Consider the following 41,385-nt stretch of genomic DNA (forward strand, 5'->3'; position numbering starts at 1 on the left):
GGTGCTGGACACGCTCGGCCGCCGCTGCACCCACCCGGCAGGGCGTATGAGCTGTAGCCGCGAACCTGGTGGACGCACCCACCGACACGGCACCGACGGACCGGACGACAACCGACCTGGTATCGACCCATCCGACACGCACCGACACGACATCCGTCCAGGAATGACGGGCAGCCGCCCGCCGTTCCGCCACCCGGAGCCACGGCCCGCCGCGAAGGCGGGCCGTGGCTCCGTTGCCGTGCCCGCTAGCGTTCCCCTTGCAGCTCCCACAGTTCGCGGAACAGCCCGGTCGCGCGCGGCATGGCCAACAGTTCGTCGCAGCAGCCGCGTTCGCGTACCCGGCCGTGCTCCATCACCACGATCTCGTCGGCCTTCGCGACATTGGCCAGGCGGTGCGTCACCAGCACCACCGCTCGGTCCGTCGCGAGCGTGCGCAGGCTCGCGAACAGGCGGTTCTCCGCCCGCGGATCCAGGGCGGACGTGGGTTCGTCGAGCACCAGCAGCCGCGCGTCGCGGTAGAACGCCCGTGCCAGGCCCACGCGTTGCCACTGTCCGCCGGACAATCCCGTGCCGTTCCAGTAGTCGGGCGCGAGCAGCGTACTGAGGCCGAACTTCAGCTCCGCGACCACCTGGTCCGTTCCGGAAGCCGCCAGCGCGGCCGACAGTTCCGGCTCGTGCTCGGACCGCAACTGACCGAGTGTCACGTTGTCGATCGCCTGGAGCGGCCAGCGGGCGATCTCCTGCGGTACGTAGCCGAGCCTCGCCCACAACTCGTGCGGATCGAGTTCGCGGACGTCGTGGCCGTCCCAGGTGACGCGGCCCTCGGTCGGCAGGTACAGCCCGCAGAGCAGCTTGGCCAGCGTGGACTTGCCCGAACCGTTCTCGCCGACCAGCGCGACGACCTTGCCGACCGGTACGTCCAGATCGATGCCGGCCACGGCCGCCCGGTCCTTGCCCGGGTACGTGAACCCGGCGCCCTCGGCGCGGAACGCCGACGGCTGCTTGAGCACCAGGGAACCGCGCCTCATGCGGTGCCCGCCGGCCTCCTTGAGGAAGAGGTCCCAATCGTCCAGGTAGAGCCCCACGCTGTAGAGCCGCGACCCCGAGGCGACGATGCCGCCGAGCGCGGTGCTGACGGTACGCAACCCGATCACCGCGGTACCCGCCGCGGCCACCGACATCCGGTCGGTCGCCAGCAGGAACACCACGGCGCCCCAGACGAGTCCGGCCGCCACACCACCCGCCGCCGCACCGAGGGTGCCTACCTTGGCGGTACGCCACGCGGCATCCTGCGTCACCTGCTGCACGCGGTCGGACGCGCGCTGGTAGCGGTCCAGCAGGAACGGCGCGATCGTGCTCGAACGCAGTTGGTCGGCCCAGTGCTTGTCCGAGATGTGCCAGCGCATCATGCCGAGGATGCGGCGCTCGTTGAGCGTGTCGATGGTCGTCTGGTACTCGATGCGCGCCGCGCGTACGGCCGCCAGCCCGCGCGGCACCGCACCGAGCAGCAGCAGGGGCAGCAGGACCGGGTGCAGCACGGTCAGCACCGTCGCCGCCGCGGCGAGCGACGCGCACGCCGCGATGACGTCCTGGGTCTGCGGGATCAGCCCGCGCATCGACTGCACGCCCCGATCGGCGCTGTCCCAGCGGTTGTTGAAGCCCGGGTGGTCGTACGCCACCAGTTCGGCGCGGGCGGAGGCGTCGAGGAGCAGCGTCTCGGCCTCCCGGGTCAGACGCGGGGTGACGCGCGCCGACAACGCGACGACCGCCACCCCGAGGAGGGCGCGCAGGCCCACGGCGGCGGCCAGCACGACCAGCGAGGGCGCGGCGTCGCGGAGGCGGTCGCCGATCTCGCCGGACGAGATGACGGCGGTGATCGTCGACGTCGTGGCGAGCAGGCCGAAGGCCTCCAGGATGCCCGCGAGGACCTGGCACACGAGCAGCGCGGCGGACGCCCGAGGGTCGGCGGCCCAGGCCAGGCGCAGGGCCTGGGCGATGAGGCGCGGCAGGCGTGCGGCCATCGCGCGCGTGGTGACCTGCCGCAGCGCCTCCTCGGTGTCGCCCGCGCTGCCCACGTAGCGCAGTTCCTGCCCGGACTCGCCTGCCCGGTCGGCGGGTTCGGGCGGATCCGCCTGGGACTCACGGGCGGCTTGGGCGGGGACGGCGGGGGAGGAGGGGACAGGCGTGGGCTGTGTCATGGGGACCTCCGGGGCGTGACGGGACGCCATGGTCGTCCTGGCACACGGGGTGACGGCAGGGCGTGCGGAGGCACACCGACGGCGCCCGGCCCCGACTCCTCTCGAACGTGCGCTCGACCATCCGGGCTTCCGCGGGGTCCTCGTCGGCACCGGGTTCGGGCGCGCCGCGCGCCGGGACCGCAGGTCCGGGGGCGCTCGGATCGGTAACTCGTGGGTTAACCGGGGTTGCCGACCTGGCCGTTGTTCGGGCCCTTGCGATCGAGGAGTCTTGAGACACAGAGAGCGGGGCGGAACGGACCGGAGCACACGGACCGCGGCCCCTGCCGGCAAGTCCCCACCCGACGCGCCTCCTTGAGGAGTTCACCATGGCTGCCTACGACCGCACCACCACCAACGCCATCACCGCGCCGACCGTCATCGGCACCACCGCCGCCCCCGCGCTCAGCGCGACCACCCGCGACTCCCTCGGCAAGTGGCTGACCGCGGGCGCCGTCACCAGCGGTGCGATGGCCGCCACGTACGTCGCCTTCAGCGCGTTCGTGATGCCGATGCTCGGGCGCAAGGACGACGCCGGGTTCGTCGACTCGATGCAGCGCATCAACGTCGTGATCGAGAACCCGGTGTTCTTCGCCGCGTTCTTCGGGGCGATGCTGGCCCCCGCCGTGGCGTGGTGGAAGCTGCGCAAGCGCGGTGGCGACCGCACCCTGCTCAAGTGGACGGCCGCCGCTTTCGCGCTCTACACCGCCGGGGTGCTCACCACGTCGGGCATCAACGTGCCGCTGAACGAGATGCTCGCGTCGAAGGGGGACGCGAACCCCTCGGGAGTCCGCGCCGACTTCGAGACCACCTGGAACGTCTGGAACGGGGTGCGGGCGGTGCTGTCCACGGCCGCCTTCGTCTGCGCCGTCAAGGCAGTTCGCCTGCACCGCCGCGTCATCGCGTTCCGCCGCGCGGGTCAGTAGTCCTTGAGGACGAGGGAGCCGATGATGTCCGCGGCCTCCTGGAAGTCGGGCACGGCGGTGTCGAGTTCGGTGTCGGCGCCCATCTCCGCGGCGGCCTGGGCCTCGACGCGGGCCTTGTTGGTGTACGCCAACTCCTGGTTCTGCGCCACGTACTTGCGCAGCGCCTCCTCGTACGCCGCGAACGCGACGACGTGGTCGCCCCCGGCCGCCTTCAGCTCGCCGGCCAGGATGTAGGCGGCGGCGATCGCCATCGTCGTGCCCTGGCCCGACAGCGGCGACGCGCAGTAGCCGGCGTCGCCGAGCAGCACCACGCGGCCGCGCGACCACGAGTCCATCTTGATCTGCGCCATCGAGTCCAGGTGGAAGTCCTCGGCGGTCCACATGTGTTCCAGCAGCCGCGGGATCTCCCAGCCCAGACCGCCCAGCCGTGCGGCGAGCAGGCGCTTCTGGGCCTCGGCGTCGCGGTGGTCGTACTCGATCGGCTCGGCGGACTCGAAGCCCAGGTAGACCCGGCACTCGGTGTTGCCGCGCACGCTCATGACCCCGCCGCCCCAAGTGCCGCCGGGCACCTGGTGGAAGACCTGCCAGCGATCCAGGCCCAGGAAGTTGGGGACGGTCCACACCGACAGGTACGTGCCCATGTGCCGGATGAAGTCCGACTCCGGGCCGAACACCAGCCGTCGCGTGTTGGAGTGCAGGCCGTCGGCGCCCACGACCAGGTGGAAGCGCCGCGGCGCATGGTTCCGGAAGGTGACCAGAACACCGTCTTCGTCCTCCTGAACCGCGGTGATCGAGTCCCCGAACAGGTACTCCACGCGGTCGTCCGCCGCCCCGGCCAGCACCTCGGACAGGTCGTCGCGCAGGATTTCGATGTCCTCGCTGTCGATGTCCCCGCCGGTGATGGTCCGTTCGGTCGTCCGGAACAGCTCGGTGCCGTCGCCGTCGACCATGGACATGCCGCGCATCTGCACTTGCCTTGCGCGCAGTCCGTCCAGGACGCCCATGCGTTCGGCGACCTCCAGCGCGGGACCGCGTACGTCGACCGCCTGGCCGCCGACCCGCATCCGCGGCGCAAGCTCCACCACGGTGACGTTGAACCCGTACCGGTCGAGCCAGTACGCCAGCGCCGGGCCGCCGATGCTCGCACCCGAGATCAGAATGTCGGTGTCGATGCCGAGGTTGCCGGTGGCGGTGTCCATGTTGCGCTCCTCTGATTCGTGTCGCGGCCGTTCGCCGCGTCGTGTTCAGAGCTTCGTTCGGCCCGCTGACCAGGCACTTACCGGCCGCTGACCACCCGCGGTGCGGGTCCGGTCAGTGCATGCGCCGCGGCCGGTGCCGCGTGGTTTCCGTGCCTAGGCGAGGGAGCCACCGGTTCGGGCGGCCGGGTATCGACTGTGGCGATTTGGCCACTTGCGACCCATTGGCCACTGCCGTCACGCGGCGGTAGGCTCCACGGGCCCACGCGCCGCAGCAACGGGAGGGCCACGCGCGTGTACAGAGCCTAGAGCGAGACCATGCCTGCTTGGCTGACGGCACGTCAGAGACGGTGCCGTGCCAGCCCATTGCCACGATGCAGCGACGCCGGAAGCGCTTGTGGGTAGCGCGGGGGTCGGAGGCGCAGAGCGAAGTCGCGTCCGTCCGGATCGGTGCAGGCACTCGCCCCAGAGCGGCGAGGGTCGTCGCAGGAGCCACAACCGACCGCCCACGAGGACTCATGACGACTTCCACACCCTTAACCGATGACCGCAATGCGTCGCCGCGCCCGCAGCGTCCGCCGCGTGCCGTCCGCATCCGCACACTGCTGATCCTGCTCGCCGTCGTCGTCACCGTCGCGCTGGGCGCGCAAGTGGCGTTCACCGCCGTGCGGTTGCTCGAGCAAGCAGACAACATTCGGGACGACTCGGTCACGGGTGAGAAGGCCGGCCTCCCCAGCTACATGGTGATGGAGCAGATACAGGCGGAGCGGCGCCTCACCGCCGCCCGGCTCGGCGGCACCCCCGTCTCGCAGGAGGAGATGGAGAAGCAGCGCGCGGCCACCGACAAGGTCGAGGCGGACTTCATGCGCCTGTCGGGTCCGGAACTCCCGGCATCCGACCGGTTCGTCTACGACTACGTCGTCATGGTGAAGGACAAGCTCGTCGGCCTCGACGAACACCGCCGCCTGGCCGACACCCGCGCCGGCGACCCGCAGAAGGTTCTGGACTACTACAACGGCGTCATCGACCAGATGATCCGGCTGTACCAGGAGATGTCCAACATGGACGACGGGCCGCTCACGTACGAGACGCGCCCGCTGGTCGGCCTGATGCACGCTTTCGAGGCACTCTCGCGCGAGGACGCGCTGATCGCCCTCTCGGGCCCCGCGCGGAAGCTCACCGACGCGCAGTACGCCGACTTCGCGCACAACGTCGGCGTGCAGCGGTTCATCTACGGCACCTGGGTCGCGCCGTACCTCCCGGCCAAGGACAAGGCCGTCTACGACGGGCTGCTCGCGAACCCCGCGTGGACGACCAAGACGAAGATCGAGGACTCCGTCCTCGCCAACCACACCCCGGTCGCCACCGGCGGTGTCCTCCTGCCGACGGATGTCCAGCAGTGGCAGGCCACCCGCGAGCAACTCGCGGGCCAGCTCACCGGACTCAACGTCGGCCGCGTCATCGGACTGCTGGACAACACCTTCCAGAAGTCCAGCGACCTGCGCCGCAGCGCGTGGTGGCTGGTCGCCGGCAGCGCCGCCGCGGTGCTGTTCATCGTCGGCGTCGTCCTCATGACGATCCGCACCGTCATCCGCCGCACCAACAAGCTCCGCGGCCATGCGCTCGCCCTCGCCGAGGACGAGCTGCCCGACATCATCGGCTCGCTCCAGCGCGGCGCCTCCGTCGACACCTCCGGCCTGCCCAGGCCCACCGGCGCCAAGGACGAGATCGGGCAGATCGGCGACGCCGTGGCCACCCTGGCCCGGCAGGCCGCCGACGGCGCCGAGCTGGTGTACCGCGAACGGCAGGGCTTCGAGCGGTTCGCCGAAGGCGTCACCGGGCGCTCCGTCGTCCTGGTCGGGGTACAGCTGCGGCTGCTCGAGGACCTGATGCGGCTGCACGACCAGGACCCCGAACTCACCTCGCGGCTCTACGGTCTCGACCACCAGACGGTACGGCTGCGCCGCCAGATCGAGAACCTCCAGGTGCTGTCGGGCGGCGTCATCAGCAACCCGCACGACGCCCCGGCGCACATCGCCAACCTGCTCATGGACGCGGCCGGCGAGGCCGCGGGCCACGAACGCGTGGAGAAGCACTTCCTCGCCGACGCCCGGGTCATCCCGTCGGCCGCCAGCGAGCTCACCCACGTCCTCGCCGAGCTGATCGAGAACGCGGCGCGCTACTCGCCCCCCGACTACAAGGTCGTCGTGCGCGCCCAGGCCGCGGTGCACGGCGTCACGGTCGAGGTCGAGGACCGCGGCATGGGCCTCAGCCAGGAGCAGTACGACCAGCTCAACGAGCGCCTCGGCCAGGTTCCGCTGTACGCCGAGATGGCCGACAACGCCTCCCAGCTCGGTCTGTTCGTGGTCGGTCGACTGGCCGCCCGCCTCGGCCTGGACGTCACCCTGCGCCGCTCGGTGTACGGCGGCACCGCTGCGGTGGTCCTCGTCCCGCGCAGCCTGCTCGCGAGCCGCACCGACCACGGCCAGGTCTCCCCGCCGTACGAGGGCACGGATCCGTGGTCGGCCCCCGAGCTCCGCCCGCATCCCGAGTCCGACCGGCCCGCGGGGGCCGCCGAGCCGCTGCCGATCCGGCAGGGGGCGGCGCCGGTCCGGGCGGTCGCTTCGGCGGCGGCTCCGCCGGCGCTGCCCGCACCACGGCAGCTCGCGGGGACGGCCACCGGGAGCGGCACGTACCAGCTGCCGCCCGCCGAGGAACTCGACGTCGATCCGCTGCCCAAGCGCTCGCGCGGCGAACACCTGGCCGCGCAACTGCGCGACGACACCGGGGGAGTTCCGCAGGTTCCGTACGACCCGGACTCCCCCGAAGCGGCACGCGACATGTACCGCGGGCTCCAGGCTGCGTTCGACCAGGCCGAGCAGCCCGGCCAGTTCAACGAGGCAGGACGTGCCGAGGACGACCCGGCGACGCCATAGGGAACGGGATAAACCATGTTCAGGGAAGACCCTCTTACCAGCAACCCGTTCGACGAGCAGGTCTACCGGATGCTGCACGCGAACCTGGCCGACGTCCCCGAACTGCTCGGCGCCGTCCTGCTGTCCGACGACGGCCTGCCCAAGTCGGCGTTCGGGTTCGACCGGGAGACGGTCGAGCACCTGGCCGCGGCCGGCACGGGCTACGCGAGCCTGGGCCGCGGGCTGGCGACGAGCATCGAGGGCGGCCCACTGCTGCACAGCGTCGTCAAGATGGTCGATCGCACGCTCATCATCACCAACTGCGGTGAGGGCAGCACCATCGTGGTCGTCACCGGGGCCAGGGCGGACATGGGCGCCGTCATGTACGAGGTGCTCCGGGTCGCCAAGGCGGTCGGTGACTTCATGGGTACCAAGCCTCGAGCGAACGTACGCGCGACGTGACGGGGCGGCACCGCGGAGACCTGCCCGGGAGGCGTACCCGGCCGTTCGCCCTCACCGGCGGCCACGTCCAGTCGTCCTCGTCCACGCGGATCACCATGAACTCGCTGGTGGCCGCGGCCGTGCCGGAAGACGCGGTGGGCGCGCTGCCCGACGAGTGGCGGGCGGTGCTGGCCATCTGCCACGGCGCCCCCGCCCGCACCGTGATCGTCACGGAACTGGCCGCCCGCCTCCACATGTTCGTGACCCCGCTGACCGTGATGCTCGGCGAACTGCTGGGCCAGGGGCTGATCACCCATCAGCCCGCGGTGAGCGGGGCCGACGCGACCAACATCCGCCTCCTCTACCGAGTCAGGGATGGCCTTGCCCGCAAGCTATGACCCCGCCCCGATACCCGCGGTGCAGCAGATCAAGATCCTGATCGCCGGGGGCTTCGGCGTCGGGAAGACCACGTTCGTCAGCACGGTCAGCGAGATCCGCCCGCTCCGGACGGAGGAGCGGCTGACCGCCGAGGGCGTCGGGGTGGACGACCTGAACGGCATCGAGAACAAGACCGCGACCACGGTCGCCATGGACTTCGGCCGGATCACCCTGGACGACTCGGTGGTCTACCTGTTCGGCACGCCCGGCCAGGAGCGCTTCTGGTTCATGTGGGACGACCTGCTGCGCGGCGCTTTCGGCGCCGTGGTCCTGGTCGACACGCGCCGCCTGGACCACAGCTTCGCCGCCGTGGACTTCTTCGAGAAGCGCGGTACCCCGTTCGTGGTGGGGGCGAACTGCTTCGACGGCAGGCAGACGCATTCGCCGGACGTCATTCGCGACGCCTTGGACCTCGCCGACCCCACCGTGCCGGTGCTGATGCTCGACGCCCGTGAACGGGCGTCGGCGCGCGACGTCATGTTGTCCCTGATGGACCGTCTGATCGCGCGCGCCGACGCAGCCGCAGTGTGAAAGGAATCGCAGTGACCGAATCCGCCATATCCCAGCCGGTCTCCGGCCCTTCGTCGCCGCTCGACCTGTTCGGCGACGAGGTGCTGGCCGACCCGTACCCGGCGTACGCCGAACTCCGGGCCCTCGGGCCCGCGGTGTACGCGGAGCGCCTCAACGCGTGGGTGCTGCCGCGGTACGACTCCGTCAAGGCCGCGCTGCTCGACCCCGAGACGTTCTCGAGTGTGAACGGGCTGCACCTGAACCCCGAGGGCAACCAGTGGGTGACCGCGGGCTCGGTGCTCGCCGCCGACGGCCTGGAGCACGCGCGCCTGCGCCGCGTACTGTCCAAGCAGCTCGCTCCGCGCGCGATCCGCGACCTCGCGGACAGCCTGCGCGCCCGGGCGGACGAGCTGGTCGTGTCGCTGGCCGACCGGGACTCGTTCGACGCGGTGACCGACCTGGCGGCGCCGTACGTCACCGGCGTCATCCTCGAACTGATGGGCCTGCCGCACGTGGACGGCAGCGGGCTGGTCAAGCAGGTCGAGTCGGTGTTCGACACCTTCGCGGCGCCGAACCCGCGGGTGTACGCGGGGCTTCCGGCCGCCCAGGCGATGTTCGAGTTCCTGCAGACGGTCGCGACGCGCGACAACGTGAGCCCGGACAGCTGGCTGGGCGCCGCACACGCCGCCGCCGACCGAGGCGAGATCGCCGAGATCGAGTGCGTCATGACGATGGCCGCCTACACGACCGCCGGGATGGACACCACCATCCACGCGATCGCCACGGCCGTGCAGATGCTGACCTCGGACCGCGAGCAGTGGGAGCTGGTGCGGGACGGCAAGGTGCCGTACGAGGCGCTCTTCGGCGAGACCCTCCGCTACGAGGCGCCCATCCAGGGCTTCGGTCGGCGCGTCATGCGCGAGACGACCGTCGGGGACGCGACCATCCCCGAAGGGGCCCAGGTCTGGCTGATGTTCGGCTCCTCGGGCCGCGACGAGGCCAAGTGGGGAGCGGACGCCGACGTCTTCGACGTCCGGCGCCCGGATGCCGCGGACCACCTCGCGCTCGGGTTCGGCACGCACCTGTGCGCCGGCAACCACCTTGCGCTGATGGAGTTCGACGCCGTCTTCGGCGCCCTGGCCCGGCACTTCCCCGGCCTCGCCCCGGACCCGGCCGCGCCGCCGACCCGGGTGCTCAACAACGTGCTGCGCATCTGGGACCGCGTGAACGTCCTCACGCGCCCCTGACCAGCCTGGCCCGGCCGGTGTCCTGGGAACCTCGGGGTTCGCGGGGCACCGGCAGGGCTCTGCCCGGCGGCGACCGGAACACGATCTCCCGCAGGGTCCGGGCCCCCGCGCGGTCGAGCAGTACCGCGGACGCCCAGCCGGGCGGCGGTGCCGAGGCGGCGAGCAGCCGGTCCAGCGAGCGCTGGGCCACGGCCCGGTGCCGGGCGAACTCCCTTGTGGAGACGCTGCGTCCACGTGCGTGCTGGCCGCCGCGCGCTGCCTGCGCGTCGGCGTCGAGGAACAGCAGGTGCACGTGCCGCTGCTGGCGCCGGGCGGTACGCCGGACCCAGGACCGCACCAGCGGCACCGTTCCGCAATCGTGGATCACCAGCGGTCCGGAGGCCCGTAACTCGGCCATCAGCCGCAGGTAGTGCGTGGAGCGTACGAGCGGGCGGAACACCGAGTAGGGAAGCCACGGCGGCAGCCGGTCCTGGTAACTCTCCCGTACGTGCTGGGAGTCGATCAGCGGAGCCTGTGCGCAGCGGGCCATCAGCGTGCTCTTGCCCGCGCCCGGGAGCCCGGAGACCACGACGAGGTCGGTCGGGCCGTAGCGCAGAGCCGCCGGCACCGGCCGCCCGCGCAGGTCGTGCAGGCCGTCCGGCCGCAGGGCGGTGGCGCGTGCGGGCCCGGTGTCTTCGCGCACGCCCACTCCTTCGGTTCGACGAGCGGCCCGGCCCGGGGCCGCGTGGCGGCAGCGTGCCGCGAATCCGTATCGAACCTCTCATGATGGCAGGTCGGTTCGCGAGCGAGTGCGTCGAACGCGCGTGCCCGCTCGGATGTTCGGCCGGTCCGACGAACCGGAGGATTCCGTGGCGCCGCCTGCACGTAGAAGCCCCGGGGCCGACGCGCGATCGCACGTCGGCCCCGGGGCTTCAGGTGAGCTGCGGAGGATGCGCCCGGTTACGCCAGGTTCGCAGGGGTGCCGTCGGGTCGCATGTCGACGAGCTTCCCCGCGATTCCCTGGTCCTGGAAGGCCTTCACGAGGGACGCCATGTCCTCGGAGTAGATGTTCCAGCTGTCGGTGTGCACCGCGACCACCTTGCGGGGGTCGAGGTCCTTCGCGACCAAGGCGGCGTTCTGCGAGGTGAGGGTGAGCGGGGCGTTGTCGAGGATGGCCGGCGTACGCGCGGCGCCCGCGAAGACGACGGCCGTGTCGACGGGCCCGATCTCCCGCTTGACGCGGTCGCCGACCTCCTTGGCCACCTTGACCGATGCGTTGTCGCCGGAGATGTACGTGGTCGGTACGCCCTGACCGCTGAGCACGAACCCGGTGACCTCCCCGTCCTCGCCGCGGTCCACTCCGTCGGGACCGTGCAGGGCCGGCACCGCGGTCACCTTGACGGTGCCCTTGGGGGTCCTCAGTTCCGTCGACGTCCAACTGGCCATGCCCGTGACGTGATCGCCGAGGCGCTTGTGCGCGCCGGGCGTGGACAGCACGACCGGGACTTTCTTGAGGAGTTCGCGGCCCGCGTCGTCGAGGTTGTCGTCGTGCTGGTCGTGGGAGAGCAGTACGGCGTCGATCCGGCCGATGCCGTCGGTGCCGAACGCGGGTGGCTGCGTCTTCTCCAGGCCGCTCTTGTACTTCTTCGGCTGGTCGAAGGTCGGGTCGATCAGGAACCGTGCGCCGGCGACCTCCAGGATCGTGGTCGGCCCGCCTATGTGCGTGACGGTGAACGCCTCGGCGGCCGCGGACGGGGTGCCGGAGTTCGGCGTAGCGGAGGCAGCGGAGGCGGCGGCGGACCCGCCCGTCGGCGAGGCGGACGGTGTGCCCGCTGTGGTGGTGGCAGGGTCGCCGTCGGCGTTGGCCTCACCTCCGCAGGCGGCGAGGAGGGTCGCGCTCGCGGCTACCGCGACGGTGGTCGAAGCGGCGCGGAGGAACGTCGATCGGCTCATGGGAAGTACCAGCTCTCTCGCTGCGAAAGGTCGACAGGCAGGGGACGCGTGCTCCCTCGCCTGTGATCAACGCTAACACAACTCGTAATCACTGCTTACGTAAGCTCGCGTGTTCCTTCCTTCGTCACCGATCTGTGCAGGTCAGATGTGTTAACGCTGATATCGTGCAAGGCATGGCGACGGCACGAGAGCGCATCCTGACGGCCACCGCGGAACTCCTGGCCACCAAAGACGCGCTGGCGATCTCGACCCGGGCCATCTGCGACCGGGCCGGCGTCGGCATGCCCGAGATCTACCGCCAGTTCGGCGACAAGCAGGGGCTGCTCACCGCCGTCGCGGACACCGGATTCGAGCGCTTCCTCGCCAACAAGCGGCGCAACCCGCTGACCGACGACCCGGTGGCGGACCTGCGTACGGCCTGGGACAGCCACGTCGCGTTCGCGCTCGGCAACCCGCACTTGTACCGGCTGATGTTCACGCCCACCGGGGAGGCCAAGCCGCAGGCGATCAAGGAGGCGCAGGCCCTGCTCCTCGCCGCGGTGCGGCGCTGCCAGGACATCGGACGCCTGCGCAGGCCGCCGGAGTTGGCCGCCCAGTCGATACTGTCCGCCAACGTGGGCGTGTGCCTGATGGCCCTGTCGTTCCCCGAACTGTTCGGCTCCCTGGACATCTCGCAGTCCGTGCGCGACGCGGTGATCGGCAAGGTGACCGGCGACGAGCAGGAGGACGCGCGGATCGGTACGGCGACCGTTCTCGCCCAGGCACTGGTCGGCACTCTCACCGCGACCGCTCCCGCGGACCCGGACGCGGTCGACCGGCTCGCGCGGGGGCAGGCGCGGCAGGCGCGTTAACGCCTGGGGGTCACCCATTCCTTCGGATCGCCGTCCGGCTGCCCGGTGGTACCGCCGCTGATCTCCTGGAAACCGGCGAGGCGGTTCCGGACCGAGTCGGCGACGTAGTCCTCGACCGAGGCCGCGAGGCCGAGGCCGATCAGTCCGCGGACCCGGTCGGCGGCCGCGGGCGACAGGCGGACGGCCACTTCCACTGCCCCGTCCGAAATTGCTTCACTGCTCATTCTGCCGACATTAGCGCCGCCCACTGACACACGCCGGAGCGTCGGCGGGCCGTGTGCCGCCGCGCGGCGCGGTGCGGCGCTACGCCTTGCGTGCGACGCCTGTCGCGATGAGCCGGTTGGGGTCGTCGGCGGCCAGGGGCCTGGTGATCGGCCTGTCGGGGCGCCACAACGGAATGTCCACGACCCCCGGCTCGACGAGTTCGAGTCCGTCGAAGTACGCCTCGATCTCCGCCTTGGTCCGGAAGCGGCCGCTGCCGAGCATCTGGAGGAAGACCTGCTCCATCCGGTCGGTGATCGGCGGATCCGCCTGGAAGTGCGAGAGGAACAGGTAGCTGCCGGGCGCGATCCGGTCCACGTAGCGCTTGATGAGGCCGGCCGGATCGTCGTCGTCCCCGAGGTGGTGGATCACGCCGACCATCATCAGGCCCAACGGCCTTTCCAGGTCGATCAGTTCGCGGACCTCGGGACGGGCGAACACGTCCTCGGGGTCGCGGACGTCCGCGGTGATGACCGCGGTGCCGGAGTCGCCGGTCAGGAGCGCGCGCCCGTGCGTGAGAACCATCGGGTCGTTGTCGACGTACACGACGCGGGCCGCGGAGTTGGCCGCCTGCGCGACCTGGTGGGTGTTCTGCACCGTGGGCAGGCCCGAACCCAGGTCCAGGAACTGGTCGATGCCCTGTGCGGCGAGAAAGCGCACGGCGCGCGCGAGAAGCGCACGGTGTTCTCCGGCGCTCTCGGCGCTGACCGGCAGGACCGAGCGGATCTTGTCCGCCACGGCCCGGTCGGACGCGAAGTTGTCCTTGCCGCCGAGCATTGCGTCGTACACCCTCGCGACGCTCGGCACCGTCACGTCGATTCCTTGCGGTGCCCACTCATCGATCGGATCGTGCCCAGTCATTCGTCCCCCTCGACTCACTCTGCACGACTGCCGGTTCATGGCCGACCCCTGGGATCCTAACTGTCTGGTCGGGCAGATTCGGCAAACCCGGGAACACCGCGAAATGCCGTTGGCGGCAGCGTGGTTGCCGCACCGCGGCGCACATCGGGGACGGGTTCTGTCACGGGTCAGACCGGCAATGCCGCCGGCCGTCGCAGAGGTGCGGCGGCCTGGTGCAGGTGCCGAAGGGTCTGCGCGTACGAGGCGATCAGCCCGGCCTCCGTGTAGGAGATGCCGAGCCGGGCGCAGTGCGCCTTGACGATGGGCCGGGCGCGGCGCAGGTGCGGCGTCGGCATGTTGGGGAAGAGGTGGTGCTCGATCTGGTGGTTGAGGCCGCCGAGCAGCACCTCGACGAGCCGGCCGCCGCGTACGTTCCGCGAGGTGAGCACCTGGCGCCGCAGGAAGTCCGGCCGCTGGTCGGCGTCCGTGAGCATCCGCATGCCCTTGTGGTTCGGCGCGAACGTGCAGCCGAGGTAGACGCCGAACACCGCCTGGTGGACGGACAGGAACAACAGCGCTCCCACCGGCCCCAGAACGAACCACAGGCCACCGAGGTATCCCACGATGTGGGCGCCGAGCAGCACCGACTCCAGGCTCCTGCGCCGGAACTCCGGACGGAAGAGCGCACGCACGCTGGACACGTGCAGGTTCAGGCCTTCGAGGGTGAGCAGCGGGAAGAAGAGGAACGCCTGCACCCGCCCGATCCGCCGCGCGATCCCGCGCGCGTCGCGTGCCTGCCCGGTCGACCAGACCAGGATGTCCGGTACGACGTCGGGGTCGAGGCCCTCGTGGTTCGGGTTCGCGTGGTGCCGGGTGTGCTTGTCCTGCCACCACCCATAGCTCATACCGACGCACAGATTGGCCGCCAGCCGTCCGCCGGCCTCGCTGGGCCTTCGTAGGCGGAACACCTGACGATGCGCCAGATCATGGGCGAGCAAGGCGACTTGCGCGTACATCACGCCGAGGAGGACGGCCACCGCCAGCTGCCACCACGATCTACCGACCATCGCGAACAGGGTCCAGCCGCCGACGTAGCCGACGGCCACCAGAGCGATCCTGGCCGCATAGTAGCCGGGGCGTCGCCGGAGCAGCCCGGCTTCGGTGATCTGCTGGGACAGGACAGAGAAGTCGCTCCGGCCTGACCGCGGGACTGCTCGAGTCGTGGTCCCGGTCATGCCGGTCATACCAACTGTCGATACCCGGGCTGAGCCCGGCCATTCGACCCGATGGCGGATTCGGACGGACGCACCATGGCACGGATCAATTCGCCGGCGCCGCGTAGGTCGTCCGGTGCGGCGGCGGCCTCCATGAGCTGAGCGGCCACCGTGGAGTCCGTCTCCGGTGGGACGACGAGGAGTTCCCAACGTGCCGCGTGGTACGACAGCAGCATGATCTCGTGCTCGTCCTGCTCGTCGGTGAACCAGCCGACCTTCAGCGAGCGACCCGACACGCGTACCAGCCGCGGGACGCTGTCCCAGTGCCTGGGGTTCACCGTCGCCCGGGTGATCACCCCGAGGTCCGCCATCGCCAGGCCCAGCAAAGGGAGTTCGGCCGCGAGGTCGCGGGAGCGGGGCCACCAGGCGCCGTCGATGCGGCTCCGGTTCCGCCCCGCCGGGGCGAACGCCAGGCGGGCCGGTGCGGAGGGATTGGTCATGGTCATGCCAGTCGACCTGACTCCGGTCGGGTGTCACCCGTCCGGCGTTGTCTTTCGCCGAGGACGACACCGACATCGGGGTCGGCGTACGAAATATGCCCGGTACACCGAGAGTACCCCGGATCCCGGGGCGGCGGGCCGCGCGAGGGGCGCGGCCTCGGCGGCCGCGCCCGGGAATCTGTCGACGGGTCAGGAAACCTGGAGGAGGAGGTCCTGCACCGACCGGAAGGTGAGCACACCGACGAGGCGGCCGTCCTCGTCGGCGACCGGCCACACGGTCTGGCGTTTCACGCGCATGGACTTGGCCGCGAGAGCAAGTGGCATGCCGGGCCATGCGAAGGGCCCGCGCTGGTGGTGGGTGTCCCGGACCGGCGTGCGCTGGCTGTACCAGGACCGGGCCAGGAAAGCGGCCAGGCTCACCCGCGTCACCACCCCTTCGCATCGGCCGCCCTGATCCACGACGAGCAGGTGTTGCAGGGTGAGGTCTCTGTCGAAGATGGCCAGGGCCTCGTCGACGGTGGTGTTCTCGCTGATCGTCAGATCACAGATGCTCATGACATCGGCGACACTGGCATTTTGCGCGGTGAGCGGCGGAGACAGATGGAGCGTCACGGTGTCCCGAAACCTTGCCCCGGACACGGCGTCGAACGCGGTCCGGCGTAGCGGTTCTTCCAGGACGAAACCGGCTTGACCGCCGAAATGCGAGTAGCCCCGGACACGCCATTCTACGCGAGTCCGCGGCGCGCCCTGTCGATGGCGACGAACGGCCTTACATCACTGGGTAGTTGCGGTTCCGAAGCCGTCTTCGACGGAGTGCCGGCGTCGCCCGCGTGCCGGTCCGATTACCGGTACGTTCCCGGTCCGGCTGCCGCCGGCTGCCGCGCGGTCCGTCGGACACGCGGCAGCCGGAGTAGCGTGGGTAGGTGCCGGGACCATTGCGCGCCGTACCCGTCCTGGGCGGCACCGTCCCGGCGGAACAGAGCTCACCGTGAGCCCTGCGGACGGGTGGTGTCCGATGCCTGAAGCGGAGACCCCGCGACGACGCGGGCGTGGGCAGGGGACGACACACGAGCGGGTGACTCCCGGCACGGTGCTGCTCAGGCCGCAGGTCACCGGGGTTCGGCACGGGGTGCTCGACGGCGCGTGGTGGCCGCTCTCCCGCGACATCGGGGCGCAATTGCGCGGACTCGTCACCGCGTTGGCCGCACGCATAGGTCCGATCACGAGGATCGGACTGGACCGGGACGCGTGGGACGGTGTCCCGGACCACCTGTTCATCGATCACCGCATCGTGCACGTCGACTGGTTCCCACTCGGCGACGACACCCTCCTGATCACGCGCGACGACGAAAACCTCCTCGCGCTGCTCGTGGTGCCGCCGCACGCGACCCAGCCGCAGGCCCAGCAGGCCATGACGCAGGCCCTGGACCTCGAGAATCTCGCCGAAGCAGAACAGATCCTCGTCGACACCGGCATCCCGTCCGAAGCGGACCCCTCGTCCTGACGTCGCGCGTGCGCACCACGACGGCTCGTTGAAGCTCGCCGAGGGTGTCCGTACGCTCCGGCTTTCGGGCCGGTCCCGGGCGCTGCTCGTCGACTTCGCCCCGCTCCCGTCCCCAGACCTTGCCGGCAGCTGACGGCGCTCGGAGGTCTCACGCGTCGCGGCGGCACAGCGTCAGGCAGCCTCCGGTCAGCGCGGCGGCCGTCCACGCCAGCAGGATCGCCAGCGCGCCCCATACGCCGTAGTCGTGCGCGAACCGCGGGTCGTCCTGCGGGCCGGCGAGGTGCATCAGCACCATGCCGGCCTGCTGGGGGAAGTACTGCAGGGCGGCTTTCAGCGCCGGGACGTTCCCGAGCCCCTGGGACCCGAGGAAGAGCAGCGGGATCAGGATCCCCAGCGAGACGACAGAGCTCCGCAGCAGCGCAGCCACTCCGATGGAGAACACGCACACGAGAGTCAGGTACGCGCAGCCACCCGCGACGGCGGACGGCACGCCGTCCGCTCCGAAAGTCGTGCGGTACGGCCCCAGCGCCGCCTGGGACACGGCGAAGGTGGCGATCACGGTGGCCACCGAGACCACCAGACCCACGAGCGCTCCGACCAGGACCTTCGCGCCGAAGAACATGCCGCGCCGTGGCACCGCCGCCAGCGAGGTCCGGATCGTCCCGGAGGAGTACTCGGAGCCGACGAGGAGGACGCCGAACGCCACGAGGGCGAGCTGTCCGATTGCCAGGCCGTACAGGCCGACGAATATCGGATCGAAGTTCACCACGGCGTCGATGTTCGAGCGAAAGCTGAACGCCACCAAAGTGCCGGTGGCGATGCTCAGGGCAGGGGTCAGCCGCAGGGACCAGGCTGTCGACGGCAGCGTGCGGATCTTGGTCCATTCCGAGGTCAGCACGGCTCGCGCCAGAGCCGCGCGGGACATCGCCCACTGCCTTCCCGGGGCGGCTTGGGGCCGGTTCGCAGACGTCACCATGCCGGTGACGATCTCGCGTGTCACCGATCCGCCGCATCGGACCCGGGCGGGACCGAAACCGGTCAACCCAGGGGTGGAGAAGCCCGGTCGGAACAGCCTGGGGGATCCGTCCCGCGGGGGAGTCCTGAGGTCAACAGGTCAACTGGCGGACGGAAGCGGCACCGAGCCGCCGCGGATATCGTCGCGAGGTGGTCATAGCTCCGACGGCGGAGGCGGACGGTTGGCGCCCGATCCTCGCCAGGCGGCCGAGCCGGCGGTGGCTGATCGGGCTGGATGCCGCTGCCGCGCTCGCATACACGGCGGCGTTGCTGCTGACAGGTTCCACCGGGGCCGCGTTGCCGCCGCAGTCATCGTTCGGCGGGCCCTCGCCGTGGGAGGAACTGGCGCTGGTCGCCGCCGCCGCCGCCCCGATCGCCTTCCGGCGGATCCGGCCGCTGCCCGTGTTCGCCGTCGTGGCGGCCGTAACTGCCGTGGCCGTGGCCCGGGATGCGGTGCGGGACCCGTTCCTCCCGGCGGCCTTCACGCTCTTCACCGTCGCGGTCACCCGTACACCACGCCGCTGGTGGGAGCGGTGGCTGCCCGGCCTCGTGAGCGTGCTGCTGTGCGCGGCCGGCGCGCTGGGGGCAATTGTCCGTGGCGGACCGCCGTACTGGCGGACGGGCGGTCCCGGACTGTTCCTGCTCGGAGTCGTGGCACTTGTCGGGGCGTGGGATCTCGGGCGCGCCACCCGTCAGCGGCGCGCGTCCAACGTCCGCGTGGCCGAACACCTGGCGCAACGGGCCGTTACCCAGGAACGGCTGCGCATCGCCCGGGAATTGCATGACGTGGTGACCCACAGCATGGGCCTGATCGCGGTCAAGGCAGGTGTCGCCAACCACGTCGTACACACCAGGCCTGAAGAGACCCACGAAGCACTGCGTGTCATCGAGGCCACCAGCCGCGACGCCCTCGCGGACATGCGGCGGATGCTGGGCGTGCTCCGCCCGGACGCCGAAGGGGAATACGTGTCGGCCGCTCTCGGTCCCGTTCCGGGGCCCGACGCCCTGCCCGAACTGGCGGCGCGGGCAGGGGCCGAGCTGTCGATGCGCGGTGTGGAGCAGGTACCGGAGGCGGTGGGGCTCGCCGTACACCGGATCGTCCAAGAGGCCCTGACCAACGTCGCCAAACACGCCCCGCCGGGGACCCGCTGCCGGGTCGTGGTCGAGGCGTTCGGGCACGAGGTGCGCGTCGAAGTGAGCGACGACGGAATCCGCCGGGTCGACCTCCCGCGTCCCCAGCGGGGCCACGGGATCATCGGGATGCGGGAGCGCGTGCACTTGTTCGGCGGGACGTTCGCCGCCGGACCGCTCGAGGGCGGCGGCTTCGCGGTCACCGCCACCCTGCCGTACGAGGAGGTCCGTTGAGCGCTCCGGCACCGATCCGCGTCCTCGTCGCGGACGACCAGGTGCTCCTGCGTGGCAGCCTGCGGATCCTGGTCGACGCCGAGCCCGGATTCACCGCGACGGGCGAGGCCGGCACCGGTGCGGAAGCGGTGCTGCTGGCCCGTCGTGACCCGCCGGACGTCGTCCTGATGGATGTGCGGATGCCCGATATGGACGGCATCGAGGCAACCCGGCAAATCTGCGGCTCGTCCGAGACGGCGGATGTGCGGGTGCTGATCCTGACGATGTTCGACCTGGACGAGTACGTCTACGCGGCACTGCGCGCGGGTGCCAGCGGCTTCCTCCTGAAGGACACCCCGCCGGCCGAACTGCTGGCCGCCGTACGCGTCATCGCGGCAGGTGACGCACTCCTGGCCCCCGCGGTGACCCGCCGCCTGATCACGGAGTTCGCCCGCCGCCCCGAGCCCTCCCCAACGCTCGGCCACCGCCTCGACGGGGTGAGCGCACGGGAACGGGAAGTGCTCACCCTCATCGCCCGAGGCCTGTCCAACCACGAAATCGCCCACCGGCTGCACCTGGGCATGGCCACGGTGAAGACACACGTGGGCCACCTGCTCACCAAGCTCGGCGCCCGCGACCGCGCGCAGTTGGTGATCGCCGCCTACGAATCCGGCCTCGTCCAAGCGGCAATCAAGTGAGCCCGACGGCCTGAACACCGCGCGGGTGCTCGCACCCCTCAACCAGGACGATGCTGCACGCCGTAGCGGCGAACGTAGAACCCCGGTCCTCGGGGACCGGGGTCTTTGCGGGTGGGCCGCCAGGGGATCGAACCCTGAACCCGCGGATTAAAAGTCCGCTGCTCTGCCGATTGAGCTAGCGGCCCTGGTGGGCGGTGGCGCGGAGCCGGGATTGCCCATCGGCAGAGTACCGGTATCGCCGCGAACGCGCTTCGAGTATCCGGGGGTGCCGCGCGTGGTGGCCCGTCGGAGGGGCTAGTGGATCTTCCATGGGAGGGTGAGGTTAGGTTAGCTTTGCCTAAATTTTCTGGGGTGGGCCGGGGTTCCGGGATGCCCCCGTCGTGAAAGGGGCGGTCGTGCCCACAGGTTCCTCCATAGGTCGGCCGAGACTTGCCAGACGCCTGGCGTCCGTGGCGGTGGCCGTTGCCGCAGCGCTCACGTTGTCGTCGTGCGGAGGGGGCGACGACGACAAGCCGGAGGCGAAGCCCGGTGCCGACAATGCGGCCGCGTCGGCCGGCGTCTTCCCGGTGACCGTCGAGCACAAGTACGGCAGCACCGAGGTCAAGGAGGCGCCGAAGAAGATCGTCACCCTTGGTCTTTCGGACCACGACACGGTGCTCGCGCTCGGTGCCAAGCCGGTCGGGGCCATCGAGTGGTTCAAGGAGAAGCCGTACGGCAAGTGGCCGTGGGCCAAGGATTTGTGGGGTACGACGCCGCCGCGGATCGTCGGTGAGCGTGACGAGTACAACATGGAGAAGATCCTCGAACTGGATCCCGACCTGATCATCGCCGTCTACTCGGGGATGAAGCAGGAGCAGTACGACACGCTCAGCAAGATCGCCCCCGTCGTCGCGCAGCCCAAGGGGCACGAGGACTACGCCGCGCCCTGGCAGGTCATGACGCGCCAGATCGGCAAGGCGCTCGGCAAGGCGACCGAGACGGACACGCTGATCACCGGCATCGAGACGCGCTTCAAGACGGTGCGCGAGCAGCACCCCGAGTTCGCGGCGCAGACGCTGATCGTCGCGGACAGCTTCGAGGCCGGGAAGTACGCGGCGTTCACGAAGACCGACCCGAAGGCGATCTTCTTCAACGAGATGGGCTTCAAGCTCGCGCCGCGCATCGACGAGAACGCGCAGAAGGGGGCGAACGTCGCCGAGTTCAGCGCGGAGAAGCTCGACCTCCTCGACGCGGACCGCCTGGTGTGGGTGACCTCCAGTACGTCGGCCAACGACCGGATCAAGGCCGAGCCGCTGTACGCGAAGCTGAAGGTGGCGCAGGAGAAGCGCGACCTGTTCATCCCGTACGAGAACCCGGACATCGGTGCGGCGTTCTCGTTCAACACGGTTCTGTCGATCCCCTACGCGATCGACCAGGTCGTGCCGCTCATGACGGCGAAGAGCTGATCGCGCGGTAGCAGGGGTACCGGATAGCAGGGAGCACCCGACAGCAGGGGCACGGAACGGTTCGCCGGATGTCCTGGCCGCGGTGTTCGCACCCGCGGCCAGGGCATCCGGCGTTTCGGCGCATCGGGCGACGCGCATCCGACGGCCTCGCGCGGCCGGAACGTGGGCGTCAGGCGCGGTTCTTGCGGGTCTCGGTGACCAGCAGCCACATGAGGTAGAGGCCGCCGATCGTGCCCGTCGCCACGCCGACCGGGACGATCGACGGTTCGAAGATGCGCTGCACCGCGAGGTCGCTCGTGGTGAGCAGGACCGCGCCCATCAATGCCGCGGTGACCAGGCCGGGGCCGCTGGGCCGCGCGAGGCGGCGGGCGAGCTGCGGCGCGGCGAGGGCGATGAACCAGATCGGCCCGGTCATCGCGGTGGCGACTGCGGCCAACGCGACGCTCACGGTCAGCAGCACCAGGCGGGCGCGGCGGGCGTCGACGCCGAGGGCGCCCGCGGTGTCGTCCCCCATTTCGAGCATGGAGAGTTTGCGCGCGTACGCCAGCCCGGTGGGCATGAGGACGGCGCAGGCGAACGCGATCGCGTGTACCTGGTCCCAGTTCTGGTGGCCCAGCGTCCCGATGAGCCAGCTCTGCGCCTCCAGCGCGTCCTGGAGTCGCGCCCGGGTGATGAGGTACGAGTTGAGCGCCAGCAGCATCGCGCTTACCCCGATCCCGATCACGACGAGGCGGAACCCGGGCGCGCCACCGGTGTACGCCAGCAGGTAGATGGCAATCGCCGTCACCAGCCCGCCGATCAGCGCACCGATCGCCGTCTCGGTCATGCTCCCCTGGAGCACGATGATGACGATCAGCGCGCCCGTCGCGGAGCCGTTGGTGAAGCCGATCACGTCCGGGCTGCCGAGCGAATTGCCGGACAGGCTCTGCAGGATCGCACCGCTCACCGCGAGCGCCGCGCCGACCAGGACGGCGGTGAGGAGACGTGGCAGGCGCAGCGTGTTGACCACGAAGTCGGCCTTCGTGCTGCCCTGTCCGACCAGTGCGCGCAGTACGTCCGGCACGGTCAGCTCGAACTCGCCGGTGGTGAGGGTGATGCCCATCACCACGACCAGGATCACGGCGAGCAGAATGGCCACGACGGCGGGGCGGGTCTCGACGCGCAGCGAAATGCGTCCGCCGGGCGTGCGGATGACGGCGCTCACAGCATGACCAACTTCCGGCGCCGGCACAGCGCGATGAACAGCGGGCCGCCGAGGATCGCGGTGACGATGCCCACCTGGATCTCCGACGGAGAGGCGAGCACCCGGCCGAGGACGTCCGCGCCGATCAGCAGGATGGGCGCCAGCACGACCGAGTACGCCAGCACCCACCGCTGGTCGGGGCCGACGATGAAGCGCGCCATGTGCGGGACGGCGAGTCCGACGAACCCGATCGGTCCCGCCGCCGCCGTGGCCGCACCGCACAGCAGGATCACCGCTATTGCGCTGAGCACGCGCGTACGCCCGATGTGCACGCCGAGCCCGCGGCCGACCTCGTCGCCGAGGGCCATCGCGTTCAGGGACCGGGTGAGCAGCAGCGCCATCAGGCCGCCGACCGCGATGAACGGCAGGACGGTCAGCACCACCTCGATGTTGCGCCCCGCAAGCGATCCGACCGTCCAGAAGCGGAACTCGTCGAAGGCGCGCGGGCGGAGGACGAGTACGCCGGTGTCGAACGCGTACAGCACCGCGGTCATCGCGGCTCCGGCCACCACCAGGCGCTCGGGTGTCGCCGCCCCGCGCCCCGACGACCCGAGGATGTAGACGGCGACCGAGGCGAGTGCGGCGCCTGCGAGGGCGAACCACACGTAGCCGAGCAGAGATCCGATGCCGACGAAGGTGATCGCCACGACCACGCCGGTCGCTGCGCCGAGGCTGACCCCGAGCAGCCCGGGGTCGGCGAGCGGGTTGCGGGTGAGCGCCTGCATCAGCGCGCCGGACAGGCCGAGCGCGGCGCCGACGACGAGGCCGAGCAGCGTACGGGGGATGCGGTAGTCGTGGATCACCACGGCCGCCTTGGAGCCGTCGTTGTGCCAGAGCAGCTCCCACGTCGTGGTGAAGGAGATGCCGCGGGTGCCGACCCAGATGCTGACCAGGCAGAGGAGGGCCAGGGCGGCGACGGCCACGGCCAGGCCCGTCCCGAGTCGCGCTTTGCCCGCGCGTGCCGCCGAGCCCGTACGTATTGCCGACACGTCGGCGGACAACTGTGGCCTCCCGCTGGTGACTTGGGCGCGAGGCCACGCGAGCGTGCTGGGCGGCGGTGAGCGCCGCAGAATATTAGGTGAGGCTAACCAAAATTGCCGATCACGGTCAATGCCCGTCGGGGCCGTCCGGAGCCTGCCAGGGTCCCGTCGGACCCGTACGCGGGATCTCGCCGCCCAAGTGCTGGGGCGCGGAAGCCGGGCGCAGAAGCCGGGCGCAGAAGGGCGGGTACACAAGGCGGGTGCACACGGCGCCTACGCAAGTCGCGCCCACCAGGCGGGCGCAATAGGCGCGTACGCGACCCGGTGCGTGCACCCGAATCTCTCCGGAGCACTCCCGAATCGCGCCCGAATCGCGCCCGAATCGCGCCCACATCGCGCCTGATGCGCCCCCGCGGAGCCCGGCTTCCCGGCGCCGGTGGCGCGATCGCCACTGTGGGTGGTTGGCCGATCGTCCCACCCGTCCCGGGAGTTCCGGCGGAGGTGTCCGACAGGCCCACGGAATTCCGCGCCGCACCACCGCCTTTCGTGACTCCTTGTACGGCCGCCGCATTGGCCGCGACGGTAAGCGACGGGAATTTCCCGGGGAAAAGCGGACAGATGCCGAGCTCCGCGTTCGACGCCGGGTGATCTTCCTGACGGTCCGTTAGTACCCGGGCCGCACAGCCGGGTTGGCTCTCCAGCCAGGCGAGGGAATTTGTCTCCATAGCGAGAACCGATGTTGCGTTACTTTCAGTAATATGCGCATTTTTGAATGATCTTGTTTTATACGCGCTATTGTTCCGACTGGTGTTCTTTGGCACGTCGGATTCCTTCTCAGACTTCGGATACGTCGGGGGACAAGGATCGATGGCGAGCAGACAACGGCGTCATGGGCAGGGGGGCTCGCGAGGGCACCGCCGGGTCAATCCGGTAAACCCGCGCGACCTCCCGCACCAACCACCTGCCGGAGTGCCCTGGTCCGCGGATCAGCCCGCGACCGCGCGTACCGGACGGCAGCAGTCGTACGCGGCACCGCCGTCCGCGGCACCGCCCGCGGCGTACCAGGCCCCGCAGCACTTACCGCCGTCCCGGGTCGACCGCAGGCGGCGGGCGCGCGGCCCGGGGCCCGGCGGCCAGCGGCGCGGCGGGCGGCGCGGACGCGGCCCGCTGTTCGCCGTGATCACTTTTCTCGTGCTCTTCGCCGTGGCTACCGCCTACGTGCTGATCTACCACCGGCCGGACCAGAGCAAGTCGCCGGAGAATGCCGCCGCGGCCAATGCCTGCGCGCAACAGCCGAAGCCCGTGAAGGTGGTCACCGCACCGGAGTTCGCGCCGGTTGCCGCGGACATCGCGAAACGCGTCAACGACTCGCGGGGATGCGCCTCGGTGGAGGTGGCGGGACGTTCCGCCGCCGAGCTTCTGGGTGCGTTGCGTACGGGCGCCGAGCAGCCCCCCGATTTGTGGATAGCCGATTCGTCCATGCGCCTCCAGGAAGCCGCGGCGGCATTGGGCGACCGGAATCCTTATCCGCTCACCGGAGCTCCCGTCGCCTTCACTCCGCTCGTCGTGGCCGCCCCCGAGCAGGTCGCGGTACAGCAGAAGTGGCTGGAGCGCCCGCCGGATTGGCTGACGCTGCTCAACCGCATCGACGACCGGACGCTGCCGAAGTTCACGGTCAGCAATACCCGGACGACGGAAGGACTGCTCGGCGTCGTCGCGGTGAGTGCGGCGATGGCCCGCGCGAATGCCGATCCGACCGTCGCGGCGATGAAGACGTTCGCATTCCGGAGCAACATCAGCGACGCCGAGACGCCGGCCGCGACCCTGTTGTCCACCTCGTCCCGGATGCCCAACGGACAGCAGGCGCTTGCCGACGTGGGTGCGTTCGTGGTGACCGAGCAGGCCCTGTGGGCGTACGACAACGCGCGCCCCGCGGTGCCGTACGTGCCCCTCTACCCGTCGGGCACCCTCGTGCAGGCCGACTACCCGGCCGTGCTGTCGCAGGCGGCCGCCGCGGACAAGCAGGTGGCGGAGCGGGCGAACGAGGTCCTGGGAATGCTGCGTTCGCCCGAGGGCGTGAAGGCGGTGACCGAGGCCGGGTTCCGGGGCCCCGAGCAGCAGCCGCCGGTGAGCGTGCTGCCCAACGTCAAGTTCGCGCCCCCCACGCCGATGGCCGCGCCGCAACAGGGCGACCTGACGCAGGTGGTCAAGATGGTGCAGGCCTGGGCGGACTACAAGCCGATGCCGTTCCGGGTGCTCATCCTCGTGGACGGCTCCGGGTCCATGAACGAGCCGGTGCAGGGCAAGGGTGGCAAGACCAAGGCCGACATCATGCGCGCGTCGAGTGTCGAGACGACGCAGTTGCTCGGCAAGACGACGGAGGTCGGCGTACGCGACTTCGCGGTCTCGCCCACGCAGAAGGGCCCATGGGTCGAGCGCGTGCCGCTCGGCGCGTTGGAGGCCAAGGTCGGCGACCTGTCGCGCAAGGAGGTCGTGGTCAAGACGCTCACCGGCTTCCAGGCCCAGAACGGGGCCGGGACGCCGCTCTACCGGACCGTCCTCGACGCGGTCGCGGACGCGCAGAAGCAGTACAACGCCGCCGCGTTCAACCAGATCTTCCTGCTGACGGACGGCAAGGACGAGGACACGCCGTTCACCATGTCGAAGCAGGCGTTCCTGACCCAGCTCCAGAAGCTCCAGAATCCGCAGAAGCCGCTGCCGATCTTCGCTGTCGGGTACGGGGCCAACGCCGATATGGCCACGCTCAACGACATCGCCAAGGCGACCGGCGGGCTCGCGGTGCCGTCACTCGACCCGGTGGACCTGATCAAGGCGATCGCCCAGATCCTGGTGTTCGTACGCCCGACCGGGTGACGGCGGTCAGGGGGAGTCGGCAGCCGCCGCGGCCGGCTCCCCTTCCGCTGCCGGTACGCCCGCTGCGGCGCGCGTGCGGAAGCGTCCCGACGCCACCGCCAGGTCGGCGATGTCCGTCGGCAGGCCGGGCCCGGCGAGCGCCTCCATGTCCTCGATGCGCAGCGCGTCCCCGCACTCCGCGCAGGCCACGACCGCCTGCGTCTCGTGCCCGCAGGTGCGGTGCCGCAGCACGACCGGCGCGCCGGAGTCGTCCGATAGCCATGTGTCGCCCCAGGCGATGATGGCGGCGAGGACGGGGAAGAAGTCGCGTCCTTTGGTGGTCAGCACGTACTCGTGCCGCAACGGCCGGTCCTGGTACGGCACGCGGTCCATGAGGCCCTCGTCCACCAGCCTGTTGAGCCGTTGCGCGAGCACGTTGCGGCCGATCCCGAGATGACGCTGGAACTCCTCGAAGCGGCGCACACCGAACACGGCCTCGCGGAGCACGAGGGGCGTCCACCAGTCACCCAGCAGGTCGACCGCGCGGGCGATCGAACACGGCCAGGCGCCGAACGGGGTCCTCTTCATGACCGGAACAGTAGTGCCCGACCACGTCCCTACCCGTCGGTAACCTATGCCTGCTAGTGTCAGTTTCACTAGTGAACTGAGCAGGTCGGTGCCTACGGAACGGTTGCGAGCCGCGGCCTTGGCACTTCGGCGAGGAGGCGATGGTTGTGGCAGGTTTCGCGACCGCGACCGCGGTGGCCCCGGCGGCGGGCACCGCGACGACGGAGGCGGACGATTCCCTCGGGACCGCCGGTGGCGCGTACACCGTGGACCTGGACCCGGTCTGGACGATCGGCGGCAAGCCCAACGGCGGCTACCTGCTGGCCGCGATGGGCCGCGCGGCACTGGCGGAGGCCGCCGCGTCCGGTGCCGGGCACGTCCATCCGCTGACCGCGAGCGCGAGCTATGTCGGTGCCCCGGAACCGGGGAAGGCCGAGGTGCACGTCGAACTGCTGCGCGTCGGGCGTACCGTCACCCAGGCACACGCGCGCCTCGTGCAGAACGGGCGCATTTGCATCGAAGCCGCCTTCACACTTGGCACGCTCGCCGAGGACACCGAGCCCTGGTGGGGCGTCAACCCGCCGGCCCCGCTGCCCGCGCGCGAACACCTGATGCGCATTCCCGCACACGAGCCCACCAGCGGCATGTCACTGCCGATCATGGACGAGGTCGTGCTCGAACTCGACCCGGCCGGCCTCGGGTTCGCGGTCGGCGCACCGGGCGGCACGGGCGAGTTCAGCGGCCTCGTGCACTTCGCCGACGGGCACCCGGCCGACCCGCTCTCGCTGCTCTTCATCGCGGACGTCCTGCCGCCGGTCACCATGGACCTCGGCGCGATGGGCTGGATGCCGACGCTGCAACTGACCGTGTACGTGCGGGCCGTGCCCGCCGCCGGGCCGCTGACGGTACGCCACCACGCCCGCCTGATCGAGGCCGGGCTCATGGACGAGGTCTGCGAGATCTGGGACGCGCGCGGGCGGTTGGTCGCACAGTCGACACAACTCGCCGCCGCGCGTCTGCCGGACAGCGGGCCTGCGGGGCGTGCCGTGCAGGAGGCGGCGGCGGACCGCTGAGCCTCGGGCGTACCCCGGACCGGCGCAGGGCGGCGCCAACACGTGACGGCAATGCCGAAGGGCCGCACCCGGATCACTCCGGGTGCGGCCCTTCGGCATTGTCAGCTCAGCTCATGCCCGACGGGGGGTAGGCCGGGTCAGCTCTTCCAACGGGGCTTGCGGTCGCCCTCACGGCGCGGCGGGCCGTCGTGCCGGTCGTGGCGGGGGCGCTCGTAGGGGCGGTCGCCGTAGGACGGGCGGTCGCCGTACGAGGGACGCTCGGCACGCGGACGGTCGTTGTACGGGCGGTCCGAGTACGGGCGGTCGCCGCGCGGACGGTCGCCGTACGAGGGGCGGTCGGCCCGGTCCGTACGCGGACCGCGGTGCGCACCGCTGTCGTGCCGGTCGCGGAAGCCGCTGGCGGAACGGGCGCCGTCGCGGACGCCGTTGTCACGACGCGGGCCGCCACCGTACGAGCGGTCGCCGTAGGACGGCCGGTCGTCGCGGCGCGGGCCGCGGTCGCCGCCGCGGTCGCTCCGGTCGTAGGAGGGGCGGTCGCCCCGGTTGTCGCCGCGGTTGTCGCCACGGTCGAACGAACGGTCGCCGCGCGGACGGTCGTCGCGGCGCGGACGGTCGCCGTAGGAGCGCTCGCCGCCCCGGTCCCCGCGGTCGTACGAACGCTCGCCGCGGTCCCCGCGGTCGTAGGAGCGCTCGGCGCGCGGCGGGCGGGACTTCTCCTCGCTCTCCTGGCGCTTTGCGGCTTCGGCCAGTTCGGCGGCCTTGCGGCGCAGCTCGGCGGCCTTCGCCTTGAGCTCGATGATGCGTCCGGCGAGCCGCTCGGCCTCTTCCTCGGCGGCCACCGCCGCGTCGGCGACCGACTGCGCCTTGACCTCGGACAGCGTGCGCGCGCCGGTGACGCGGCGCATCTCCGGGTCGCTGCTGCCGCTCACGCGCAGGCGCTCGGGCTCGACGCCCGCCTGCTCCATGAGCCGGTCGACGCTGCGGCGCTGGTGCGGGAGGGCCAGCGTGACGACGGCACCTGCCTCGCCGGCGCGTGCCGTACGGCCCGCGCGGTGCAGGTAGTCCTTCGGGTCGCCCGCCGGGTCGACGTGCAGGACCAGGTCGATGCCGTCCACGTGGATGCCGCGCGCGGCGACGTCCGTGCAGACCAGGACGGGCGTCTGCCCCTCCTTGAACTCGGCCAGGGTGCGGGTGCGCGCGCCCTGCGTCATGCCGCCGTGCAGCGCCTCGGCGCGTACCCCGGCCTCGCGCAGCTGCGCGGCGACGCGGTCGGCGCCGAACTTGGTGCGTACGAAGATCATCGTGCGGCCGCGGCGCGCCGCGATGGCGGCCGTGACGTACACCTTGTCCTTCGGCTGAACCGTGAGGACGTGGTGGGTCATGGTGGTGACCGACGACGCGTGCGGGTCGACCGAGTGCGTGACCGGGTCGGTCAGGTAGCGCTTGACGATCGCGTCGACGCCGTTGTCCAGCGTCGCGGAGAACAGCATGCGCTGGCCGCCGGCCGGAACCAGGTCGAGGAGTGCGGAGACCTCGGGCAGGAAGCCCATGTCGGCCATCTGGTCGGCCTCGTCCAGGACCGCGATCCTGATCGAGTCGAGCGAGCACGCGCCGCGGTCGACGAGGTCCTGGAGACGGCCCGGGGTGGCGACGAGGATCTCGACGCCGCGTTCGAGGGCCATGATCTGACGGGGCATCGACATGCCGCCGCAGACGACCTTCATGCGCAGGTCGAGGACGCGGCCGTACGGCTCCAGCGCGTCGTGCACCTGCATCGCCAGCTCGCGGGTCGGCACCAGCACGAGCGCCAGCGGGCGCTTCGCACGGGCCTTTTGGCCGCGCAGGCGGGTCAGCGTCGGGAGGCCGAAGCCGAGGGTCTTGCCGGAGCCGGTACGCCCGCGGCCGAGGATGTCGCGGCCGGCGAGGGCGTCGGGCAGCGTCGCGGCCTGGATCGGGAACGCGTGGCGCACGCCACGGCGGTCGAGGGCCTCGACGAGGACGTCGGCGATGCCGAGTTCGGCGAAGGTCGGGCCGGGGGCCTCGGTCTCCTCGTCGGCCTCGGGCTCGGGGCCGGCTTCGTTCTCGACGCCTGCTTCGGCGCCGGTCTCGGCACTCTCGTCAGCAGCAGCAGCAGCAGCAGCAGCGGCGGCGTCGGAGTCGTCGGCGGAGTCGTCGGCAACGGCTTCGGCGGTGTCGCCGGTGTCGGCGGCCTTGTCGTTTTCGACCGGGTCGGCGGCCTTGTCGGCCTCGACGGTCTCGACGACCTCGTTCGCGCTCAGGACCGCGGTGTCGGCGTCGGTGACGGTGTCGACGGCCGTCTCGGTGACGGTCGCGGTGACGGTCTCGTCGGCGTCCACGGGCATGGGCGTGACAGAGTCATGGGACAGCGGGGGCATGCAGAACCTTCCGAATACGGCACGTCGGAGGTCCGCAGCCCGGAACCGGTCGCAATTGCCGCGACCTTCTGCTGAGCACCTGAACGAGCCTGTGAGACGCCGCGCTTTCTAGCCGGCGTCTGGAGATGAACACGAGTCGATCTACCAGCCTACAGGACGTCTTCGCCCCGATTGGCCTAAAGCACCGCCGGGACGGTGCCCGCACCTGGTCCGAACGCAGTCTGACCTGGTCTTTGTCTAATCCGGACGATCGCGTTCCGGATCGTACGGGCCCGAACGGTCACCGGGCGCGCAAGTACTCCACCCGGACTCCGGCGTCCTCACGGACCACGATGAGCCGGGGACGGTCCCAGGCCCACTTGTCGGGCAGCAGGAACAGCCGCCCTTCGGCACGTCGGAGCAGGCGGAGCCCCGCGTACCGGAACCGGTACGGGGACTCCCGACCGGTCAGCGCCTCGGCCGTGACGCCCTGTTCGGCCGCCACCCGCAGGTCCTGGGCCGAGTACACGACGACCGCCGTGCGCGTCGGCAGCGACTTGACCGTGCGCAGAGCGGCCGCCTGGCCGTCCGCCTGGGCGTACGCCCCGAGCGTCCAGAACAGGCACAGCACCACCGCTGCCGATGTGAGTACCACCGACAACGACCAGGGGCGCACGCCCATTCCCGTCGCGCGCCGGTGAGTGCCGAGTTGGCGTGAGAGCAGGACGCCGTACGCCGACACCAACACACCCACCGTCAGCGCGCAGGGCAGGAGCAGCGGCCAGAACAGCGGCCACTTGCCGGGCCACTTGAAGACGGCGGTCCACGTCGCCGCCGGGACCGCGAACCACGCGCAGCGCAGGACCCAGGAGAGACGGGCGGCGGCGCGGCGGTGCCGGCGCAGGCGTACCAGCACATGGGGGTGCAGCATGCGCGCGGCGAGCAGGACGCCGACCACGGCCAGGATCGGGCGGTAGAGCGTGTCGACGCTGCGCAGCAGGTAATCGCGCGTCGTGTAGCCGAGCACGTCGGCGTCGAAGCCGAGGAAGTCGGCCATCGCGCCGCTCCGGGCCCAGCCGAAGTAGTAGAGCAAGGCGGTGAGGGCCAAGGCGGGCGCGCCCAGCAGGACGGCGACCTCGAAGGGGCTTCTGGCGGGGCGCACTTCGCTGTCGTTGACGAGGTCGAACGCGAGGTGTTCGGCGGCGGAGCCTTCGCCTGCGGTGTGCCGTCCTCGGCGCAACTCCAGCTGTCCGGACCCGGGTTCGACCTGCACGGCGGTGACGGGGGACACCACGCCCGGCTCCGGGGCGGTGGGCTCGACGATGAAGCCCGGGTACGCGTACGAGTACGCGCTCACCTGCGGGATCGGCTCCTGGTACGCCGCGTACGACAGGTATTCGGCGCTCCCCGCGGCGGACGTGGGGCCGGAGTTCCGCCACAGGTCCTCCGCTGCGCCGTACTCGCGGTCCTCCCAGCCGAGCCGACCTCCCACCGCCTCCTCGGGCTCTTCGGACTCTTCGGGCTCTTCGGGTCCCTCGGGCCCCTCGGGTTCGTCGGCGTCCTCGGGCTCGCCCGGCCGCTCCGCCTCGACCGCCCAGCCGTGCGATGCCGGGGCGGCCTGCTCGACCCGGCCCGCGATCACCTCCGGCCCCTCGGGCCTGGTCCGCGTGGGGCGGCCGGGGCGTACCCGCACCGTCGTCTCGTCGTCCGTGTCGGGGTCCGCAGCCGGGGGGCCTACATCCCGGGGGCCTGCATTCCGGGGCTCCGCATTTCGTCGGCCGGCATCCCGGGGGTCCGGTTCGCCGGGCAGCACGCGCCGCGCCCCGCGCGCCCGCGGTACGGCCGCCTCGACCATGTGCTCGGGCCCGAGTTCCGGCGCCGATTCCTCTGACGCCTCGTCATCATCCGTGTCCCCGAACTCTGTCCACGTGCCCACGCGCAGCGGGGGCTCCGCGCGGACGGCGCCTCTCGGCCCCCGCGGAAACGCCGGTTCCTCGAAGTCCCGTGCCCGTCCGGCGTCGTCGCCCATGGTCGCCCCTCCACGCCCGAATCCGTGTCAGGATCCTTGGCGGGGCCGAGGGGCCCGAATCCTCCGGCCACGCGGCATCACCCGTACGGGTGAGCGCAGTCGCATGCACGCCGGCGGCGCGAGATCCGTCGGCCTCACGCCCACCACAGGTCGGCCAACGCAGCCCCCGCGAACGCCGCGCCGATGCCCGCCGCCAGACTCACCGCGACATTCGCCGCCGCCTGGACGCGGTGCCCGGTCTCGGCCAGCCGCATGGTCTCGTACGAAAACGTCGAGTACGTCGTCAACGCCCCGCACAACCCCGTCCCGACCAGCAGCGCCAGATCCGACGACGCCGCCCCCGCCGCCACCGCGCCGGTCAACGCGCCCAGCACCAGGCTCCCGGCCACGTTCACCGCCACCGTCCCCCACGGGAACACCGTCCTGTGCCGGGCCTGCACCACCCGGTCGGTCAGATACCGCAGCGGCGCACCCACCGCGGCGCCGACGACCACGAGCACCCAGTTCACGCCGCCGCCTTCCGCGTGACGACCGTCGCGCCCCACACGCACACCACCGCACACACCACGGTGGCCGCGAGGTACGCGACGCCCACCCCGGCGCGCCCGTGCTCCGAGAGCCGACGGATGTCGACGGCGTACGTCGAGAACGTGGTGAACCCGCCCAGGATCCCGGTGCCCGCGAACGGGCGTACGAGCCGATGGGCGGTCCGCACCTCCGTGGCGAGCACCATGAACACGCCCATCAGGGCGCACCCGACGGCGTTGACCGCGAAGGTCGTCCACGGGAACGCGGTCTCCGGCGTCGGCCAGATCAGGGCCGCCCCGTACCTCGCCGCCGCACCGAGGGCCCCGCCCAGCGAGACCACCGCGAGCACGCGCCAGTCCCACAGCGACGGCGCCGCGGCCGGCCGGAAGTCCACATCAGGGTCGACCGCCTCCGGACCCACCGCCTCGCCCGGCCGCGCCGGCTCACCCATACCCGAGCTCGTGCAGGCGCTCGTCGTCGATCCCGAAGTGGTGGGCCACCTCGTGCACCACCGTGACCTCGACCTCCTCGACGACGTGCTCGTACGTCTCGCAGATCCGGAGGGTCGGGTTCCGGTAGATCGTGATGCGGTCCGGCAGCACCCCCGCGTACCAGTCGCCGCGCTCGGTGAGCGGGATCCCCTCGTACAACCCCAGCAGCTCCGGCCCGGCCGGATCGGGGTCGTCCTCGACGAAGATCGCGACGTTGTCCATCAGCGTCGTCAGCTCGGGCGGGATGCGGTCCAGAGCCTCGGCGACCAGCTCTTCGAACTCCTCACGCGACATTTCCAGCACGCCCCCATTCTGCGCGCCGCCACCCCCTCCGGGGCCGGATGCTCCCCCTGCCGTTAACCGTTTTGCTCATCCGGCCGAGCACCCCGTATAGTTCTGACCGTCCCCGACGGCAACAAGACGCCGGACCGGCCACCCAGCCCCCATCGTCTAGTGGCCTAGGACGTCGCCCTTTCAAGGCGGTAGCACGGGTTCGAATCCCGTTGGGGGCACGCACAAAGCCGCACGGCCAGTACGGTAGAGTGAAGCAACACCGAGCAGGGCAGGAACAACCCGGCTCGACAACTCAATGCAAGGTCCTGTGGAGCAGTTTGGAGTGCTCGTCACCCTGTCAAGGTGAAGGCCGCGGGTTCAAATCCCGTCAGGACCGCTGGAAGATCCGCCGCGAGGCGGATTTCTCCACTCCCAGGCCAGGTAGCTCAGTTGGTACGAGCGTCCGACTGAAAATCGGAAGGTCGGCGGTTCGACCCCGCCCCTGGCCACCAGCTAAGAGCTCGAAGTACCCGCACTGACCTGCGGATTGGCCCCGAAGTCGATCACCTCGACTGCGGGGCTTCTTTGTCGTTCCGGGCACGACCTACGCTCCTATGATCCTGCGCATGGACTGGCTGGAACGGGCCGCGACGTTGAGGCAGTGGACGAGCAAGGGGGTCCGGGCTCCGCACAAGCCGCTGTTGCTGCTGTATGCGCTGGGGCGCTACCAGCAGGACGCGGATCAGGAGTTGGCGTACAGCGCGGTCGAGGAGGACCTCAAGCGGCTGCTCGCCGAGTACGGGCCGGGGAACCGGTCGACGCCCGCGTACCCGTTCCACCACCTGGTGAACGACGGGGTGTGGGAGGTGCGTACGAGTCGCGGGGCGGGGAGTCCGGGGAGCGGCGTACGCGACCTGCGGGCGTCCGGGGCGGCCGGCCGGCTCGCTCCCGACCTCCGGGCGGCGCTGCGGCGCGACCCCGCGCTGCTCGGGCGGATGGCCCGTACGCTGCTCGACCTGCACTTCCCGCCCTCGCTGCATTCGGAGTTGTGCGAGGCCGCCGGGCTGGAACTCGAGTACGCCGAGACGCAGCCGCTGGTCCCGGGAGGTCGCCGGCGCAGCCAGATGCTGCGCGAAGAGGTGCTCACCGCCTACGAGTACCGGTGCGCGTTCTGCGGCTACGACGGACGGATCGGCGCGATTCCCGTCGGCCTGGAGGCCGCGCACGTGCACTGGTGGGCGCTCGGCGGCCCGGACGAGGTGGAGAACGCGCTCTGCCTGTGTTCGCTGCATCACAAGCTCTTCGACAAGGGTGTCCTGGGCGTGGACGAGGAGTTCCGCGTCATGGTGGCGCAGCGCTTCGTCGGGCACAGCGCGGCGGCCAGGGAACAGGTCGTCGCGCTGGCCGGACGCCCGCTGCTCGGCCCGCAGCCCGGAACGCCGGAACTCGGCGCGATCCACCGCTCCTGGCACGCGGAACAGGTGTTCCATGGACCCTCGCGTCCGGCGGTCGCGGTCTGACCGGCCTACTCGGGGGAGCCTTTCCAGACGGTGAGTTCGCCGTGGGGGAGGGAGGCGAAGGCCCAGCCGTGCGGGCCCTGGAGGGTCCAGGCGGGGTACGTTTCGCCCGGGCCGCAGGCGAGGTGGGTGCCGCACTCGAAGACGAGTCCCAGCGCGCCGGCCTTGTGGGCGACGGCGGACAGGATCCGTTTGCCGAACAGCGGGAGTGCGGCGGCGACATCCTGTGTCTCCGGGACGAGGGTCACGGTGGTGCCGGCACGGGCCGGGCCGCGGGCGAGGCGCACGCGGTCCTCCAGGACGAGGAGCCAGTCCGAGCCCAGGTGCAGTGTGAGCCGGAAGTCGATGCCGAGGCCGGTGACGACGACGCCGCGGAGGTTGAGGAGCCAGCGGTCGTCGTGCTCGACGGGATCGGCATGAGCGCTCATGACTCGGGATCCTGCTGCGTGACGGCGGGTTCGGACTATCCGTTTCCGGTTCGAAGTGCGGTCAGTCCGGGCGCAATTGCTCGCGAGGCCGGGTGGAGCCGGGTCGCGCGGCGGTGGGGCGGGGATGCGGGACGCCCCGGGCGCAGGCTTCGCTCGGGGCGTTCCGGGGTCGGTGGGTGCCGGGGGAGGTCAGCCTTCGAGGGCGGCCGGGTCCATGTAGACGAGCTCCCAGTGGTGGCCGTCCGGGTCGAGGTAGGAGCGGCCGTACATGAAGCCCATGTCGAGCGGGTCCTTGGCCTTGCTGCCGCCGGAGGAGATCGCGATGTCGGCGAGGCGGTCGGCCTCCTCGCGGCTTTCGGCGCTGAGGGAGAGGAGCGCTCCGGTGGCCGTACGCGCGTCGGCGATGGGCTTGGTGCTGAACTCCTGGAACTTGTCTTCCTTGAGCAGCATGACCACGATGGTGTCGCTGACGACGAAGCTTGCGGTGTTCTCGTCGCTGAACTGCTCGTTGAGCGTGTAGCCCAGTGCCGAGTAGAACTTCTTGGACTTGTCCAGGTCCTTGACCGGGAGGTTCACGAAGATCATCGTGGCCATGTCTGCGCCTCTTCTCGATAGTGCGGTCCGGTGCGGAGCCCGTGGCTTTTGGGCCATGTTGTCCGTCTCGCGTCGTGCTTTCAAAGAGGTAGACCGGCGGGTCAGCGGAAACTCATCGTTGTGATCGAAAGTTCCGGAGGATATTTCCGGAGGCCCACTCGGCGGCCCCGCTCGGATGCGCCGTCCGGACGGCTCAGGCGGCGACCTGGGGTCGGGATGCGGTCGCGGTCAGCAGGGCGGCCAGCGTGGACCTCGTGGTCTCGAGCTGCGTGATACGCGCCTCCACGCCCTCCAGGTGCTCGCGCAGGTGCTGCGCGGCGCACGCGTCCAGGTCGGTGCCCTCGGTGAAGCACGCCATCAGGTCGCGGATCACGCTGGTCGGCAGCCCGGCGGCGAGCAGTGCCCGTACGCGACCCACCGCCTCGACCGTCTCCGGCCCGTAGCGCCGGTGCCCGCTGGGCGCCCGCTGTGCCGCGAAGAGTCCCTGCTCCTCGTAGTAGCGCAGCAGGCGGGGGCTGACACCGGTGGCGCGGGCCAGGTCGCCGATCTTCATGTGACGCCCCTCACATCCTCTTGCATCTGACATTGATGGCAGAAAATAGCGTTCCGGTCATGACGAACTCGAAGACGAACACGCTTGTTCCGCCGTCCACCTTCGCCCTCGGCGGCGACCTGACGGTCCGGCGCATCGGCTTCGGCGCGATGCGGCTCGCCGATGGACCCGAGCGTCCACCGGACCCCGCGGCGGCGCCGATCTGGCGTCCGCCGGCCGACCGCGCCGCGGCGGTCGCCGTGCTGCGCAAGGCCGTCGAGCTCGGGGCGAACCTCGTCGACACCGCCGACGCCTATGCGCTCGGCGCCAACGAGGAACTGGTGGCCGAGGCGCTGCACCCGTACGGCGACTCCGTCTCCATAGCCACCAAGGTCGGCGTCGTACGCCCCGCCCCGGACGAGTGGATCCCCCTCGGCCACCCCGCCTATCTCCGCCAGCAGGCCGAACTCGCGCTGCGCCGCCTGCGCGTGGAGCGTCTCGACCTCCTCTACCTGCACCGCCTCGACCCCGCCTACCCGGTCGCCGAACAGGTGGGCGCGTTGCGGCGGTTGCGGGAGGAAGGGAAGGTCCGGCACATCGGGCTGTCCGAGGTGACGGTGGATCAGCTTCGGGAGGCGGCGGAGACCGCGTCGATCGCCGCCGTCCAGAACCTCTACAACCTGGCGGCTCGCGGGCACGACGACGTCGTCGACCATGCGGCCGCGCACGGCATCGCATTCGTGCCGTTCTTCCCGATCGCGATGGGCGCGCACGCCGGACCGGACGGAGTGGTGGCGGAGGTGGCCCGCGAGATCGGGGCGACTCCGGCGCAGACCGCGCTCGCGTGGCTGCTGCGGCGTAGCGACACGGTCGTGCCCATCCCCGGGACGTCGTCGGAGGCGCACCTGCGCGAGAACTTGACGGCACTCGAAGTGGCGCTCAGCGACGAGCAGTTCGCGCGGCTGTCGGCCCTGGGGGAGGCCACGCCGGGGGCGGACTGAGCCGGGGCCGTCCGGGCGACGACGGTGATGCCGGGCCTCAGAGATCGTAGGCGAAGCAGACCAGGTCGATCGGCCCGTGGTCGTCGCGGTACGGGCCGATCTGCCGGTACCCCAGCCGCTTGTAGAGGTTGATCGCGCCGGTGCGCTGCGGCAGCACGTCCAGTACGCAGCGCGGCGCACCGGCGGCGCGAGCGCGCTCGTGCAGCACTGCCATGAGCGCCTGCGCGACGCCCGCGCCGCGCGCGTCGGGGGCCACGTACAAGCGCTTCACCTCGACGTCAGGGCCGTGGAAGTGGTAGCCGACGCCACCCGCGAGGCGGCCGTCGAGGCGCGCGGTGAGGTAGCCGCCGGGCGGGGCGTAGTAGGCGGCGGGGTCGTCGTAGTCGACGCGGAAGTAGTCGGGCAGGCCGGCCGGCGTGGCCCAGGCCGGGTGGCCCAGTTCCTCGGCCGTGGCGTTGTAGTACGCGAACAGCAGCTCGGGGGCGGCGGCCAGGTCGTCGGCGACGACCGGTCCGGGAGCGGCGGGCCCCGGCGTCGACATGGTCATGGGGACGACTCTACGAAGCCCGCGAATTCCAGAGCGGCCGGGGCCAGGGCGTCCCACTGCCTCGCCGCCCAGCCGACGGTCAGCGGCGGCAGGTCGGCTATCGGGATCAGCCGCAGCGGTCCTTCGGGCGTCCGGGACAGGTTCGGCAGGTCCGGGACGACCGCGTGCCCGAGTCCCAGCTCGGCCAGCAGCATGGCGGTGTCCCAGTCGGCGACGCCGGTGGTGGCGGGCGGGTGGATGTCGTGCGCCGCGAGGTGCGCGTCGAGGCGCAGGCGCGACGTCGACGTCTCGGGCAGGCGGATGTGGTGGATTCCGGCCAGGTCGTCCGGGCCCAGCGCGTCGCGCTGCGCGAGCGGGTCGTCGCGGCGTACCGCGAGCATCCAGCGCAGCTTGGCCACCGGGCGCTGTTCGATGCCGCGCACCGGCTCGCCGATGGTGATCCACGCGAGGTCGGCGCGGCCGGCGGCGACGGCCTCCATGCAGGTGCGGCTCGAACTCTCGGTCTGGAACTCCAGCGACGTGGTCGGGTGGCGGCGGCGGAACTCCACGATCGCGGCGGTCATGAAGTGGCGTACGGTCGTCGCCCCGGTCGCGACGCGCACCGCGCCCCCGTGCCCCTGCCGCAGGTCGCGCAGCCGCCGTAGCGCCAGGTCGAGGCCCGCGAGTCCGTCGCTCGCGGCGGCGAACAGGATCCGACCGGCCTCGGTGGGGGCGACGCCGCGGGGCAGGCGTTCCAGCAGGTCCAGGCCGAGCTCGTGTTCCAGGCGCTTGATGTGCTGGCTGACCGCCGACTGCGTGCGCCCGAGTTCGCGGGCCACCAGGGTCAGGTTGCCGTGGCGGCAGGCCGCGACGAAGGTCCGCAGGTCGTCGAGAGTCATGAGAAGCAAGATATCTCTTGGGTCAAGCCCAGGAAATCCTAGGATTGACTTGGGTGTTCCCGAGGCGGGACGCTTTCGCCAGGGCCCGGGGCGGCAACCCGCCGTGTGATCGTCGACAACGCGCGGCGGGGCCGACCCCATCCCCGGCACGGAACTGACGTTCCATCACCTTGCTTTTCCCCGACGGAAATTGGCGGTGCACCAGTGGTCACGACGGACGCCGTCGCAGTGCTGCGCGAGCTCGGTGCCGAAGGCATCGGCCACCCCGGCGGGACGCTGTTCGACCACCTTGTGCGCGTGCACGACATGCTGACCGAGTGGGGCGCCGACCGCGAGGTCCGCCTCGCGGGCCTCTGCCATGCGTTCTACGGCACCGACGGGTTCCCGGTCGCGCTGTACGGCCTCGACCGCCGCCCCGAACTCGCCGCCCTCGTCGGCGACGAGGCCGAGGAGCTTGTCTACTTCTACGCGAGCTGCGACCGCAAGGCGACCTACGCCGAACTCGCCGACGACCACGGCACGTTCACCGACCGCTTCACCGGCGCCCGCTACGTGCCCGGCCCGCGCCTGCGCCGCGCGTTCGCCGAGATCACCGCGGCCAACGAGCTGGACATCGCCGCCATCAGCCCGGTGTTCGACGAGATCGAGCGGAAGCAGCTCCACACGTTGTTCGAGCGCTGGAGCGCGCTGCTGAGCCCGGCGGCCAACGCCGAGGTCGAGCGCGTGCTGAACTGACGTCATCCGCTCAGCCGAGCGGCACGCCCAGCCCCTCCAGGACCTCCGCCCCCGGCAGCGCCGCCAGCGCCGGGCCCGGCAGCCGCAGCTTCGAGCGGCGGTTGCCCGACCCGATCACCGCACTCGGCAGCCGCGCGGCGGCGGCGTCGACCAGGATCGGCCAGCCGGCGGGCAGCCCGACGGGCGTGATGCCGCCGTACTCCATCCCCGACATCGCGGCGACCTCGGCGAGCGGTGCGAACGAGGCTTTCCGGGCCCCGAGGTGCTTGCGGACCAGGCCGTTCACGTCGGCGCGCGTCGTAGCCGCCACCATGCAGGCCGCGTACGTCACCTCGGACCCGCGCTTGGCCGCGACGACCACGCAGTTCACGGACTCCTCGAGGGTCACGCCGTAGTGCGCGCAGAAGGCGGCGGTGTCGGCCAGGTCGGGGTCGATCTCCGCGACCTCGACGGCGTCGACCGGTACGGGGCCGGTCCACTGCTTGAGGGCGTGGGCCACCGGATCGGCGAGCAGATCGAGGCGGGTCAGGGCGGGGTGCAGGTCGAGGCTTTCTCCCATGGGCCCATCCAAGCGGAACACCGACCAAAAATGCATAAGACAAGGACGCGGTCGGTGCCGAGGGTAGATCCGTACCGAGCGTCCCGGACGGGGAGTCGGCGCCCGCTTCGGCGCCCAGTTCGACGCGAGTTCGCGGCGAGTTTGCGGCGAGTCCGAACAGTCCGCACATTGCATCGGAATGCGTCCGGCAGAACCCAGAAACAGGCAAATCTGATCGACGCCGATCACGTCGGCGTTACGGGTGTGCGGCCTACACGTGTCGCCTGAACAGGGCGGTAACGGTGCGTGTTGTTACCCATGCGTCGAGAGACAGTTAGCAGGTCGGGGGCCGTCTGTGAACCCCCTTGGCAGCAGCGGTTTCTGACGTGACGTTAGACACCTCTCACCACAAGTCTCGACCGGCCGCGCGTACATTGCCGCTGTACGGGCGCAGCCGCCAGACGCGACATTGTTGAACCAGCACTTTGGGAGGCTCCACGTGGAGTTCGGCATCTTCCTGAACGGTTACATCCCGGGACCGGCTGCGCACGATCGCGCTTCCGAGCACCTGATGCTGCAGCGCGAGCTGGAGCTGGCCATCAAGGCCGACAAGCACAATTGGAAGTACGTCTGGTTCGGTGAGCACCACGCCCTGACCGAGTACTCCCACATGTCGGCCCCCGAGGTCGCGAT

Annotated in this window: 40 protein-coding genes, 4 tRNA genes and 1 pseudogene; 20 read left to right on the forward strand and 25 right to left on the reverse strand. The window is 70.9% G+C overall.

Annotated elements, in window-relative coordinates; all coding sequences use genetic code 11:
* Window positions 1-245 precede the first annotated feature (245 nt).
* Window positions 246-2,198 (reverse strand): ATP-binding cassette domain-containing protein, encoded by a 1,953-nt coding sequence (locus AB0C36_RS27435; RefSeq protein WP_358358842.1) that lies wholly within the window; start codon window positions 2,196-2,198, stop codon window positions 246-248.
* A gap of 365 nt (window positions 2,199-2,563) precedes the next feature.
* Here AB0C36_RS27435 and AB0C36_RS27440 point away from each other — a divergent pair, with 365 nt between their 5' ends.
* On the forward strand, window positions 2,564-3,160 hold the full coding sequence (locus AB0C36_RS27440) for an anthrone oxygenase family protein (RefSeq protein WP_358358844.1): 597 nt from the start codon (window positions 2,564-2,566) through the stop codon (window positions 3,158-3,160).
* On the opposite strand, the gene AB0C36_RS27445 is transcribed toward AB0C36_RS27440, so the two are convergent.
* Window positions 3,154-4,359, reverse strand: a complete 1,206-nt coding sequence (locus AB0C36_RS27445; protein ID WP_358358847.1) for an FAD-dependent monooxygenase — start codon at window positions 4,357-4,359, stop codon at window positions 3,154-3,156. The two genes, AB0C36_RS27440 and AB0C36_RS27445, sit on opposite strands and share 7 nt — an antisense overlap.
* Before the next feature lie 515 nt (window positions 4,360-4,874).
* Here AB0C36_RS27445 and AB0C36_RS27450 point away from each other — a divergent pair.
* From AB0C36_RS27450 to AB0C36_RS27470, 5 genes are read left to right on the forward strand one after another with little or no spacing between them, the layout of a single operon-like run.
* On the forward strand, window positions 4,875-7,292 hold the full coding sequence (locus AB0C36_RS27450; RefSeq protein ID WP_358358850.1) for a nitrate- and nitrite sensing domain-containing protein: 2,418 nt from the start codon (window positions 4,875-4,877) through the stop codon (window positions 7,290-7,292).
* A gap of 15 nt (window positions 7,293-7,307) precedes the next feature.
* On the forward strand, window positions 7,308-7,733 hold the full coding sequence (locus AB0C36_RS27455; protein ID WP_358358852.1) for a roadblock/LC7 domain-containing protein: 426 nt from the start codon (window positions 7,308-7,310) through the stop codon (window positions 7,731-7,733).
* A complete protein-coding gene (locus tag AB0C36_RS27460; protein ID WP_358358854.1) occupies window positions 7,730-8,110 on the forward strand; it encodes a DUF742 domain-containing protein in 381 nt (126 codons plus the stop codon). The genes AB0C36_RS27455 and AB0C36_RS27460 overlap by 4 nt, the downstream gene beginning before the upstream one ends.
* Window positions 8,088-8,681: a GTP-binding protein gene (locus tag AB0C36_RS27465; RefSeq protein WP_358358857.1), complete on the forward strand. Its 594-nt coding sequence runs from the start codon at window positions 8,088-8,090 to the stop codon at window positions 8,679-8,681. The genes AB0C36_RS27460 and AB0C36_RS27465 overlap by 23 nt, the downstream gene beginning before the upstream one ends.
* An 11-nt stretch (window positions 8,682-8,692) precedes the next feature.
* Window positions 8,693-9,907: a cytochrome P450 gene (locus AB0C36_RS27470; protein WP_358358860.1), complete on the forward strand. Its 1,215-nt coding sequence runs from the start codon at window positions 8,693-8,695 to the stop codon at window positions 9,905-9,907.
* On the opposite strand, the gene AB0C36_RS27475 is transcribed toward AB0C36_RS27470, so the two are convergent.
* Entirely contained in the window at window positions 9,894-10,589 is a 696-nt protein-coding gene (locus AB0C36_RS27475; protein ID WP_358358863.1) for a P-loop nucleotide/nucleoside kinase family protein, read from the reverse strand. The genes AB0C36_RS27470 and AB0C36_RS27475 overlap by 14 nt on opposite strands.
* A gap of 257 nt (window positions 10,590-10,846) precedes the next feature.
* The gene (locus AB0C36_RS27480) at window positions 10,847-11,839 is read right to left on the reverse strand and encodes an MBL fold metallo-hydrolase (RefSeq protein ID WP_358358866.1); all 993 of its coding nucleotides are present in this window, start codon (window positions 11,837-11,839) and stop codon (window positions 10,847-10,849) included.
* Between the two features lie 173 nt (window positions 11,840-12,012).
* Between AB0C36_RS27480 and AB0C36_RS27485 the strand changes: the two genes are divergently transcribed.
* The gene (locus AB0C36_RS27485; RefSeq protein WP_358358869.1) at window positions 12,013-12,690 is read left to right on the forward strand and encodes a TetR/AcrR family transcriptional regulator; all 678 of its coding nucleotides are present in this window, start codon (window positions 12,013-12,015) and stop codon (window positions 12,688-12,690) included.
* Here AB0C36_RS27485 and AB0C36_RS27490 read toward each other — a convergent pair.
* The 5 genes from AB0C36_RS27490 to AB0C36_RS27510 all read right to left on the reverse strand — a co-directional run bounded on the left by AB0C36_RS27490 (window position 12,687) and on the right by AB0C36_RS27510 (window position 16,117).
* The gene (locus AB0C36_RS27490; RefSeq protein WP_358358871.1) at window positions 12,687-12,914 is read right to left on the reverse strand and encodes a hypothetical protein; all 228 of its coding nucleotides are present in this window, start codon (window positions 12,912-12,914) and stop codon (window positions 12,687-12,689) included. The genes AB0C36_RS27485 and AB0C36_RS27490 overlap by 4 nt on opposite strands.
* Window positions 12,915-12,993: 79 nt before the next feature.
* Window positions 12,994-13,851, reverse strand: coding sequence for an SAM-dependent methyltransferase (locus AB0C36_RS27495; protein ID WP_358358873.1), 858 nt, complete (start codon window positions 13,849-13,851; stop codon window positions 12,994-12,996).
* Between the two features lie 128 nt (window positions 13,852-13,979).
* Window positions 13,980-15,026 (reverse strand): fatty acid desaturase family protein, encoded by a 1,047-nt coding sequence (locus tag AB0C36_RS27500; protein ID WP_358358876.1) that lies wholly within the window; start codon window positions 15,024-15,026, stop codon window positions 13,980-13,982.
* 5 nt (window positions 15,027-15,031) lie between these two features.
* Complete coding sequence (locus AB0C36_RS27505; RefSeq protein WP_358358878.1) at window positions 15,032-15,511, reverse strand: DUF5994 family protein; 480 nt, start codon at window positions 15,509-15,511, stop codon at window positions 15,032-15,034.
* Window positions 15,512-15,694: 183 nt separating this feature from the next.
* The gene (locus AB0C36_RS27510; protein ID WP_358358880.1) at window positions 15,695-16,117 is read right to left on the reverse strand and encodes a CBS domain-containing protein; all 423 of its coding nucleotides are present in this window, start codon (window positions 16,115-16,117) and stop codon (window positions 15,695-15,697) included.
* A gap of 463 nt (window positions 16,118-16,580) precedes the next feature.
* On the opposite strand from AB0C36_RS27510, the gene AB0C36_RS27515 reads away from it, so the two are divergent.
* Window positions 16,581-17,009 (forward strand): DUF5994 family protein, encoded by a 429-nt coding sequence (locus AB0C36_RS27515; RefSeq protein ID WP_358358883.1) that lies wholly within the window; start codon window positions 16,581-16,583, stop codon window positions 17,007-17,009.
* Between the two features lie 148 nt (window positions 17,010-17,157).
* On the opposite strand, the gene AB0C36_RS27520 is transcribed toward AB0C36_RS27515, so the two are convergent.
* Window positions 17,158-17,985, reverse strand: a complete 828-nt coding sequence (locus AB0C36_RS27520; RefSeq protein ID WP_358358884.1) for an ABC-2 transporter permease — start codon at window positions 17,983-17,985, stop codon at window positions 17,158-17,160.
* A gap of 188 nt (window positions 17,986-18,173) precedes the next feature.
* On the opposite strand from AB0C36_RS27520, the gene AB0C36_RS27525 reads away from it, so the two are divergent.
* Window positions 18,174-19,388, forward strand: a complete 1,215-nt coding sequence (locus AB0C36_RS27525; RefSeq protein WP_358358886.1) for a sensor histidine kinase — start codon at window positions 18,174-18,176, stop codon at window positions 19,386-19,388.
* A complete protein-coding gene (locus AB0C36_RS27530) occupies window positions 19,385-20,065 on the forward strand; it encodes a response regulator (RefSeq protein ID WP_358358888.1) in 681 nt (226 codons plus the stop codon). Before AB0C36_RS27525 ends, AB0C36_RS27530 begins: the two co-directional genes overlap by 4 nt.
* 112 nt (window positions 20,066-20,177) lie before the next feature.
* Here the strand turns inward: AB0C36_RS27530 and AB0C36_RS27535 are convergent.
* Window positions 20,178-20,250: transfer RNA gene (locus AB0C36_RS27535), tRNA-Lys, on the reverse strand.
* Window positions 20,251-20,520: 270 nt separating this feature from the next.
* Here AB0C36_RS27535 and AB0C36_RS27540 point away from each other — a divergent pair.
* On the forward strand, window positions 20,521-21,510 hold the full coding sequence (locus AB0C36_RS27540; protein ID WP_358358891.1) for an iron-siderophore ABC transporter substrate-binding protein: 990 nt from the start codon (window positions 20,521-20,523) through the stop codon (window positions 21,508-21,510).
* Between the two features lie 169 nt (window positions 21,511-21,679).
* On the opposite strand, the gene AB0C36_RS27545 is transcribed toward AB0C36_RS27540, so the two are convergent.
* Both AB0C36_RS27545 and AB0C36_RS27550 read right to left on the reverse strand, forming a co-directional pair.
* Complete coding sequence (locus AB0C36_RS27545; protein ID WP_358358894.1) at window positions 21,680-22,714, reverse strand: FecCD family ABC transporter permease; 1,035 nt, start codon at window positions 22,712-22,714, stop codon at window positions 21,680-21,682.
* Window positions 22,711-23,754, reverse strand: a complete 1,044-nt coding sequence (locus tag AB0C36_RS27550; protein ID WP_358358896.1) for a FecCD family ABC transporter permease — start codon at window positions 23,752-23,754, stop codon at window positions 22,711-22,713. The genes AB0C36_RS27545 and AB0C36_RS27550 overlap by 4 nt, the downstream gene beginning before the upstream one ends.
* Before the next feature lie 948 nt (window positions 23,755-24,702).
* Between AB0C36_RS27550 and AB0C36_RS27555 the strand changes: the two genes are divergently transcribed.
* Window positions 24,703-26,607, forward strand: a complete 1,905-nt coding sequence (locus tag AB0C36_RS27555; protein WP_358358899.1) for a substrate-binding domain-containing protein — start codon at window positions 24,703-24,705, stop codon at window positions 26,605-26,607.
* A gap of 6 nt (window positions 26,608-26,613) precedes the next feature.
* Here the strand turns inward: AB0C36_RS27555 and AB0C36_RS27560 are convergent, their stop codons facing one another.
* Window positions 26,614-27,174: a winged helix-turn-helix transcriptional regulator gene (locus AB0C36_RS27560; protein WP_358358902.1), complete on the reverse strand. Its 561-nt coding sequence runs from the start codon at window positions 27,172-27,174 to the stop codon at window positions 26,614-26,616.
* Between the two features lie 146 nt (window positions 27,175-27,320).
* Between AB0C36_RS27560 and AB0C36_RS27565 the strand changes: the two genes are divergently transcribed.
* Window positions 27,321-28,226 carry a thioesterase family protein gene (locus tag AB0C36_RS27565; protein ID WP_358358904.1) on the forward strand — a complete coding sequence of 302 codons (906 nt, stop codon included), beginning with the start codon at window positions 27,321-27,323 and terminating at the stop codon, window positions 28,224-28,226.
* Between the two features lie 137 nt (window positions 28,227-28,363).
* Here AB0C36_RS27565 and AB0C36_RS27570 read toward each other — a convergent pair whose 3' ends face one another.
* The 5 genes from AB0C36_RS27570 to AB0C36_RS27590 form a co-directional block, all read right to left on the reverse strand.
* Complete coding sequence (locus tag AB0C36_RS27570) at window positions 28,364-30,589, reverse strand: DEAD/DEAH box helicase (RefSeq protein WP_358358907.1); 2,226 nt, start codon at window positions 30,587-30,589, stop codon at window positions 28,364-28,366.
* 313 nt (window positions 30,590-30,902) lie between these two features.
* Complete coding sequence (locus AB0C36_RS27575; RefSeq protein ID WP_358358910.1) at window positions 30,903-32,630, reverse strand: hypothetical protein; 1,728 nt, start codon at window positions 32,628-32,630, stop codon at window positions 30,903-30,905.
* Between the two features lie 134 nt (window positions 32,631-32,764).
* A complete protein-coding gene (gene crcB / locus AB0C36_RS27580; RefSeq protein WP_358358912.1) occupies window positions 32,765-33,139 on the reverse strand; it encodes a fluoride efflux transporter CrcB in 375 nt (124 codons plus the stop codon).
* Window positions 33,136-33,609, reverse strand: coding sequence for a fluoride efflux transporter FluC (locus AB0C36_RS27585; protein ID WP_358358914.1), 474 nt, complete (start codon window positions 33,607-33,609; stop codon window positions 33,136-33,138). The genes crcB and AB0C36_RS27585 overlap by 4 nt, the downstream gene beginning before the upstream one ends.
* Complete coding sequence (locus tag AB0C36_RS27590; RefSeq protein ID WP_358358938.1) at window positions 33,602-33,943, reverse strand: metallopeptidase family protein; 342 nt, start codon at window positions 33,941-33,943, stop codon at window positions 33,602-33,604. Before AB0C36_RS27590 ends, AB0C36_RS27585 begins: the two co-directional genes overlap by 8 nt.
* Window positions 33,944-34,088: 145 nt before the next feature.
* Between AB0C36_RS27590 and AB0C36_RS27595 the strand changes: the two genes are divergently transcribed.
* From AB0C36_RS27595 to AB0C36_RS27610, 4 genes are all read left to right on the forward strand, one after another.
* A tRNA-Glu gene (locus AB0C36_RS27595) sits at window positions 34,089-34,161 on the forward strand.
* Window positions 34,162-34,244: 83 nt separating this feature from the next.
* Window positions 34,245-34,319, forward strand: a tRNA-Asp gene (locus tag AB0C36_RS27600).
* Window positions 34,320-34,357: 38 nt separating this feature from the next.
* Window positions 34,358-34,434 (forward strand) — tRNA-Phe (locus tag AB0C36_RS27605).
* A gap of 114 nt (window positions 34,435-34,548) precedes the next feature.
* Window positions 34,549-35,442 carry a phosphorothioated DNA-binding restriction endonuclease gene (locus AB0C36_RS27610; RefSeq protein ID WP_358358916.1) on the forward strand — a complete coding sequence of 298 codons (894 nt, stop codon included), beginning with the start codon at window positions 34,549-34,551 and terminating at the stop codon, window positions 35,440-35,442.
* Window positions 35,443-35,447: 5 nt separating this feature from the next.
* Here AB0C36_RS27610 and AB0C36_RS27615 read toward each other — a convergent pair whose 3' ends face one another.
* From AB0C36_RS27615 to AB0C36_RS27625, 3 genes are all read right to left on the reverse strand, one after another.
* The gene (locus AB0C36_RS27615) at window positions 35,448-35,867 is read right to left on the reverse strand and encodes a DUF6188 family protein (protein WP_358358919.1); all 420 of its coding nucleotides are present in this window, start codon (window positions 35,865-35,867) and stop codon (window positions 35,448-35,450) included.
* A gap of 189 nt (window positions 35,868-36,056) precedes the next feature.
* Window positions 36,057-36,461 carry a VOC family protein gene (locus AB0C36_RS27620; protein ID WP_358358921.1) on the reverse strand — a complete coding sequence of 135 codons (405 nt, stop codon included), beginning with the start codon at window positions 36,459-36,461 and terminating at the stop codon, window positions 36,057-36,059.
* 193 nt (window positions 36,462-36,654) lie between these two features.
* Entirely contained in the window at window positions 36,655-37,014 is a 360-nt protein-coding gene (locus AB0C36_RS27625) for a MerR family transcriptional regulator (protein WP_358358924.1), read from the reverse strand.
* Between the two features lie 59 nt (window positions 37,015-37,073).
* Between AB0C36_RS27625 and AB0C36_RS27630 the strand changes: the two genes are divergently transcribed.
* Window positions 37,074-37,994 carry an aldo/keto reductase gene (locus tag AB0C36_RS27630; protein WP_358358926.1) on the forward strand — a complete coding sequence of 307 codons (921 nt, stop codon included), beginning with the start codon at window positions 37,074-37,076 and terminating at the stop codon, window positions 37,992-37,994.
* Between the two features lie 37 nt (window positions 37,995-38,031).
* Here the strand turns inward: AB0C36_RS27630 and AB0C36_RS27635 are convergent, their stop codons facing one another.
* Both AB0C36_RS27635 and AB0C36_RS27640 read right to left on the reverse strand, forming a co-directional pair.
* Window positions 38,032-38,541, reverse strand: coding sequence for a GNAT family N-acetyltransferase (locus AB0C36_RS27635; RefSeq protein WP_358358928.1), 510 nt, complete (start codon window positions 38,539-38,541; stop codon window positions 38,032-38,034).
* Window positions 38,538-39,419 carry a LysR family transcriptional regulator gene (locus AB0C36_RS27640; RefSeq protein ID WP_358358930.1) on the reverse strand — a complete coding sequence of 294 codons (882 nt, stop codon included), beginning with the start codon at window positions 39,417-39,419 and terminating at the stop codon, window positions 38,538-38,540. Before AB0C36_RS27640 ends, AB0C36_RS27635 begins: the two co-directional genes overlap by 4 nt.
* A gap of 204 nt (window positions 39,420-39,623) precedes the next feature.
* Here AB0C36_RS27640 and AB0C36_RS27645 point away from each other — a divergent pair, with 204 nt between their 5' ends.
* Window positions 39,624-40,154 (forward strand): DUF6817 domain-containing protein, encoded by a 531-nt coding sequence (locus AB0C36_RS27645; RefSeq protein ID WP_358358932.1) that lies wholly within the window; start codon window positions 39,624-39,626, stop codon window positions 40,152-40,154.
* Between the two features lie 10 nt (window positions 40,155-40,164).
* Here the strand turns inward: AB0C36_RS27645 and AB0C36_RS27650 are convergent, their stop codons facing one another.
* Window positions 40,165-40,725: a YbaK/EbsC family protein gene (locus AB0C36_RS27650; protein WP_435839124.1), complete on the reverse strand. Its 561-nt coding sequence runs from the start codon at window positions 40,723-40,725 to the stop codon at window positions 40,165-40,167.
* Between the two features lie 466 nt (window positions 40,726-41,191).
* Between AB0C36_RS27650 and AB0C36_RS27655 the strand changes: the two are divergent.
* Window positions 41,192-41,385: pseudogene (locus AB0C36_RS27655) on the forward strand (LLM class flavin-dependent oxidoreductase); the annotation flags it as partial.

Source organism: Streptodolium elevatio, from assembly GCF_040649515.1.
GTDB classification, from domain to species: Bacteria; Actinomycetota; Actinomycetes; order Streptomycetales; family Streptomycetaceae; genus Yinghuangia; species Yinghuangia elevatio.

What these genes read in the sequence shown, in the direction of transcription:
- AB0C36_RS27465 (WP_358358857.1), top strand. Translation starts at nt 8,088, where the DNA reads ATGGCCTTGCCCGCAAGCTATGACCCCGCCCCGATACCCGCGGTGCAG.
- AB0C36_RS27560 (WP_358358902.1), bottom strand. Translation starts at nt 27,174, where the DNA reads ATGAAGAGGACCCCGTTCGGCGCCTGGCCGTGTTCGATCGCCCGCGCG.
- AB0C36_RS27440 (WP_358358844.1), top strand. Translation starts at nt 2,564, where the DNA reads ATGGCTGCCTACGACCGCACCACCACCAACGCCATCACCGCGCCGACC.
- AB0C36_RS27625 (WP_358358924.1), bottom strand. Translation starts at nt 37,014, where the DNA reads ATGAAGATCGGCGACCTGGCCCGCGCCACCGGTGTCAGCCCCCGCCTG.
- AB0C36_RS27575 (WP_358358910.1), bottom strand. Translation starts at nt 32,630, where the DNA reads ATGGGCGACGACGCCGGACGGGCACGGGACTTCGAGGAACCGGCGTTT.
- AB0C36_RS27620 (WP_358358921.1), bottom strand. Translation starts at nt 36,461, where the DNA reads ATGGCCACGATGATCTTCGTGAACCTCCCGGTCAAGGACCTGGACAAG.
- AB0C36_RS27520 (WP_358358884.1), bottom strand. Translation starts at nt 17,985, where the DNA reads ATGGTGACGTCTGCGAACCGGCCCCAAGCCGCCCCGGGAAGGCAGTGG.
- AB0C36_RS27570 (WP_358358907.1), bottom strand. Translation starts at nt 30,589, where the DNA reads ATGCCCGTGGACGCCGACGAGACCGTCACCGCGACCGTCACCGAGACG.
- AB0C36_RS27490 (WP_358358871.1), bottom strand. Translation starts at nt 12,914, where the DNA reads ATGAGCAGTGAAGCAATTTCGGACGGGGCAGTGGAAGTGGCCGTCCGC.
- AB0C36_RS27450 (WP_358358850.1), top strand. Translation starts at nt 4,875, where the DNA reads ATGACGACTTCCACACCCTTAACCGATGACCGCAATGCGTCGCCGCGC.
- AB0C36_RS27455 (WP_358358852.1), top strand. Translation starts at nt 7,308, where the DNA reads ATGTTCAGGGAAGACCCTCTTACCAGCAACCCGTTCGACGAGCAGGTC.
- AB0C36_RS27435 (WP_358358842.1), bottom strand. Translation starts at nt 2,198, where the DNA reads ATGACACAGCCCACGCCTGTCCCCTCCTCCCCCGCCGTCCCCGCCCAA.
- AB0C36_RS27480 (WP_358358866.1), bottom strand. Translation starts at nt 11,839, where the DNA reads ATGAGCCGATCGACGTTCCTCCGCGCCGCTTCGACCACCGTCGCGGTA.
- AB0C36_RS27445 (WP_358358847.1), bottom strand. Translation starts at nt 4,359, where the DNA reads ATGGACACCGCCACCGGCAACCTCGGCATCGACACCGACATTCTGATC.
- AB0C36_RS27630 (WP_358358926.1), top strand. Translation starts at nt 37,074, where the DNA reads ATGACGAACTCGAAGACGAACACGCTTGTTCCGCCGTCCACCTTCGCC.
- AB0C36_RS27505 (WP_358358878.1), bottom strand. Translation starts at nt 15,511, where the DNA reads ATGACCATGACCAATCCCTCCGCACCGGCCCGCCTGGCGTTCGCCCCG.
- AB0C36_RS27500 (WP_358358876.1), bottom strand. Translation starts at nt 15,026, where the DNA reads ATGACCGGGACCACGACTCGAGCAGTCCCGCGGTCAGGCCGGAGCGAC.
- AB0C36_RS27635 (WP_358358928.1), bottom strand. Translation starts at nt 38,541, where the DNA reads ATGACCATGTCGACGCCGGGGCCCGCCGCTCCCGGACCGGTCGTCGCC.
- AB0C36_RS27485 (WP_358358869.1), top strand. Translation starts at nt 12,013, where the DNA reads ATGGCGACGGCACGAGAGCGCATCCTGACGGCCACCGCGGAACTCCTG.
- AB0C36_RS27640 (WP_358358930.1), bottom strand. Translation starts at nt 39,419, where the DNA reads ATGACTCTCGACGACCTGCGGACCTTCGTCGCGGCCTGCCGCCACGGC.
- AB0C36_RS27585 (WP_358358914.1), bottom strand. Translation starts at nt 33,609, where the DNA reads ATGGGTGAGCCGGCGCGGCCGGGCGAGGCGGTGGGTCCGGAGGCGGTC.
- AB0C36_RS27590 (WP_358358938.1), bottom strand. Translation starts at nt 33,943, where the DNA reads ATGTCGCGTGAGGAGTTCGAAGAGCTGGTCGCCGAGGCTCTGGACCGC.
- AB0C36_RS27615 (WP_358358919.1), bottom strand. Translation starts at nt 35,867, where the DNA reads ATGAGCGCTCATGCCGATCCCGTCGAGCACGACGACCGCTGGCTCCTC.
- AB0C36_RS27495 (WP_358358873.1), bottom strand. Translation starts at nt 13,851, where the DNA reads ATGAACCGGCAGTCGTGCAGAGTGAGTCGAGGGGGACGAATGACTGGG.
- AB0C36_RS27610 (WP_358358916.1), top strand. Translation starts at nt 34,549, where the DNA reads ATGGACTGGCTGGAACGGGCCGCGACGTTGAGGCAGTGGACGAGCAAG.